Origin of the sequence: Rubripirellula obstinata (assembly GCF_001642955.1) — a bacterium.
Lineage (GTDB): Bacteria > Planctomycetota > Planctomycetia > Pirellulales > Pirellulaceae > Rubripirellula > Rubripirellula obstinata.
Genome location: NZ_LWSK01000044.1, coordinates 1 through 43,991, shown reverse-complemented (window position 1 = coordinate 43,991; position 43,991 = coordinate 1). Strand labels below are relative to the sequence as shown.

The following is a 43,991-nucleotide window of genomic DNA, read 5'->3' as shown; positions in this document are numbered from 1 at the left end:
TGGAAATGTGCCGTTGCCACAATGCTTCACAGCGCTGCAGTTCGTGTTGTCTGCCATGGTGCAGCTTGCCCAATTTGCTGCGTTGCAATGATTTTCATCAGGTCAGGGTGCGTCTGGGAACCAAAAAGTAGGCCGTAGCGAGCCATAGCGAGTTACGGCGGTGCGCATTTTCCGGGACCAAAACTCTTTACGGCGTTGGATAAAATTCTATGCTGGTGGCGATTGGCTACCGGTAGGCGACTGAAACACATCATTTGCCCCAGAGGCGTAATAGCGCCGACGTGTGCTCGCTGCCGCCCCTGCCGGGGCTTTGGTTTTCTCTGCGTTTGACTCCGTGGGCCAAGGCCCACGGCAAAGTGCTGCCGCCCCATCCGGGGCTGAAGCAATCGCCATTGGGCGATGCTCGCGCGGCTTAACAAAGTTGATCACATCGTGTTTTGAATCAGAGACCGATGTGCAGCATGGCGACGCCGAATGGAATCGATGTCACAGCGGTGACTAGCAAGACAAAACCAACCAGCGGTATCAATAAGTACTGACGGTTGCCAATACAGGGCCATCGTTCTTGTGCGGCTTCTTGGAATCGAAATCGTCTCCATTGCCATTGCATCCCAACGAACAGCATCAGCGGGCCAACGATGACTTCCGGATTGTAGCCAGCATGTAACATCTCGTAGTAACCGAGCGTTCCGAAGCCGACGTATTTCTGACGCAGGCCGATGATCGCGAGTACACCGATCGCCATCAATGCCCAGCCGATCAAACCATGATCGCTCGCATAAGTTTCTCGCTCAAGTGCGTTCGGTTGGTCACCAGCAAGATGGATTTCAGGTCGCTTTGTTGCCAATCGCATGACAACGAGCAAAAAGCAAATCCCCAGAAGCATCGCGTCGGGAATTGGGTTTCCCAGGATCGCTTTGGTTTGAATCGGAAAAACGTTTTCTGCTTGGCTGCCGACAATTCGACAAAGATTGACGCATGCGGGTGTAATCAGAATCACCAGGGCAAGCAACCACCATCTTGATTTGACGGTCGAGCCCCAGCCGATCAACCCAAAACAAGCCAACAACGCGGGCGGCCAAGTGATGGCTTGCCACTGAACGAAGTCACGAAACTGCTTAGGCGTCCGGTCAAAGTACTCGACAAAATGCGTCGTTCCCACAGCATTCCTTTGCGAAAGCTGATCGAAGACGGCATCGACCTCAGTGTTAACCAGGCTAAAGCTGTAAGTCGTTGAGAACGTCATTGCAACGCAGTAGACGAGCACTGTAATGAAAACGACGGTACTGGTGATTTTTCCCAGAACTTGGCTGTGGTTTTTGCTTCGCCCAGCAACCCCGGAAAACCATGGGGCCGTCATTATTGCCAACATCAAACTGAAATACCAAAGTGGTAACGCGAGTTCAGAATTGACGGTTTCGTTTTCAAGGGGTTGGTTCGGCGCAATCACCGAAGCTGGATAGGGAATGCAGGTTCGATAAACGCCCAGGACGATGCCCAGCAAAATCAGCGAGAGACAAATTCGCCGGAGTGTTTGTTGGCCGGCAGTCGCGTTCAAACTGACAGGCGGCCAGATGATTTGCTGAACCAGCCCCACTGCAAGAAGCAAGCTGATCATCCCGAGCAGAAACGCCATCAGCCTGCTGTCGAGTACTTGATCATCACTTGCGCTACGCGACATCACGAAACCGGCCGCGACGGAAGCCGTCATCAGCATCAATTGGCGGATCGAGAATCGGAACATGGGCTTATTGGCTTAACGTAGAACGGAATTTATTCCGTTACATTGGCAGATATCGTTCGCGATTAACGGAATGAATTCCGTTCTACGTTGAGTCTACAAACTCACGTCGTCTTGCCCTTCGCTTCCATCTTGCCCCAGGTGTCGCGTAACGAAACGATTCGGTTGAAGACCCGTTTGTCATCGGTGCTATCTTGGTCGACGATGAAATAACCCAGTCGCTCAAATTGGACTCGGTCGCCGACCTTGGCTTTGGCCAATTCTGGTTCGACAAACGCGGTGACGGTTTTTAGAGAATCAGGATTCAGATGATCGACGAAGGTTTGGCCTTCTTCGCACTTGCTTGGATCTTCGGCGGTGAACAGTCGATCGTACAAACGAACTTCGACTTCGGCGGCATGCTGGGCACTGACCCAGTGGATCGTGCCTTTGACTTTGCGACCCGAGTTGTCTTCGCCGCTCTTGGTTTCGGGATCGTAGGTGCAAAGGATTTCGGTGATGTTCCCGTCGTCGTCCTTGACGACGTCTTGGCAATCGATGATGTAACCGGCTCGCAAACGAACCGCTCCGCCTTTTTTTAGACGGAAGAATTTACGAGGTGCTTCTTCGCGGAAATCTTCGCGTTCAATGTAAAGCTCACCAGAAAAAGGAATCTCGCGACTTCCAGCGTTCGGATCTTCTGGATTGTTGACAGCTTCGTTGGTGACGACTTCGCCCGACGGCCAATTCGTGATCGTCAGCTTGACTGGATCCAGGACCGCCATGCGTCGTGGAGCGACTTTGTTCAAATGATCGCGGACCGAATTTTCCAAGCGGATGATGTCGATCGTGCTGTTGAATTTGGCGACGCCGATGTCAGCGCAGAAATTGCGAATCGATTCGGGCGTGTAACCGCGGCGACGGTATCCCGACAGCGTTGGCATACGCGGATCGTCCCAGCCGTCGACCAGGCCTTCTTTGACCATTCGCAGCATGTGCCGTTTGCCGATCAACAGCGTGCTGAGTTTTAGTTTTGCAAACTCGATTTGCCGTGGATGATGGATGCCCAGTTTTTGGCAATACCAGTCGTAGAGTGGACGGTGGTTCTCAAATTCCAGCGTGCAAATGGAGAACGTGATTCCTTCGATCGAATCACTTTGTCCGTGAGTCCAGTCGTAGGTTGGATAGATGCACCACTTGTCGCCCGTGCGATGGTGCTCGGCTCGCAGGATTCGGTACATGACCGGATCACGCAAGTTGATGTTGGGCGAGGCCATGTCGATCTTTGCACGCAGCGTTTTTTCGCCATCGGCAAACTTACCGTCACGCATGCCGCGAAACAGTTCCAGGTTCTCTTTGGGGCTGCGGTCGCGGTGGGGGCTATCGCGGCCTGGTTCGGTCAGCGATCCACGGTATTCGCGAGTTTCCTCGGCATTCAAATCACAAACGTAGGCATCACCTTGCTCGATCAGCTTTTCGGCCCACGCGTAAAGCTTGTCAAAGTAGTCGCTGGAAAAGTGCAGGTTGTCCCACTTGAATCCCAGCCATTCGATGTCGTCCTTGATCGCGTTGACGTACTCCGTTTCTTCCTTGGTCGGATTGGTGTCGTCGAATCGCAGGTTGCAGGTGCCACCAAACTCTTCTGCCAAGGCAAAGTTCAAGCAGATACTCTTGGCGTGCCCAATGTGCAGATAGCCATTGGGTTCCGGTGGGAAACGAGTGAAAACGCCATCGAAACGGCCTGATGCCAGGTCAGCATCAATCGCCTGTTGGATGAAGTGGCGAGACTCTTTTGGGGAATCGGCTTCGGAAGGTTTGTCGTGTACTGAATCGCTCATCGAGAGCCCGTGTTTTGATCGTGGGAAAACGTTATCAATTGCCCATGAAGGTACCAAATCACCGAGTCAAACCGTAGGCCGGAACAAGACGCGTTTCGCGGCGCAGTTCCGGCATGACGGTGCGGGCGGACTGCAACGCCGTGAAGAGATTTGATCCAGCCAAAAAACATTGTTTTGTTTAGCCACGTTGGGCATCGCCCCGCGAGTTTCGTTCCGCGTCGTGCGGCCCCGGACGCGCGGGGCGATGCCCAACGCGGTTAAACAGTTTAAAAACTCTTCATGGCGTTGGGGGGACTGCCGGAACTGCGCCGCGAAACGCGTCTTGTTCCGGCCTACGTTGCTACGTGGCTTCCGGGGCGTTCTGCAAACTTCGGATGAAGTTGATCAAATGCCAGACGTCGGTTTGCTCTAACTCGCCATCGACGAAGGTGACCGCTGGCATCGGCGATCCGTCGATGCCTTGAGTGATTCGCAGGTACAGATCTTTTGATGACGATCCGCCGCGGAAGATGCCCTCGGCAAAGTTGCGGGGCACTGCGTTGCGAGGCGGAAAGGCACCGCGAGCCAGCATTGGAATCAGCGAATCGGTGTCTTCGGGTTTGAGGCCGATACGCGTTGTCCAGTCTTTGGTCCAATCGTCGTAGTCGTTGGTTTGCCCGTTGCCGAGTCCTCGTTCGCCGTGACACTTGCTGCACGCGGCGATCTTTCCTTTGAAAAGCTCTTGACCACGCTGGACCGATGCCGCGAAGGATTCGGCTTTTGGGCCGGCGCGGAATTTGACAATGTCTTCGTAATTTTCAGCGACCGGAATCTCGCTGGGGGGATCAGGCACTTCGATGACTTCGTCGTCGGCTTCCAGCCAAGATTCAGCGATGTCGGCCACGTACTCTTCGGCGTACTCCCAGTTTTCGACATGCGTTTCATACTTGGCCAAGGCCGCCGCTTCTGATTCGCTGAGTTCCTCTTCGTCTTTATCAGCCAACGCTTCCATCTGTTCGGCGAGACCAGGATCGGCCGCAAGTTTGGCTGCGTATTCGGGGTCGATGATCCGCTCCCCATCTTCGATGATGCCGTCAAAGATCGCACCGTCAATGGCTTGGCGTTCCAGCTCACCTCGCCAAGACAGATAGATCACGTAATCCACCAGTGCGTCGATGTCGGAATTGCTGAGTGCGGGGATGGCGATCATGCCGGTGCCGCCAATCCCATGTCGGATCACGTAGTCCAAATCATCCTTGGTCGGCTTGACGCCGCGAGGCACTTTTTTGAACTTGAACACACCCATGCGGTAATCGCGTGGGTAAGGCATTTGGATCGCGCCGGTGGGCCCGCGTCCGTCGCCGGTGATCCCGTGACAGGTCGCACAGTGTTTGCGATACAGTCCACGACCTTCGGCATCGGCTGGACCGGAGGCTCGACGCAGGTTTTTGTTGGACACCAACGAAGCCAAGTCGTTGTCCTCGATGACAAACTTTGGCAGCTTGGGTTCATCAGGAGTGCCAAACATCGTTTCGGCTAACCAGAACGCGTCGTCGGAAGCCTGATCCATATCGAGTTCTTCTTGGATCGCGTACTTGGTCGTGTGGACCAAGTTCGGCTCGAAGGAAGCGATCGGTTCGGTTTCGCTGCTACAGCCGACCAACGCGATTGGCAAAAAAATCAAAAGAGAAAGAATTCGTTTCATCGCTATACCGGATGGTTCTGGAAATTGAGCGGCGGTCCATTGACTAGACTTCTAAATCGTTTAACCGCGTGGGCAACGCCCCGCGCGTCGTGCGGCCCCACAGTGCGCGGGGTGAGTCCACGGCGGGGGGCCGCCATGCTACTTTTCGGGCCGCGCGTCGTGCGGCCCCACAGTGCGCGGGGTGAGTCCACGGCGGGGGGCCGCCATGCTACTTTTCGCCCCGCACGACGCGCGGGGCGTTGCCCGCGCGGTTAAACGAATCGATGCCATGTTTTGCGGAATGGAAATGGTTCAATGTCTTACCTAGCGAGATCAGCTACCGCTTCGCAGCCGCGTCACGCGACCTCGCCACTACCTTATCTTTACCGAGAATCGCCAGCGTTTCAAACATGCCAAATCCGGCAGCGGTGCCGGTGGTTGCCACTCGCAGCGCGTGAATGATGTCCTTGAGTTCAATGGATTCGTTTGTACAGAATTCTTCGACCAATGCTTTGGATCGGTCAACGTCAAAGTCGGACGAGTCTGATTCGAGGAAATCAGCCAGTTTTACGAGCAATTCACGAGCATTCTCGGGTTTGTTGATTCGTTTCTGGAACGCTTTTTCTTCGTAAGCGATGTCGTCTTTGAAAAAGTAATCAAAGTCCAGGATATCGCCCGCCATCTTGATTCGATCCCCTGCCCCATCGACGATCGCGGCAAAGTTTTGTCCTGCGGCCTCTTCGGTGATAAATCCAGCAGCAACCGCGAACGGGCGACAACGATCGACTCGGGTTTCCAGCGACAGCGCGGCGAAAGCATCGCCTTGAAACGAAAGTAGTTTTTGTGGGTCGAACGACGCAGGTGCTTTGTTGACGCGATCGAGCGAAAAGTGCTTGATCATTTCATCGACGGTGAATTTTTCCGTCTCACCATCCAGCGACCAGCCCAACAGCACTAGGTAATTCAAAATCGCGTCGGCATCGAATCCGATTTCGCGATAGAAGTCGACGATGACGGGATTGAAAGTGTCAGCGGATGTTTCAAAGCCACAGCGTTCTGCGATCGAACGACCGTGCGACAGCAGGTTGGCGAAGTCTTTATTCTTTTCGTACTTGGAAAGTTTTCGTTTACTCAGTTTTGCCGTCCCGCTCGGTTCGGCGACGTAAGGCAGGTGTGCGAACTGGGGCAGTTCATACCCGAGCGATTCCAAGATGAAAATTTGTCGAGCCGTGTTGGGCAAGTGTTCTTCGGCGCGAACGATGTGGGTGATTTGCAAGTCGTGGTCATCGACGGCGCTGGCCAAGTGGTAGATGCAGCTTCCATCGGCGCGTTGAATCACGTGGTCTTGTTCGGTTGCCCATTGAACGCGGACTTCGCCACGGATCAGATCGTTGATGACGCATTCGCCTTCACGGGGCATCTTTAGCCGGATGGTGGCGACGCGACCTTCGGCTTCGTACTTGGCGGCCGCCGCATCGTCTTCGGCCATGAAGCGACGATCGTAAAAAAATCGTTCGCCCTTCTTTTCCGCTTCCGTTCGCAGTGCTTGCAGGTCATCGGCACTGGCGTAGTCGCGGTAGGCGTGACCGGATGCCAGCAACTTCGCCGCGGCGGCTTGGTGCAATTCGCTCCGCTGCGATTGGTAGTAAGGCTCGTGCGGCCCGCCGACTTCGGGGCCCTCGTCCCAATCCATTCCCAGCCACTTGAAACCGTCCAAGATAGGCTGCAAGGCCTCGGCCACATTTCGCCCCGCGTCGGTGTCATCAATTCGCAGGATAAATTGCCCGCCGGATTGCCGAGCCAACAGCCAATTAAACAGTGCCGTGCGAACGCCACCAATGTGAAGGTAACCGGTGGGGGAAGGAGCGAAGCGAGTGCGGATCATGAGTAGGGATTAGGTTTTAGGGATTGGGCGTTAGGTGTTAGCGATTAGGTTTTGGGTTAGAATGAGGCGGAAGTGACATTGGTTTGATGCAACTCGATTCGGAGCATCCTCTATGGTTTCTGTGATGGTCAATGACCCTGATTTCGCCAGCCAATTGATCGCTGATCGTCAGGCACGACAAATTGATCGATACGACGAGGTTTGGGAGGGAGTCTATATGATGTCACCACTGGCTAACAACGAACACCAGTCATTGGCGACTGAATTGTCGATCGCAATCGGTTCGGTAGTCGATTGGCAAGATCTCGGCCGAACGCTTGCGGGTGCAAACGTCAGCGATCGGGCGGATGATTGGACCAAGAACTATCGCATTCCTGATGTCTTGGTTTTTAAGCCCGACACTGCTGCCGAAGATCGTGGTTCCCATTGGTTCGGAGGCCCCGAGTTGGCGATCGAAATTGTCAGCCCCGGTGACAAGACGCTGGAGAAGTTGGACTTTTACGCGGAAGTGGGCACACGGGAACTGCTGGTGATCGATCGTGATCCATGGAAGTTGACATTGTACCGAACCAGCCCAAATAAAAAGTTAACGCCGGAAGTGGTTTGCACATTGCATCAGCATGTTCCGATTGTTTTCCAAGAATTCCCGATCACTCTTTCGCTGGAAAAATCCACGACAAGTTTGAACGTGTCACGCAGTGGCGGCGACTTGATCCGAGCGATCCCTCTAAAACGCGATCAGTAGAAAGAATCGCTGCGGAATCGGTGTCAGATGGTTATGTTCACCGAGAAGCGTTAAAAGAATGCTCGGGTGTCAATCGACAAACTGTTCGCGCATCGTTTTCATGCCGCGATGCAGAAGGCCGGCGACGGATCCGGTTGTTTTTTCGAGTGCCTCGGCGACTTCTGATAGCTTCATGCCTTCTAGGTAATGCAGTCGAATGGCGTTGGCTTGATCGGGCGGCAGCGACTCGACGGCTTCCGCCAACTGGATGACGTTTTCGCCCACCATGGCATGTTGGCTGGGTGTGGCTTCATCGCCGGCCAGCAATCCTTCTAATCGCATCGACGATTGTGCCAGCTTTTGTTCGATCGATTGTTCGCGGCGAACGTCCCTTTTGACGCGGTGCATGTCGCGGTCGAGATGGCACAGATGATGTGCCAGGATTTGTCTCAACCAGCCACGGAATTCGGCTTCGGTTTGTCCGCGAAAACCGTCGATGCCCTGCACCGCCTGCAGCATCGCTTGTTGGACCATGTCGCTGGCACCGACTTTGGCCTGATAGGCTCGTCGCATCTGCGTCCTCGCGAGCATTCGCAAGTACGGTTCGTACTTTGCAATGATCGCGGGGTCAGAAACGTCGACCGGTTCGGATTCGTTTTCGCTCATGATTGATTCGCCAAGGTGCTCGAACAGACTTCATTGGGAACGACTTGTTCAATGGAATCGATGATTGCGTCCGCCAAAAAGTCGAGTTCCGATTCGGTGCTGCAAAGCGGAGGCATCGCGACGATCACATCCGTCAACGGTCGAATCCAAACGCCCTGGTCGAGTGCGGCGTCACAGATTTTTTTTCCAATCAGCATCGACGAGTCAAATGGTTCACGCGTCGATTGATCCGCGATCATTTCAATGCCCACCATCAAGCCGCGACCACGAATGTCGCCAACGTTAGGATGATCGGCCAGCGGTCTCAAGCGATCTCGCAAGTAAGTTGCTTTAGCATCGACTTGCTGCAAGATGTCGGTGGTTTCAAACAAGTCGATCGACGCAATCGCCGCTGCGGCAGCTAGCGGATTTCCGCCAAAGGTGTGTCCGTGGAAAAACTGTTTTGAATCAGCGATGTCAGCCAGAAACGCTTCGTAAACATGCGGCCGAGCGATTGTGGCAGCCATCGGTAAGTAACCGGCCGTCAGGCCTTTGCCCATGCAAAGAATGTCGGGTACGACGGATTCATGTTCGCAAGCAAAGAGTTTGCCGGTGCGTCCAAAACCGACGGCGACTTCGTCACAAATCAGCAACACGTCGTAGCGGTCACAGAGATCGCGAATCATTTTCAGCAAGCCGACCGGATGGGTGATCATGCCGGCCGCGCCCTGCACGAGCGGCTCCATCACGATCGCAGCGATGGATCCATGATGCTGCTGAAGCAACGATTCAATTTCGGTGGCGTAATGATTGGCCGCGTCTTCGCTGCTGACAGAATCAGGTAATCGATAACTGCATGGGATCGGGCCGCGAACGGGTTCAAACAGGATCGGGGCGAATAATTGATGAAAGTACTTGATGCCACCCAGCGATACTGACCCGGTGGTGTCGCCGTGATAAGCGCTGCCCAGGGCCAGGAATTTTGTTTTATTTGGACATGGATTTGTTTTCTGTTGCCAATACTGAAACGCCATTTTCATCGCGGCTTCGACCGACGACGACCCATCGCTGCTAAAGAAGATGTGTGACAACTCGCCGGGCGTAATTTCGGCTAACTTTTCGGCTAGCTGATCGGTCACGTCGGCCGACATACCCAGCGTCGTGATGTGGGCGACTCGCTTGAGCTGATCAGCGACGGCGGCGTCGATTTTGGGGTGCCGGTGACCGTGAACGTTGCACCACAGGCTGGAAACGCCGTCAAAAAGCCGCTTTCCGTCCGTGGTGGTTAGCCAGCATCCTTCGGCGGATTCAATCACCAGCGGTTCAAAGTCCGCCATTTGAGTAAAGCCGTGCCAATGGGCGTGCGAAGGAGAGTTCATAATGCAAATTCGAGGTTTCGTGGGCCGAATGGAGCCTCAGCGACATCCGGCTAGGTTGATTTGTGACAGAATTGCCGGATGTCGCTTAGGCTCCACTGAGCCTACCTGCTACAATCCGCCTGCGATAATTAAGTACACAACGGAGTGGTCCGCCGATGGCACGCGAAGCAGTTTACCAGCAATCTGATCCAGAGAAATCCGCAGCCGATGGTGGTGGTGATCCACCCGTCGATGGTGAGGGAAACGTTGTCGCCTCGAACACACCGGATCCCCACGATTCCTCGCTGCGTCCGCGTCGAATGGATGAAATGGTGGGCCAGCGTGACGTGATCGAAAAACTCAAAATTGCGATCGATGCGGCTCAGGGTCGCGGTGAACCGCTGGGGCATATTTTGTTCGACGGTCCACCGGGTCTAGGCAAAACCACCTTCGCCACCGTCATCCCCTCGGAAATGGGCACGACGGTGCAAATGGCCAACGGTGCCGGAATTCGAGCCCCCAAGGACTTGCTGCCCTACCTGACTAATTTGGGCGAAGGCAGCGTGTTGTTCATCGACGAAATTCACCGCGTGCCCAAGCCGGTGGAAGAATACTTGTACACCGCGATGGAGGATTTTCGGATCGACATCGTGCTGGGCGAAGGCGTCAATGCTCGGACGCTCAACTACGACCTGAAACCTTTCACGTTGATCGGAGCGACCACGCGAGCGGGCATGTTGAGTGCTCCGCTAAGAGATCGTTTTCAGATTCGCGAGCATCTCGGTTGGTATTCGCTGGAGGACCTTTGCGAGATCGTTCAACGCAATTCAGTGAAATTGAATTTGCCGGTCGATGATGATTCCGCCGAAGTGATTGCGGACCGCAGTCGAAGCACGCCGCGAATGGCGAACAATCGATTGTTGTGGGTCCGTGATTACGCGCAAAGCAAGGCGGGCGGAAAGGTCACCGCTGACATTTGTGAGGCGGCGTTGGACATGATCGGGATCGATAATTTGGGTTTGGACAAACAAGATCGCGGCTACCTGGACACGCTGATGCGAATTTTTGCCGGCGGACCAACCGGCCTGGATGCGATCGCCCACACGATGAACGTCAGCAGCGATACGCTGGAAGACGAAGTCGAGCCGTTCTTGTTGCGTAGCGAGTTGATCGTTCGCAGTCGTCGCGGTCGCATGGCAACTCAAAAAGCTTATCGGCATTTGAAGAAAACGGCCTGATGACTTTGTGAGCCGCAGGCCGCAATGACTCGGGCTGGCGCGGTGAAGAGAAAACACGTGTTAGTTCGTTTAGCCGCGTGGGCATCGCCCCGCGCGTTTCGTTGCGCGTGGACGCGCGGGGCGATGCCCACGCGGTTAAACGGTTTAGAAACCTTTCAAGGCGTTGCCTCGGGCTGGCGCGGTAGGCCCGGTCGCTTACGAGAAGGTCCGGCTTAGATGGCGAGCATGCCGACGGTCAGCCCGCCAATTTAGCCGCGGAGCGGTGACAGCCCTCTGCCGGGTGCGTCAGCACCCGGATCATGCCGCCCCAGGCTCAGAGGGTTCTTTGTTGCATTGTTTCCGGGTGCTTCGCACCCGGCATCGAGCTTCCGTCCCACCGGGACTAACAGAGCCTGCCCCGGTCGGCATGCTCCGGCTCCTAAGCCGGACGTTCTCTCAGCCGCCTGCGGCTCACCATGACCTTTGGGTTTCGAGTAAACTAAGTCGGTATTGCCTTCTTCCTTTCATCACCTTGTTCGGGCCTGTCATGTTTCGGTTTTGTTGTTGCGTTTGCTTGTTGCTGTTTTCGATTTCGTCCGCGAGAGGCGAATCAGTTCGGCCCAATATCTTGTGGTTGGTCAGTGAAGATAACGGTCAACAACTCGGTTGCTACGGCGACGAGTATGCTGACACGCCTAACCTGGACAGGCTGGCTGAAAAATCGCTGCGATACAAAACATGCTGGTCCAACGCACCGGTTTGTGCCCCAGCGAGAACAACGATCATTTCCGGGATGTATGCCACATCGTTGGGCGGGCATCACATGCGCAGCGGAGTGAAATTGCCGACGGGTATGAAGTTGTATCCGCAAGTCGTTCGGGAAGCGGGGTATTACTGCAGCAATCGATACAAGACCGATTACAACTTCACGACACAGGACGCTGGATGGAACGATTCAGGCAAGAAAGCACACTTCCGAAATCGCCCCGATGCTTCGATGCCGTTCTTTTCGATCTTCAATTTCACGATCAGTCACGAAAGTAAAATTCGCAACAAGCCGCACACGCTGGTCCATGATCCGGCCAAGGCGAAGTTGCCCGCCTACCATCCTGACACGCCCGAAGTCCGTCGCGATTGGGCTCAGTACTATGACCGGATGACTGAAATGGATCGCGAGGTCGGTCAGGTGCTCGCCCAGTTGCAAGAAGATGGTTTGGCTGATTCAACCATCGTTTTTTATTACGGCGATCACGGCAGCGGGATGCCTCGCAGCAAACGATGGCCGTTTGATTCTGGATTGCGAGTTCCCTTGTTGGTCCATGTTCCCGAGCAGTTCCAATCGCTTGCACCGGCAGGTTACGCGGCGGGTGGAGTCAGTGATCAATTGGTCGCGTTCGTGGATCTTGCGCCGACTCTTATCAGTTTGGTGGGCACCGAACCGCTGGCGAATATGCAGGGCACTGCGTTTGCCGGACCCTACGCCGGGGAAGCCAAAAAGTACTTGTTTGGATACCGTGGCCGCATGGATGAACGGATCGACATGGTGCGCAGCGTGACGGATGGCCGCTATGTCTACATGAAACATTTCTATCCCGATCGTCCTTACTTGAAGCACATCGATTACATGTTCCAAACGCCGACGACTGCGATTTGGAAACAAATGTTTGACGAGGGGAAACTGAACGAAGTTCAGGCGAAGGTTTGGAAGAACAAGCCGTTTGAAGAATTGTTTGATCTGCAAAACGATCCCGACGAAGTCAACAATCTGGCTGGCGATGCAACGCATCAGGAAAAATTGAATGAACTTCGGACGCAATTGAAGTCATGGATGATCGACACCAAGGATATGGGCTTGTTCCCCGAAGCGGAGATGCACCGAGTCGCCGACGGACGTGCTCCACGCGACGTCGCACTGAGTGGGGAAGTGGACTTTGCGGCGCTGGCCGATGCGGCTTGGGATGCGACCGATGACCAAGCGGATTCGCAGGTGTTCGTGAAAATGAGCCAGCATCCGCAGGGTGTGATGCGGTTTTGGGCAGCGCGAGGTTTGACGCTGCGGCATGCCACGGAGGCTTTGGTACCGATGATGGATGATGAATGCCCGAGCGTCGCGATTGCTGCCTGCGAGGGCTTGGTGATCAGCGACGATGAAGCATTGAAAGCGTCGGCGCAAGATCGATTGGTTGAACTTGCCAACGCCGATCGCTACGGCCATTTCGCCGCCATCGCAGCGTTGAATGTGATCGACATGCGAATTCCGATCAGCGATTCGTTGCGCGACCAGCTCGCCAAACTACCCGGTTCATCGCCCGAACCTATCCGGGTAAAGGGATATAGCGACCGCCTGCTTGAACATGTTTTGCCTGCTGGGAAACGGTAACAAGCCGGTCTACGTGAAAGAGAGGTCGTTGATTATCATGGACCCTCACAATTCTCTCTTTTTCTGACGTGTTGATTCATGGAAATTCTCGGCGGACCTTTCTTTTCCGTTGCCGGTGCGGGTGAATCGCACGGGCCGGCGGTGACGACGATCGTGTTGGGGTGTCCGCCCGGCATCTATTTAAAACGCAATGAAGTGCAGTCGTTTTTGGATCGTCGTCGGCCAGGTGGCAACAAGCACGGCACGCCTCGAAACGAAAAAGACAAAGTTGTCTTTCTGTCTGGACTGTTTCAAAGCGATCAGGAAAAACTCTTAACCGGTTCGGCGATCAGTGTTCAAGTCGATGGAGCTGAATTTCAAACCGAAGGCTACGAAGAGGGCTACACCACGGGTGAACCCATCGCTGCGATCGTCTTATCAACGTCCAAAAAGTCGGGCGACTACACGCAATTGGTTGGCGATCAGGGTGGCAAAATGGGCGAAGTCCGTCCCGGTCACACCGATCTGGTTAAGTTCCATCAGTCGGGCGGATTTGTCGACGTGCGTGGCGGTGGACGCAGCAGTTATCGATCGACGATTAGTGACGTGGTCGGCGGCGGGATCGCTCGCGCGTTGTTAAGCGAGAAGTTTGGAACGGTGTTTCTGTCTTCAATCTGCCAAGTCGGGTTGTTGAAGTCCAAGCATTCGCTCGCCGATCTGTTCGGCTCCGTGCAAAGCGATGCTGCGGAGGTCGAAGCTGCGAAGTCAAAATTGGCGGCGGGTGAGATCGCGTCGATCGATACGGAATTCGCGAGTCAGGCTGCGGAATTGATCAAGGAAACTCGCAAAGCAGGCGATTCGATCGGCGCGTGCGTGGAAGTGGTCGCGGTCAACGTGCCGGCATTGGTCGGTGATCCGTTGTATCAAAGTTTGAAGGCCCGGTTGATGGGATCGCTCGGCGGACTCAATGCCGTTCAGTCCTGTGAAGTCGGCAGCGGCAGCGATGTGATCAGCCGAACCGGCAGCCAGAACAACGATCCCATTCGTAGCACCGGTTACCAAGGCAACACACACGGCGGCATGATCGGCGGCATCACGACAGGAATGCCGATCGTGATGCGAGTTGGTTTCAAGCCGACGTCAACAATTCACACGCCGCAGCAATCGATTCGCAAGAACCTAGAAGAAATCGATTTTCAGCTCGAAAAAGGCCGCCATGATCCGTGCGTCGGTGTGCGTGCCGGCGTCACGTTGGAATCTCGCATGGCAATCGAACTCGCCAACGCCGTGCTGTCGCATCAGGCACGAGCCATTGACGTGGATTCGCACAAGCTTTGGTAATTTGTAGGCCGTGTGGAGCTCCGCGACACACGGCATTCGCGAAAGAGTGCCGTTCATCGAGAATTTTAGAATTCTCTGTAACAATCGCCCTTGGTGAGCGACCAACACGTTGTGAACCGAGACAAGCAAAAACTTTTCGATCAGTATTTTCGCAGTCATCAGACGCGAATGCTCGCCGTCGCGAGGGCTTACGCGCCCGAGGCGGCTGACGATTTATTTCAAGAGTTGGCGCTGCAGCTTTGGCGTAGTTTGGCTCGATTCGATGGCCGATGCGAATTGAACACATGGGCTTACCGGGTCCATCTGAACACGGCGATGTCTTGGCGACGAACGGCCGCCCGTCGTCGTAAACAGTTTCCTGCGACTGAAACCTTGCCGGCTCAAGTGGTCGATCCCGCCAGCTCGGAATCCGATGTCGATGAACGCCTGCGTCTGCTGATTGCGTCGGTCGGTGAAACCGATCGAGCGGTGTTGTTGATGTTTCTGGACAGGTGCAGTAACCAGCAAATCGCCGACGTGATGGGTGTCAGCGAAGGTGCCATTCGTGTCAGGCTGCATCGAATTGGCAAGCGAATTGAGGAGGGTGAAGTATGAACATTGATGAACTAAAAGACGCCTTCCATCAGCTTGAAACAGAAGCCGACGACACGAGTCTTGATCTGGACACGGTTCGCCAGCAGGTCGTCAAGTCGCGACGCCAATTGAATTTTCGGGACCTGCGAGAATCGATCGCATGTGTTGTTGTGATCGTGCTTTTTGCGCCGGCGATCTTCACTCGTTTGCCGGCGATGACCCGAATTGGCGCGTGCGTGACTTGTTTGGCGGCGGTGGTGATCGGTGTTTCTTTGTACCTGGGAAACCGTCGCTATCGCACTCGTCCTGAACTTTCGGTTGACGATTACCTCGGCGCGGAGATCGCTCATTTGGATTATCAAATCTGGCTGCTGCGAAACGTGTCTTGGTGGTACTTGGCACCTTTGGCGATCGGTTTCCTGGTTTTCGTTTGGGGAATGAACCCGGTCGCAACGGCGCTGAAGATGTCCGTTGGCTATTTCTTGCTGGACCGAGGTATCAACTGGCTCAATCAGAGGGCGGTGAACAGAGATCTGGTTCCCCAGCGAGACGAACTGGTTCGAGTTCGTGCATCGCTGAACGAACCTGAGTCGTCGGGTCCGATCTTGAATCCACTTAATCGCGAGGGGCGGAACTGATGAAAAAACAGATCGTCTATCTGCTGTTCTACGCCTTTGTTTGTACGGCTTGCTTTTATTTCCGGCCCGGAGCCGCGCACCGTGCAGGCTGGGAAGCGATGGTTCCGGTTGATGAGCGAAGAGCGGATGTTTCAAAGGAGTTGATGGATCGAAACGTCGGACGTTATCAGTTGAAGCCAACTTTTATCTTTAATGTTCGCCGCGAAGGTGATCGCTTGATGGTTGGGATCACCAATCAGCCGACGCACCGCGTGTATCCCATCAACGAGACGGTTTGGTTTTACCGCGTGGTGGATGCGGCATTGAGGTTCGATGAGTTCAAAGATGGAAAAGCGCAAACGGTGACGCTTTTACAAAACGGTATCGAACAAACAGCCGAGCGGATTTCGGATTAGTTGTAGTTGTAGGCCGTGTGGAGCTCCGCGACACACGGCGTTTGCGAAGAGGTGCCGTGTGTCGCTGAGCTCCACACGGCCTACGGAGATTTACAGAATTTCCAAACCCTTCTTTTCGATCTCTAAGACTTTGTCCAGCCGCCGGGCGTGCCTTTCGCCGGGTGTGTATTTGGCAGCCAAAAAAGCGTCGATGATTTCCATCGCCAGCGATGATCCGATGATCCGGCCGCCGATGCACAGCACGTTCATGTCGTCGTGTTCGACGCCTTGGTGTGCGGAATAGGTGTCGTGGCAGATCGCGGCTCGGATGCCGGGGATTTTGTTGGCCGCGACGCTGACGCCGACGCCGCTGCCGCAGACCACAATGCCGCGATCGGCTCGGCCCTGGATGATCTCACGAGAAACCGCGATCGCAAAATCGGGGTAATCGCAGCTCTCGGCGTTGTCGGTGCCGCAATCGATCAGCGATGTCAGGCGTGGCCCATAGTGCTCGGCGACGGCTTGTTTGAGCGGAAAGCCGGCGTGATCGCCACCCAAGGCGACTCGTAGGGGAAACGATGAGAGATTGGCGGCGTCAGGCATAGATTTCCGAAGTGGGCCGGCGGTGCATAAAAGGAGTTGTCGCGGTAGCTGGACCGGCCACGGTTCAGTTGATTCTTGGTGAGTGTTGGTCTGAACCCTGGCGGGATCAGCGACGGCTGGCCGTAAGCTAAAAGCGCATCGATAAGGCAGCTTTGATACCGCTGTGACGTCACTCTGGCTAGGTCTGCGAGTAAAATTGCGGCGATTTGCGTTGGTTCCCTGTTGTGACGATTTTTCTGCTTTGATACGTTACGTGAATCGGCGCTAGCGCACGCTAGCGAACGGCCCACTTCCTTTTGTTCCCCCTAACCCCCGCCGAAGCTGCCACGTTGGACATCTCTTTAGGTCCCAACTCACTCTTTTTGCAGCAATCAGTGCCGTCTGATGCTCTTCTGCAAGGCCAGCTTCCAGCCCGGAAATAACGAAATTACATGGTAAATCGTAACCTCATTCGCAATCTCGACGACGATGATCTGTCGGCCGAATTGGACGTCTTGGCTCCCGAGGAGGATGCCGAGGAGTGGTTGCTGGAGTATTTGCAGCAGGACCAGCAAGACTACGCCCAGGGCGAAATCGTCGAAGGTCGCATCGTCGAAGTCAACGATGAATGGGCACTGATTGACGTTGGATTCAAGAGTGAAGGCACCGTTTCGCTTAGCGAATGGGATCCAGACGAAGAACAACCGGTCGTCGGTGGCACCGTCACCGTCCTGATCGAAGAGATGGAAGACGAGCTGGGCCGCGCGGATGACCCGTACGGCATGATCTCGCTGTCGAAGCGAAAAGCCAACGAAATCATTCGCTGGCAAGAGATCATCAGCAAGATCCAAGAAGGCCAAGTCGTTACCGGCACGGTCATGCGAAAGATCAAAGGTGGTTTGCTGGTCGATATCGGCGTCAGCGTGTTCCTGCCCGGCAGCCAAGTCGACATTCGTCGTCCCGGCGACATCGGCGATTTCATCGGCCGCGTGATCCAAGCCGAAGTGCTGAAGATCGACGATACGCGTCGAAATATCGTCATCAGTCGTCGTTCGTTGATCGAACGTCAGCGTGAAGAAGACCGCGCCTACTTGATGAAAGAGCTGGAAACCGGCCAAATCCGCAAGGGGATCGTCAAGAATATCGCCGACTTTGGGGCCTTTGTGGACCTGGGCGGGATCGACGGTTTGCTGCACATCACCGACATGGCTTGGGAACGAATCGGTCACCCCACCGAAATGGTGTCGATCGACCAAGAAATCGAAGTCAAAGTGCTGCACATCGACCGCGAAAAGCAAAAAATTGCTTTGGGTCTGAAGCAGAAAGACCGCAACCCGTGGGAAAACATCGAGGGCAAGTACCCCGTCGATACCGACCACAAGGGCGAAGTCGTCAACGTCATGTCCTACGGTGCGTTCGTCAAATTGGAGCCAGGCATCGAAGGTCTGGTTCACATTTCCGAAATGTCCTGGACCAAACGGGTCAATCACCCCAGCGAATTGGTCAACATCGGCGATGCGATCGAAGTCCGAATTCTGGGCGTCGATGCCGAAGGTCAGCAATTGTCGCTGGGCATGAAGCAAACCCAAAAGAACCCTTGGGACGAAGTGATCGAGCGTTACCCAGAAGGCCAGGACGTCACCGGCAAGGTGCGAAACCTGACCAATTACGGTGCGTTCATCGAACTGGAAGAAGGCATCGATGGCCTGCTTCACGTTTCGGACATGTCATGGACTCGCAAGATCGGTCACCCCAGCGAAATGCTGGAAAAGGGCCAGGAAATCGCTTGCCGTATCCTCAGCGTCGACGAAAGTCGCCGCCGGATCGCGTTGGGTCTGAAGCAATTGGACAACGATCCTTGGGATGGCGACATTCCAGACAAGTTCCAGCCCGGCCAACTGGTCCAGGGTCAAGTCACCAAGATCACCAACTTTGGTGTGTTTATCGGCCTGCAAGACGGTTTGGAAGGCCTGCTGCACATCAGCGAGCTTGCTGAGCACAAGGTCGAAGATCCCGAAGAAGTGGTCAAGGTTGGCCAGGACATCGAGGTCAAGGTGCTGCGTGTTGATACCGACGAACGCAAGATCGGCCTGTCGCTCAAACGAGTCGATTGGGGCGAAGAGCAGGAAAAAGCTGCTGCCGCGGCCGAAGCTGCCGAAGCCGGCGAATCGGTGCCAAGCATGGACGATGGCGATTTGAAGGGTGGACTAGGAGCCGCAGGGCCTCTGTTCCCGACTGGCGAGTAAGATCGCGGGGTTCCCATTGTGAAACGAAAAAACCCTTCGGCTGGAAACAGCCGGAGGTTTTTTTATTTGCAGTGTCTCGTAGCTGATCCCGCCAGGGTTCAGACCATACCGCGAAGGGTTTCCAAACCGTTTAACCGCGTGGGCATCGCCCCGCGCGTTCGGGCTAGCACAACGCGCGGGGCGATGCCCAACGCGGTTAAACGAACACCCGTGTTTTCCGGGACCAAAACTCTTCACGGCGTTGGGTTCAGTCCATACCGACTGAACCCTGGCGGGTCCAGCTACGATTCAATCGCTTGATTAAACCAAGTTCTTTCGTACTGCCCAAACAGCGGCTTGGGTGCGGTCGCTGACACCGATCTTTCGCAGGATGTGCTGAACGTGCTCTTTGACCGTTTCGTAGCTGATGCCCAGCATCTTGGCGATTTCTTTGTTGGTCAGGCCTAACGCCATTTGACGCAGCACTTCGCTTTCCCGCTGAGTCAATGGAACCTCGATATCCTGACTCAGGCGAGGTGTCGCGAGAGCACCGGTAACTCGGCGAAGCTCTTCGCGGGTCCAAGCCGATTCGCCTGCAGCAGCGGTTTTGAGTGCGGCGAGCAATCGATCGCGAGTCGCGTTTTTCAGCACATATCCTGACGCACCCAAGGCAACCGCACGCGCGATGTAGGTCGGGTTGTCGTAGGCGGAAAACAGGACGATCGGAAGATCGGGATGATCGAGCTTCAACCGGCCCAAGGCATTGAGGCCATCACCACCTTCCATGCGAATGTCCATCAGGACGGCATCAGGGGTCGCTTTTTCAACTTCTGCCAACGCTTCGGCTGCTGTCGTCGCTTCCGCAGCGATCTCGAAATCGGTGCCGCTAAACATTGCATGCAGCCCGGTACGAATGATTTCGTGATCATCCACAATCAGTAATTTCACAGTCATAGTTTTTTTAGTCTTCAAAGAATAGGTTGAGTTCGTAGGCAGCTCAGTCGCCGGTCCCTGCATTGGCTGATCGCCAGTGAAGTCATTGCCAAGGTTCTTCCCCGGCGGATTCCGCATTGCTGCGACGCGCGTCTCCCCAAAGTAGGGGCGTGTTTCGCTGTCGGTGCCCGCATCGAATAGCGGTCAATGGAGTGATTTATGAAACAACGGTACGAAATAACCCTGAACGCTTGTTCGGAAAAATCTACCTGATATCGCTTCGACCACACCACTCCCGCTGGCAGGTGGATAATGAGTGCCCATCTCCTTTATCAATACCCCATTGTACCTAGGGGGCAATCCCTAGATAAATACATATGACCAAATCCGCACGAAGTACGCCAAAAACTGTGCAGATTTGAAGTTTTTTAAGGCTGCAATTCGCTAGCGGTTGACTCTTCGCAACCCAAATGCGTGAGCGAGGGATTCCATGCAAATCCCTCGTTTACGCGTTCGAGTTGTAAAAAATCCGGGCTAGTCCCGAGCGATTTTGGAGTTTTGCATCGCTGTTCCAGAAACTTAGGTAGGCCGGAACAAGGAGTCTTCGACGCAGTTCCGGCAATCCGAGCAAACAGCTTCTGCCGTAACAGCGTCTACCGGAACAGCACCGAAGCGGCTCGTTGCCGGCCTACGTCTTGGGGCTTAGCGAAGACTCGCTGTCGCTCGGTTCGGATTGGGAAATCTGGAAGTTGTTTCGGGACATTTCCCAAGCTGTCCCCCCATCGCTGCTGCGCAGCTTTTGCGCTGCACCCGCAAACGAAGCTGTTGTGGACTGCTAGTATTCCGCGTCACCTCAATTTTCGGGTAGCGGAACTCGCCAAGAGTTTCGGCTACGAGGGGGACGCCGAAAGTCTACGCGACTTCCGCTACCTCCTAACCGAAGATTGAGCTGACATGGACTACTAGGCGACCGAAGCTGTGGAGTTCGCCATTCGCTTCGCTGTGACCATTTCTTTGAACTGGACCCTCAAGTTTTTGAGCCAGAAGATCAAATACAGATTGGCAACAATCGAAATCAAAAGCAAACCATTGAATAACGGCTGTGCTGCAACGGGTTTCGGTTTGACGATGTTGCCCGTGGGAACAAATCCAGCCTGCGATACTCGGCCCGGTGAAATGCCTGAATTAAATTCCGAGTTACCATTGGTCTGATTAGAGACCGGCTGCCGATTTGAATCCGCGCGATCGTAGTTTGAACGTGTTGCAGGATTTCGGTCGCTGATGGCGAGTGACGCGTAACGAGGATCCCTGTCATTGCGGTCGCCGTATTGCGAACTGGAATTGGCGTACCTCGGATCATTGTAGCCGGGGTCTCGATTTTGGTTACTGTTTGACGAGTATCCTCTTTCGCGGCTATCCAAACCACGTGAGCCGTCTCGCGAGTCCAGCATGTTCGTCACCGAATTGCCGGCGAATCGATCCCGATCTCGCGTGTTCTGATCTTGGAAATAGCGATCGCGTTGATCACCGTTACCGTTTGTCTGTCCCCACGCGTCGCGACTTTGCATTGATGATTGTCTGCCAGCCATCGAGCGATCGTAGTCGCCGTTGTTACCCATCCCACGGTCATTCAGCGAAGGAGAGTTCAGGCGTGAAGATGCTTGTGAATCGTTGGTGCGAGGGAAATTGTTGAAGGTTGTTCCGTTGGCTGAGCGGTCCGTAAAACGTGGTTGGCGTTCGTCCGTTTCGACCAACCGTCCATTGCGATCGACTAAGCGATTGTAGTCATCGAAATCCCAAGCCCCGGCGGCCAATTGTTCTTGGCTCAGTCGCGGATTGTGGCGGCTTGAGCCAACGTACTGTTTGCCTTGCGAGTTTCGGTCGGCAAAATTGTTCGACGGACTATTTAACGATGGGTTTCGTGATTGTTGGTTGGTACCGCGAGTGGATTGGGTGCTGCGCGCTTGTTGATTGTTCGCCGAATCAGTCCCGTATCCATACTGGAAATCACGATTCGTCTGATCGATCTGCGAATACACTCCATCGGTGTTGCGTGATCCAGCCAAGTCTTGCTCGCGGCCGGTTCGATTCGCATCGGTGTTTGACATTCCGCTGTTCTGCGACATTCCGCTGTTCTGCAAAGCATTGGGCATGCGGCCAAATGTATCCGAAGAACGAAGACCGTTGCTGGCTAATGAGGCGTTGGGAGTTCGCGAATTTTGCTGCTGTTGTTGCTGTGTCGCGAACCGGTTCCATTCGTTGTCACGTTCGGTCTGCAAATTTTGCCTAGTCGGTGAAGTGGATGGGCCACCGGCACGCGGTTGGGCAAAGGGGCTGGTTGATGGATTCTGATTGGCAAGATTGTTGTTGGGTTGTGTGGTTCCGAGTTGCGATTTTCCGAGCTGCGATGTTCCGAAGGTGCCGTTTCTGGGCCGAGTCGATGGCGGCGGAACGACGTCGCGTCCGGCGGCAGCTTGGGCGGATTGAGTCTTTCCTCGGATTCGATCAAGCAGATTGTTGGCTTTCTGCCCGGCTTGATCAGCACCGTTTTGTAGGGCGCGGCCGGCACGGTCAACCGCTTGATTGCCAAACTGGTTGGCGGCGTTGTTCAACGCGTCGCTAGCGGAATTTTGTAAGGTCGATGGCAATCCAAAACCGCCACCACCGCCCTGCGGATCAGGTTTCAGTGTCGCAACACGCTGGCTGGTCAAAGCGGATGGCGTTGTTCGTGGCAAGTCGCCTGTTCCGACGCGAAGCACAATCCTGGAAACATGACCACGGACTTCCGGATCAATCACACTGCTGATCTGTGAGTGCGCAGCACTACCACCCGCAGTGCTATCGGACTTTTGCAATTGAACAAGTTCGGCTGGCGAGACTTGCACGATGTACTCGACCGCCGAAGCGTCGTCGCCGTTTTTGTCTGGCTGCCATCCGTACGTGACCCCCGCAGCGGCGATCATCAATAGCATGGTGGGAATTCCGCCCATCGCTCAATCCTTCGAGTTGAATGGCCTTCGTGTTAAATCGACCGGCCATCATTGACCGGGTTATCGACCTTTTAGAAGTCTGTGTTTCCCGACAGATTAACGCCACCCACTACTGTACGTAAAGAGAGATTTAGTGGGTAATTGACGCCGGGAAACGGAGCTTTGGCTGTCTGGGAACAGTAGGCTGCCTAGCGTGCGGCTGAAACCCGTGCATGTGATTTTGCTAGCAACTCAATCGCTCGTTGGATTTCGTCCGGCGTGTTGGTTCGACCGATCCCGAACCGGACGCTTTGCCGTGCGGCAGATTCCGATAACCCGATCGCCGACAAAACATGACTCGGTTTATCGCTCACATCGCTGCACGCCGACCCGGTACTAAAGGCAACCTCCGGCGTCGCCGCCATCCAAGCTTCGCCTTCAATCAGTGGCACCGAAAAATTCAAATTTCCCGCCAACCGATCCGCTGAATCCAAAGCGGGACCGTGCAGCGTCAAACCGTCGATCTGATCCAGCAATCCGAACCAAAGCGAATCCCGCAATTGATTTAGTCGGCCAGCCTGATCGCTAACGTCGGTCGTAGCTCCGCTGACTGCCGTAGCCATGGCAACAATCGAAGCCGGGGCCATCGTGCCACTTCGCAATTGATTTTGCTGACCACCGCCAACGATCTGTGGTCGCAATCGAACTCGTCGATTGCCATTGCCCGCAACCAGGATTCCAGTTCCTTTGGGGCCGTAGCATTTGTGCGCAGAAAAACTGACCAGATCGACGTCAGAGTCCTGCACGTTGATCGGCATCCGTCCAAGCGTCTGCGTGGCATCGCTATGCAGGATTGTACCTTGGTCGTGGCAGATTTTGGCGATCGCTTTGATCGGAGCCACGGTGCCGATTTCATTGTTCGCCCACATGATCGAAACGATTGCCGTGTCATCATCGATCGAATCCGCCAACTGATTCAGGTCGATGTGCCCGAGTGAATCGACTGGCAGCACGCTGATACGAAAGCCTTGTTTTCCAAGATCGCTGACCACATCCAAAACGGCGGGATGTTCAGTGGCCGCGGTGATAATGTGACGCCGCTTTTGTCGCGGATGCAGACACGTCCCTCGGATCGCCAAATTATTCGCTTCGGTCGCACCGCTGGTGATCACCAACGAACTGGCGGGCACGCCCAGGCATGTCGCGATCGTATCGAGTGAACGATTGATTGCCTCGGCCGCTTCGCGACCGGCCGCATGCGAACTGTGCGGATTGCCAAACGATTCAGTCAGCCACGGCAACATCGCTTGCACCACCAACGGATCGCATGGCGTGGTGGAATGGTGATCCAGGTAGATCATGGAATTCGCCTGTTCCGTGCTCATGGTTCAGGAATAGAGTGCATCGAGGGCGAGTTGGCTCCAGGTTTCCAGCCGATCGCGATCCTGTTTCAGCTCTTTGACGCTAACGAAACCACCTTCGGCCAAGTCATCTTCGTTGCTGCGTACCGTCGGACTTTCTAGCTTGAACAAATGCACGACGCCCAGATGGACCTGGCCTACTTCATTGGATGGGTCGTAGATTAGTCCCACTCGCTGCTCGCTGTACCCTGACTCCAATTGCACTTCTTCGGACAACTCGCGTTGCATTCCGATCGTGTAAGGATCACCGTCCCCTTCGGCGTCTTCTGCACTGATGTGCCCGCCGATTCCAACGCTGCGTTTGGCGTGCAGTCGCGATTCACCGCCACCACCGCCACGTGTGTAAGTAAACAGATGAACTTCACCGCTCGCATCCGTCGATTCCAACAGCACGTAGGGAATCAGTTGCTTAAAACTAGGATCGACTTCCATCGCCCCGCGAGGTTGAAACGACAGTTGATCCGACGCCAAGATCGGCTTCAAGAATCGATCCACGTCCGGTTCAAAACCGTCGATGGTCCCGATCGAGTTCACAAATGATTCAGGGACAACCAGGATATGTTCTTCAGTACTCACGGACACGGATCAATCGTAAGAGGTGCGGGGCGGTTAAGAATGGGAAGTGTAAGGCAATTGAGGGTAAAGAGATAACCACGGATGGCTTTCGCGGGACCACGGATTTTTATGCTCAAACCTACCCACAACATCCGTGGGTCTGCGAAAGCCATCCGTGGTTAAAACTTACCCTCCGCGATTCCTCGGCACCAACTGCCCATGCCCAAGTTCACCGACAAAGATTCCGTCACGCACTGAGACGTGTCCGCATTATTTGCGGTAAAGAGATACCCACGGATGGCTTTCGCGGGACCACGGATTTTTATGCTCAAACCTACCCACAACATCCGTGGGTCTGCGAAAGCCATCCGTGGTTAAAACTTACCCGCCGCGATTCCTCGGCACCAACTGCCCGTGCCCAAGTTCGCCGACAAAGATTCCGTCACGCACTGAGACGTGTCCGCATTGTCTTCGGTACAGAAATACCCACGGATGGCTTTCGCAGACCCACGGATTTTTACGCACAAACCTACCCACAACATCCGTGGGTCTGCGACAGCCATCCGTGGTTAAACCTTACCCTCCCCGATTCCTCGGCACCAACTGCCCATGCCCAAGTTCACCGACAAAGATTGCGTCACGCACTGAGACTTGCCCGCGGTATTTGCGGTAACGAGATACCCACGGATGGCTTTCGCAGACCCACGGATTTTTATGCTCAAACCTACTCACAACATCCGTGGTCCCGCGACAGCCATCCGTGGTTAAACCTTACCCGCCCCGATTCCTCGGCACCAACTGCCCGTGCCCAAGTTCACCGACAAAGATTCCGTCACGCACTGAGACCTGTCCGCGGCAGGTCACCACGTCCGCACGGCCTGTGATTTCAAATCCTTCAAAGGCTTCGTAGTCCGTGTCCATCGCTCGCGTGTCGTCGGTGATGGTGCCCTTGTAAGTGGGGTCCCAGACGACCAGGTCCGCGTCGCCGCCAATTTGGATTGTTCCCTTGCGAGGAAACATGCCGAACTGTTTGGCTGCGGCCGTGGAGACCAGTTCAACGAACCGATGCAGATCAATTCTTCCCGTGGCGACGCCGTACGAATACAACAGCACCGGCCGATGCTGGACCGATGGAATTCCGTTGGGAATTTTAGTGAAGTCGGATTCCGGCGGCCGTCCCATTTCTTTTTGACCCGCAAAGTCGAACGGAGCGTGATCGGTGGCGACTGTTGAAATGGTTCCCGACGCGATCGCGTCCCAGAGATAACGCTGGTGCGAGACGTCGCGGATCGGTGGACTCATCACGTACTTCGCGCCCTCAAAATCAGGTCGCTCGGCGTAGCTGCTGTCCATCACCAAGTACGGAATCACCGTTTCTAGTTGCACATCAACTCCGCGAGCACGAAACGGCATCGCGGCTTCGACGGCATCGCGGCAAGACGTGTGAACGATGTAACCGCTCGCGCCCGTCATTTCCAAGAACGTGCAAAAGTGATGAACGCCACTGGCTTCCACCGTGACGGGTCGCGATGGTTCGTGAAATTCGGGACCGAGTTTGCCTGCAGCGACCAACTCGTTTTGAAGTTGTGCGACCAGGTCTGCGTTTTCACAATGCGCGGTCACCACCAAGTTCAATTCTTTGGCAACCTTGCAGGTCTGGTACAGCTCGTCATCGGTCACGCCGAGTGCTCCCTTGTACGCCAAGAAAACCTTCAGCGACGTGATGCCATCGTCAACAATGCGATTGATTTGTTCGGGAGTGTCTTCATCGAAGTGCGAGATTCCCATGTGGAACGAGAAATCACATGCCGAGATACCGACTGCTTTGCTTTTCCAAAGTTCGTATGCCTCGACGAGATCCTCGTCACGCGACGGGCAACACATTTCGATCAGCGTTGTCGTCCCGCCGAGCAATGCCGCGCGGCTGCCCGAGTCGTAGGTGTCTTTGGCGTAGGTGCCCATGAAGGGCAGATAAATATGAACATGCGGATCGATGAAGCCTGGGAAAACATACTTCCCGCTTGCGTCGATGATTTCATCCGCTTCGATTTCGTTACGGGGTTCGATCAGCGTGTCAATTTGCGTGATCGTTTCCCCTTCGACCAAAATGTCGGCGAGGTAGTCTTGGTCGGCCGTGATGATGCGGCCGTTTTTAATGAGAAGTGTCATGTGGATCGGTGGGTAGGCCGTATTGAGTGGAGCGAAATACGGCCTACAAGATAACAAAACAACCGGTCAATTTCCGACTAAGTCATCACTTTGCTTGACGAAATCGTCGCCGTCCCAAGCTTCGTCCTTCGTGATGCCTTTCGCCGCAGCTCGGGCGGCTGCTTTGTCGGCCTTGGCTTTGGCTTGTCGGGCAACCAAGTCGGCATGCGTGGTGAAGTACGGCAGAGCCTTGCCTTTGAAATCGTCGATCGTTTCAAAGCCATGCTTCTCCATAAACGCCAGCAACTGTTCGGACATCGTTTGCACCAGTTTATAACCGTGCTTCATCACGCCAGTGCAAACCTGGACCGTATCAGCACCCAGCAAGATAAACTCGGCTGCATCTTCGCCCGTTTCGATCCCGCCAATCCCCGATAGCGTCGCCTCGGGATACTGGTCTCGAATCAGGACCGCAATTTCCATCGTCATTCTTAGCGCGATCGGCTTGACGGCTTTGCATGAATAGCCACCCGGTGTCGTGTAGCCTTCCACCGTCGGCATCGGCCGCAGCGTTTCCAGATCGACGCCGATCACACTGCGGATCGTGTTGATTGCTGAGATTCCGCTGATGCCGGCATCCAAAGCTGCCTTCGATGGATCTTCGATATGCGTGACGTTGGGCGTCATCTTGGCCCAGACGGGTTTGGTCGCTGCATCGGCAACCCAACCGCAAACCTCGGCAAGGATGTCATAGTCCTGACCCATCGCTGCGCCCATCTTTCGCTCGGGCAATCCGTGTGGGCACGAAAAATTGCACTCAAACATATCGACGCCCGCACCTTCGCATCGCTCGACGATCTCGTACCACGCGTCTTTGTTGTATTCCTCCATGATCGAAGCGATCAGAACATGTTCGGGGAACTTGTCTTTGACTTCTTTGAACTCATCGAGCCATTGATCGAACGACATCGTTGAAATCAGTTCAATGTTTTCCCATCCATACGGGTCGCCGGTGGAATCTTTCAACCGTCCGTAACGCGGCGCGACGTTGACGACTTTGGATGCATCAAGCGAAACCGTTTTGGCCGACGATCCACCCCAGCCATCGGCAAAAGATCGACAGATCACTCGGGCGTTCGTACCGGGAGGCCCCGATCCAATCACAAACGGGTTGGGGAATTTGATGCCGTTGACGGTGGTTTCTAGCGTGGGCATTTATCGACCTTTGATCAATTCGAGGCATTCTTCGACACGATTTCAAGACATTCGTCGAGGGTTGCTAACATAAACTGCGCATCATCTTTGGTGATGCACATCGGCGGTTTAATTCGCAGTGTGTTTCCATGCAGTCCGCCTTTGCCAAGAATCAAACCGCGTTCTTTGGTCAGTTCCATTAGATCCGCAGCGGCAGTCTTTGCAGGCTCTTTGCTGACGCGATCGGTGACCAATTCAACGCCCAGCATCAAACCGAGTCCGCGAACATCGCCGATCAGTTCATGCTTGGACTGTAAGTCTAACAGCCCATCTTTCAGCAGGCCGCCAACGACATCAGCGTTCTCTTGAATCCCTTCGGCATCGATCACTTCCATCGTTGCCAAACCGGAAGCCATCGATACCGGATTGCCGCCGTAGGTGTTGAAGTGGATTCGGTTGGTCATCGTTTGCGAGACGTCGGTCGTCGTGGTGACTGCGCCCAGCGGTGCACCGTTGCCGATTCCCTTGGCCATCGTGACGATGTCGGGTTGAACGCCCCAGTTTTGGTGCGACCAATAATGTTTTCCGGTTCGGCCGAAACCGCCCTGCACCTCATCCGCGATGCACAGCCCGCCATGTTGACGCACGATGTCGTAGACAATTTGAAAGTACTCGGGCGGCGGCACGACGGCACCGCCAACACCTTGAACCGGTTCGCCGATGAAGCAAGCAATCTGTCCGTTGGTTTGGTACTCGATCACATTTTTAATGTCGTGCGCACACTTCAGGCCGCACGATGGATACTCAAGATCGTAGGGGCATCGGTAACAATATCCCGCGTGCGAATGAGTGATCGCGGCGGTTTGATTGGTGGGAAACTTCCAAGTCCCGTGCGACGTCAGCCCCATCGTGACGGACGTTCCGCCGTGGTACCCGTTTCGCAAACCCACCACGTCTTGGTTACCAGTGAATTCACGCGACATCAACACAGCGACTTCATTCGCTTCGCTGCCCGAGTTGGTGAAATAGGTCTTGTCGAGCGGATCGCCGTTGGGATTTTCGGGCATCTTCGACGCCAGCTTGGCGGCGAATTGTGCGATCGTTGGGTGCAAGTAAATCGTGGTCGTGTGCTGCAGCGTGCCTGCTTGTGCTTTGACGGCCGCAGCAACGTGCGGATGACAATGCCCAACGCTGACCGTCACAATGCCCGCGAATCCGTCCAGGTAACGCTTGCCAGTTTCGTCCCACAGATATTGCATGTTGCCTTCCACGATCATCAAGGGATCGCGGTAATACGTCAGCACACCTGGATTGACGTATTGATGCCGCATCGCCAGGACTTGATCACGCGACGGTCCTTGGTAAGCCGTCGGTGTGTGGTCGCAAATGGGCAGGTTTGGCGAGGTAGCAGAACTCATTTAGGTTTCTCCTGTAGCGAGTGTTTCAGTATCGAGTCCGCGTTCGGCTCGAGTTCCGGGGATCAAGTTGTCCATCGCGATTCCTAAAATCGCTGCCACCGCCATGCCGGTCTGGCCGACCGCACAAACGACGCTGCTGATGGCCGCCGGCAGAGCAACTTCTGCCGCTTCGACGCCACCGTTTTTGAAGTAATGTTGAACACTGATTCCCATGAACAAAGCGAACCCGCCGATGAACAGATTACGATCGCTCGATAGATCCGCCTTGGCAAACTGACGAATTCCTACGGCAGATATCAGGCCGAACATCGCGCAGTAAAGACCGCCAACAACCGGCGTTGGAATTGCGGCAGCCAACGCACCAAACTTGCCGAACAGCCCAAGCAGGATCAACATCACTGCACCGATTTGAACCACAAACCGCGACCCAACATTGGTCAAACCGATCAGCCCGACGTTTTCAGAATACGACGTGGAACTGAAACCGCCAAACACTCCGGTTAAGGCACAACCGATTCCTTCGCAGCCGATGCCTCGCGAAATTTCTTCGGGTGTCGGATCGCCGCCGCCGGCCATTTGTTTGCAGGCGTGATAGTCACCAAAGCTTTCAATCATCGATGCCAAGTATCCCGCCATCACGGCAATGATGAATCCGGTATCAAACTTTGGAAGTCCCCAAGGAAAGATCACACCGGTCGTGCGAATCCAATCGGCTTGATTGAACGCATCCAAGTTGGGGCGGGCAGGATGATCCGGGCCAAAGATTCCTACAGCCGAAAGCGCTGCGCAAGTTGCGACCGTTCCAGCGATCGCCAACAACATCGGGAACATTCGAAAGATGGGATGTTTGTCTGAAATCACAAACGAGAAAACTGAAATCAGAACGATGGTTTGGATTGCGATCGGCCAATGTGTCGCTGCGATCGGAGCACCCGCTTCATACAGCGCCAATCCAATCAGCATGATTACGGGACCGACAACGACCGGCGATAGCACTCGGCGAATCAAACCCATCGCACCACTAAAACCAATGATCATTTCCAGCACCGCGCCAACCATCACCGCGCCGGCGATGTAAGGCATCGCAGCACCAGCGGCCACAGTGTCGTCGCCTTCGGGGTGAATGGCCGCGATGATCATGAAGAACGCGGCAAGGAACGAAAAGCTAACGCCCTGGATGATCGGCAACCTTGATCCCACCGTCGATTGAATCAGCGTTGCCACTCCGCTGCACAGCATCACGCTGGAGATCAGCACTGCAATCTGAGCCGTGTTCATGCCCATGATCGGCCCGAGCATCAGCGGGACGGCAACGGTCGAACCAAACATGGTCAAAACGTGTTGCAGAGCCAGCATGACCGATTTGCCAAGCGGCGGTCGATCATCCAGGCCATACAGGACAGTGGGTTTAATCTCAGACATTACAACTCCGTGATCGCCCCGTAAGTTTCGGGACGGCGATCACGGAAGAATTGCCAAGTGTTTCGCACTTCGCGGATCAGGTCCAAATCCATGTCGGCGATCACAATGTCGTCTTCGATTCGCTTTTCGCTTTGCGCGATGAATTGACCACGTGGGTCGCAGAAATAACTCTGCCCATAGAATTCGCCAATGTTCCACGGCTGTTCGCTGCCGGGACGATTAATCGCGCCGACAAAGTACTGGTTGGCGACCGCGTGGGCGGGCTGTTCAAGCTTCCAAAGATATTCGCTTAAACCGGCAACTGTGGCGCTCGGGTTAAACACGATTTCGGCACCGCCAAGTCCAAGACAACGTGCTCCATCGGGGAAGTGACGATCGTAACAAATGTAAACGCCGACTTTTCCGATCGCCGTATCAAAAACGGGATAGCCAAGATTGCCGGGGCGGAAATAGAACTTTTCCCAGAATCCTGGATCGCAATGCGGAATGTGGATCTTGCGGAACTTGCCCATATAAGATCCGTCCGCGTCGATCACTGCGGCCGTGTTGTAGTAAACACCGGTGATGTCTTCTTCGTAGATTGGTACGACCATCACCATCTTGTGTTTCTTGGCCAGTTCCATCATCAACTTGGTGGTCGGACCATCGGGAATCCGTTCGGTCATGCCGTACCACTTGGTGTCTTGTTCGGCGCAGAAATACGGTCCGTAAAACAGTTCTTGCAAGCAGCAAACTTGAGCGCCTTGCTGAGCAGATTTTTCAATCAGATCAACATGCTTGTCGATCATCGCCTGTTTGATTTTCTCAGGAGGTGAAGTTGCACTCTCGCACAACGTCGCCTGGATTAACGCTCCTCGAACCATACGCGGCATCGACTTGATCCTATGTTGGGTTACATTCAGTGAAGAACTTCATTGATGAGATAGCTTAACGCATTCTTCACTAGAGTAACCCGGAGACCGCAGTGACAAGTCAAAACAAGACCGTAAAAATGTTTGTCGAAGGACAATGGAAAAACAGTCGCGGTTGTGAAGAAACAACGGCGGTTATGAATCCGTCAACTGGAAAAGAAATTGCTCGTTGTCCCATTGGCACGGTCGAAGATGTCAATGAAGCGGTCGCATCGGCCTCCGCCGCATTGGAAGGTTGGGCGGAAACCCCCATCGTTGAACGGGCTCGAGTGATGTTCGCTTACCGCGAATTGATCGAAGAAAACTTTGACGATCTCGCTCGTTTGCTCACTCGCGAACACGGAAAAACTCACGCCGAAGCGAAAGCCGAAGTCCAGCGAGGGCTTGAAATGGTCGAGTTCGCTTGCGGGATTCCCGCCATGATCGCCGGTCAAACGTTTCCGCAAATCGCGCGCGGCGTCGACGGCGAAACCAATCGGCATCCCGTGGGAGTCTGCGTCGGGATCACGCCGTACAACTTTCCCAACATGGTCCCAATGTGGATGTTTCCCATCGCGATCACTTGCGGCAACACGTTTGTGCTGAAACCCAGCGAGAAGGTTCCACTATCGGCGATTCGGCTAATCGAATTGTTAGTGGACGCTGGCGTTCCCAAAGGAGTCGTCAACTTAGTCCACGGTGGCAAAACGGTCGTCGATGCGTTGCTTAGGCACCAAGATGTCGCCGCGATTTCGTTTGTCGGATCAACCACGATCGCGAAGTATGTTTACGAAGTGGGATGTGCGCACGGCAAACGAGTGCAATCGGCGGGCGGAGCCAAGAACCATTTGATCATCATGCCGGATGCGGATTTGGACCAGTCAGTCAAAGCGCTGGCTGCGTCAGCATTTGGTTGTGCGGGCCAACGTTGCATGGCGGGCAGTGTGGCGGTTGCCGTTGGCAGCGTCGGCGATTCGTTGATCGACGGGTTGATGAGTCACGCCGCATCGATGAAGGTCGGTTTGACCGATGGAAATGATGCAACCGAGATGGGGCCGGTGATCAGCGGCGAACATCGCGATCGCGTTGCCGGGTATCTGGACAGCGCTGCGTCCTCCGGTGCATCGGTTGTACTTGATGGTCGCAACGTCGACGCGGGGGATTCATTTTTGCTGGGGCCAAGCGTCGTCGATCAGGTTACGATCGACATGCCGCTGTGGAAAGAAGAAGTGTTTGGCCCGTTGCTTTCGGTGGTTCGCGCCGATTCACTTGAACAAGCGATTGAAGTGGGCAAGGCGTGTCCGTTTGGCAACGGTGCATCCGTCTTTACGCAAAGCGGTTACGTGGCACGCGAGTTCAAACGGCATTTCAATGCGGGCATGATCGGTGTCAACGTGGGCGTGCCAGCACCGATGGCTTGGTTACCGTTCACGGGTTGGAATCAATCGTTTTTTGGTGACCTGCATATTCAAGGAACCGAAGGCGTTCAGTTTTACACACGTCAAAAAATGACGTTGACCCGATGGTTTGCATCAAAAGACGAATCGCATGTGGATCCGGTTTGGAATTCCGATGGGCCCGGCAAGAAGTAGTTCGTCGGGTTAGCGAGTCTTTGATTCCAAGGGTGACACCAAGCACAAGATCTTGCTGCGATGTACTGCGCCCCAATCTCGTGAATCAACTGAGATAGGTACGTTGTCGCCGAGTACAAAGTACTCGTCTTTGTCTAGCAGCATCGGGTACTTCGATCGGTCGTCGCGAGGGCGAAGTCGATAAAGAACTCGTCGTCGAATTTCTATTTGGCTGGTTTCTATTTCACTGGGATCGCAATGTCCGTTTGGGATTCGAATGGCGATGGGGTTTCGTTCGCTAACCAACGCCGCGAACCTGGAATCGTGATTAGGTTTCCAAATCACAATTTCTGCATTTTGAAACTCAGAAGCCTTCGATCGGAAACGGATCATCAAATCGGTGACCGGTTCGAGTTGACGCGATAGGTGTACGTTGACTGAGTAATCATCAAGAACTGGACTGGGGGCCGATCCGCGATAAGGATTGACGTGATGATAGACAAGCCAGTCGCCATCGATTTTCCATCGCGAACTGCCCTTCCCTGTTTCTTGATACACCGAAACAGATGGGCGATCACTTTGACGGATGGATGGCAGGTCGTTGATCAAGGTTCCGTTAATGGTGAGTCGAGAGCCGCGAATATCGACTTGGTCGCCCGGAACCCCGATGACGCGTTTGACAACTTGCTGCGTGACTCGGTTCGGGTTGGTCCCCGTAATCGCGACTAGGTCCCATCGTTTGACTGAATCCGCCGAACCATTCGACTGGACCAAATCGGCAGCCACGGTTTCGCCGGTGGGCTGAAGTTCATGCCCGCAGTGGGAACATTGGCATCCCACCTGGTCGGGGGCGATCGGGAAACGGCTTTGAAACAGACAAGCACGGCAACGCATGATCTGGGATCGGCCCATCAGTGTTGGGGCCATCGAAAAACCGGAAATCTGAAAGTACTTCGGTTTCGCTTTGTTCGGTCGCATCGTGTTGACGATCGATACCGAGATCGCGAAAACCGCGGTCGCGATGCTGATGGCCGCAAAACGGCGTCGGCTGACATGATCTAACAAGGGCAATGTGATCCGGCTATACTTTCGACATTCAGCGTGACCGCCGGTGAACGTCTGTTCGCGTTGTACAGATTTTATTCTAACTGAATTTTCTCGATCAGCCCTTCGCATGTCAGAACCAAACTCTCAATCGACGGTTGCCGTTTCCGGGACCGAGCCAGCGGTGAACCATGCGACTCGCGGACGAATGGGCAAAATTCCATCGGTTCGTATCGCAGCGACAGGTTCCTTTGTTCCCGAAAAAGTCGTCAGCAACGATGACCTGGCACAGCTAGGTTGCGACAGCGATTGGATTGTGCGGCGAACCGGCATTAAAGCTCGGCGTCACGCGACTGACGACCAGGCGACCAGCGATCTGTGTTACGAGGCTGCGATCCGATGTCTGGATCAGGCGGGTGTTACGGTGGATCAGGTTGACCTGATCATCGTCGCCACGATGACGCCCGATCACCCGACGCCATCGACCGCTTGCCACTTGCAGCGGCGACTCGGTGCCTTCGCGCCCGCCATGGACGTCAACGCGGCATGCGCAGGTTTCATGTACGCGATGATTACCGCGGGGCAATTCATCGCCGCAGGAAACAACCAATGCGTGTTGGTTATCGGCGCGGACTTGATGAGTCGAACGATCAATCCTGAAGACAAAAAAACGTACCCGTTGTTCGGCGACGCCGCCGGAGCAGTGTTGATGACGCCCGATGCGGATGGCGATGCCGAAGTGTTGTCATATCAACTGGGCAGCGAAGGTTGCGGTGGCGAGATGCTCTGCATACCCGCTGGCGGAACGCGAATGCAAACCACGCCCGGCACGATTGCTGATGGCAAGCAGTATTTAGAGATGGACGGCCGGAACGTTTTCAAATGGGCGGTCCGCGTGTTTGATGAAAGCGCCAAAAATGTCTTAGCCGATGCTGAAATTTCTGCGGACCAATTGGCGTCGGTCGTGCTGCATCAAGCCAACCAACGCATTATCGATTCCGCGGTATCGAACTTAGATGTGCCCGCCGATCGCGTGTTCGTCAACCTCGACCACTACGGCAACACTTCAGCGGCCAGCATCCCGTTGGCATTAGATGAAGCCGTCCGCGCGGGGAAAATCAAGCAAAGCGACTACGTGCTGCTGTGCGGATTCGGTGCCGGTTTGACTTGGGGCACCGCATTGCTGCGTTGGTAGGCGGAATCGTCACACACTGATGAAACAGCGGGCTAGACCGTAGCTGATCCCGCCAGGGTTCAGTCCACGATCGGATCAAGCTCGACTGAACCCTGGCGGGATCAGCTACGGGCAGGTTGCTGGCAACCTCTGAGGTTGTCTTGAGATGGTTTCTTCGATTCGGTGCTGGTTGCCGTTAAGGTTTGTTTGACCGGAACGATTGACCCGCTTTGCTGAACGATCTTTGGTTTTCGCTGCGGTTTCGGCAACACGCTGGATGGTTGGAACGAAAACTGGAAAAGAGCGATCGCCTTCTTTCATTTGCTTAAGAGTTTCACCCAATGTCCAGCATTCCACCGGCAGTTTCCGCCGCTTTGAGCGTCCAGCAGCAATCGACGGCTGCGAAAATCAACGTTGCCGTGATGGCGAAGCAACTTGACGCTCAACGACAAGCCGGCGACGCGATCAATCAAATTCTCGAATCGACGGTGCAAGCGTCGAAGCAGATTGCAGCGGGCCATCTGGACGTCAAGGCATAAAACGTCAAGGCATAAAGACAAGCTTTACGGTCGTGGGGCTGCCGCCGCCATGACTTGCAAATCTTCGCCACCGATGCGGTCACAGAAATCGCCGAGCGATTCGTTTTCGTCTCGGTGAGTTTTAAACGCTGATAGGATGCCGACCATTTCGTCAACGACGATGTCATCGGGAACTAGGTCTTTGTAGACATAGGCAAGGCGATTGCCCAACCATCCGCCACCGGCGAACAAGGTGTATTTGTCTTTCGCTTTGCCAACGAGAGCCAGGTCCGCGTTGTAGGGACGCGCACATCCGTTGGGGCAGCCCGTCATGCGGATCGTAAAGCGTTCGTTTGACAATCCCAATTTTGCCAGCGGTTGTTCCAGCTTGTCGATAATCGATGGCAGCCGTCGTTCGGATTCGGTGATCGCCAAACCGCATGTCGGCAGCGCCACGCAGGCCATCGACCAACGACGAACCGTGCTGGTTTCTTCGGTCGTTGGCATGTTGTGTGACTTGATCAAGTCGATCAGTTTGTCTTTGTCGGCTTCGTCGATGTCGGTGAAAATCACACTCTGGTGACCCGTCATGCGAATCTCGGTTTTGAACTCTTTGCAGATCGCTCGCAGGCCGGCTTTTAGTTGACGCTGGTCGTTGTCGTACAGGCGACCGTTTTCGATGTTCAGACCATACGACAATTTGCCGTCACCCTGGTCCTGCCAACCCATGTGGTCATCGAAACCCGTCACGTCGTCTTCGGTGCAATCGGCAAGCGGTTCGCCAAAGTACTTTTCGACTTCCGCGCGGAACTTTTCGATGCCCCAGTTGGCGACCAAGTACTTCATCCGAGCGATCTTACGATCGGCACGGTTGCCGTTGTCACGTTGAACTTTCAACACTGCTTGGCAAACGCCAACAACTTGTTCAGGCGTCACAAAAGCCATTCGCTTGGCCAGCGCTGGGAACGTGTTTTTCTTCGCAGGCGTTGTGCCCATGCCGCCGCCGACCAACACGTTGTAACCGATGATGTTTCCGTCGCGCACGATCGCTAACAACCCAATGTCTTGGGTGTAGATGTCGATGCAATTGTCTTCAGGCAACGAGATGCCCATCTTGAACTTACGTGGCAAGTAGGTCGCACCGTAGAGCGGTTCGACTTCCGCTTCGGGAACACCACCGCCTTCCAAGACCTTTTCGTCGCTGCCGGGTTCTTGCAACCACAGTTGATGGTACGCGGGCGTTTGCGGAGCCATCGCTTCGGTCAATTCGTCGGTCAGTCGTTCCAGTTCGGTGTGGATCGCGTCGTTGCGTTTGGCTGGGCAGCACATGATGTTTCGGTTGACGTCACCACAAGCAGCCAGCGTGGACAACGCGATGTCGTTGATCTTTTTGATCGTCGGACGCAAATTGTCTTTCAGGATCCCGTGCAGTTGGATCGTTTGCCGCGTGGTGATCTTCATCGTCGAATCACCCAGTTCGTCGCACATGTCCAGCATCGACAGAAACTGATCCGACGTGATTCGGCCACCCGGAATTCGCAGCCGCAGCATCATCGAATAGTACTTGCCGATACCGGCTTTCTTGGCTTCGATGCGACGGTCACGGTCGTCTTGCTGGTAGCTGCCGTGGAATTTCAGCAGTTGGATGTTGTCTTTGTCGAAGTGATCGGTTTCGGCGGCAATTTCCTGGGGGATGGTGCCCGCCAGGAAATTGCTGGCGATTTTGATCTTCTCAACTGGGCTAATCTTCATGCCCGATTGGGGGCCTTGCTGGGGTGCGTCGGTAGACATCCGGACGAAAATCCTGTGTGATTCTGTTGATCGCGTCCATTGAATTTTCGGTGACGCGATGTGGTATTCTATTTTCCGCAGCCTGCGGTGAATGGGTAACTATAACGATCGGTCGCTATCGTCACTATGGCGATCATTTTGGCGGCCGACTCGCCGACCTGCGAAGCTACTTTCTCCTCTTCTAATGATGAAATAACAGACAATGACGGCTATTCGATTGGATGGAAAACGAATCGCGGGCGAAATCCGCGAAGATGTGGCCAAGGATGTTGCCCAGTTTGTGGCATCGGGTGGTCCAAAACCCTGTCTGACGGCGGTTTTGGTCGGGGAAGACCCTGCCAGCCAGGTTTACGTGCGGAATAAATCGCGAGCGTGCGAGAAAGCTGGCATCGACGGTCGGACGATGCGATTGCCCGCCGAGACGACTCAGGCCGAATTGTTGTCAGTCGTCCAAGGCCTAAACGACGATCCGGCTGTCCACGGGATTTTGGTCCAATTGCCGCTTCCGTCGGCCAGCAACGGCGGCAACGGTGGCGAAGGTTTTGACGAGCGACAAATCCTGGACGCCGTTGATCCGCTGAAGGATGTCGATGCGTTCTCGCCGGTCAATGTTGGCTTGCTGATGCAGGGGCGTCATCGGTTCTTGCCTTGCACCCCACACGGCATTGTCCAGTTGTTGCACCGCTGCGATATTTCAGCGTCGGGCAAGCATGTCGTCGTCGTCGGACGCAGCGACATCGTCGGCAAACCAATGGCGATGATGTTGGCTCAGCGTGATGGTTCCTGCGGCAAAGAAGTTGCCAACGCCACCGTCACGATCGCTCACAGTCGAACGACCAACTTAAAACAGGTCTGCTTGAGTGCCGATATTCTGATCGCGGCAGTCGGCGTGCCGGAAATGATTACCGGTGACATGGTTGCCGATGGCGCGGTCGTGATTGATGTTGGGATCAATCGCGTGAACGACAAATTGGTTGGCGACGTGGCGTTTGACGAAGCGTCGCAAAAAGCGTCCGCGATCACGCCCGTGCCTGGTGGCGTTGGGCCGCTGACAATCGCGATGTTGTTGCACAACACGTTGATGGCGGCAAAGCTGCAATCGTAGAAGAGTAGGTCGTAGGTTGTAGCGATCAGAGCGGGGTGCGGCTTTTGTGCTGACACGCCGTAACTCGCTCCGCTCGCTACGGCCTACTTTGGATAGCCGGTCGGATGTGATTTGTGCCAATTCCAAGCGGTTTCGATGATTGACTTGGGGTCGTTGTACTTGGTTTCCCAGCCCAGGAATTCTTTGGCGAGTTTTGCGTCGGCGACCAGTTCAGGTGGATCGCCTTCACGGCGCTTGCCCATGACTTCGGGAATGGGGTGGCCGGTCACTTCGCGGCAAGTGTCAATGATCTGGCGGACGCTGGTGCCGCGACCGGTGCCTAAGTTGACGCAGATCCCTTTGCCGAGTTCCAGCTTTTCGAGTGCAGCCAAATGTGCTGCGCCTAAATCATCGATGTGAATGTAATCGCGAATGCAGGTGCCATCGGGTGTTGGATAGTCGTCACCAAAAACAGTGATGTGTTCACGTTGTCCAAGAGCGACCTGTAAAACAATCGGGATCAAATGCGATTCGGGATCATGGTCTTCGCCGATCGTTCCGTCGGGGCGAGCGCCGGCCGCGTTGAAGTAACGCAGTGCCGCGTAACCAAGTCCGTAAGCCGCGGCGTAGTCCGCCAAAGCTTGTTCAACGACCAGCTTGGTAAACCCGTACGGATTGATCGGTTGTTGTAGAGTCGTTTCGGCGATGGGAATGATCTCGGGTTCGCCGTAGGTCGCCGTCGTGCTGCTGAAGACAAATTTCTTGACGTCGGCTTCCATCATCGCATCGAGTAATTCGATCGTGGCGATGACATTGTTGCGGTAATAGAGTGCCGGATCGTTGACGGATTCGTTGACCAACGCAAAGGCCGCGAAGTGCATGACTGCGTCAATCTTTTCTTCCTTTAACGTTTTGACGATTTTTGGTCGGTCGGCCAAGTCACCCTGGATCAGCAAGCCGTCGGGCACGGCCGCCGCGTGGCCTCGCGAGAGGTTGTCGTAGACCCGAACGGTGTGTCCGGCGTCGATAAGAAGCCGAACCGCGTGAGATCCGATGTAGCCAGCGCCGCCGACAACCAAAACATTCATGGCAAAAGGTCAAATAGGAGTGATTGGAATGATCGGCAACAGTTGATGCCGAGTGAATAGCTTAATTGATCGCGTCGATGTTGATGAAGGGTCCGCGTTTTCAGAGCGACTGTTTGAAAGCGTAGCTGATCCCGCCAGGGTTCAGTCGTTGATCCGACGATGCTCGACTCAACCCTGGCGGGATCAGCTACGGGGGCGTGCAAGCGATCTCAATGCGAGTGTACTGGCTGAGGGAATTCTAAATGGCAAAACGCGTTACCAAGCTTCAGCAACTCGCCAGTGCCGGGCCTGCGGTTCGGTCTGGACGGGCGACGGCGACGCTATGCCAAGAGTTTTTGGATTACCTGCGCGGCGAATGCCACTTGGCGGCCAACACGATCTCGGCCTACGGAAACGACATGCGGCGTTTCGTGGCTTGGGTTGATACGCGGCGATTGCCCGATCTAACGATCCAAGATTTGTCTGGTTACGTCGGGACATTGCAGGAAGAGGATCTGGCACCCGCTTCGATCTCGCGCAACATTGTCGCCGTTCGCACGTTCTACAAGTTCTTGCAGCTAGAGGGCGTCGTCACCGATAACCCCGCTGAGTTGATCATGACTCAGAAGATGTGGCAGCGGATGCCCGGCGTATTGACGATGCGCCAAGTCGAATCGTTTTTGAATTCACCTAAGCGGTCTGACAAATTCTGGCAACGCGATGTTGCAATGCTAGAAGTGTTGTACGCGACGGGATGTCGAGCGTCAGAAGTTTGCAACCTTCGCGTGCGAGATCTATCGATGGCTCAAAAGCATCTTCGATGTGAAGGCAAGGGTGGTAAGCAGCGGATGGTACCGCTTGGCGGTCGAGCCATCGCGTCGATCAAGCGATACTTGGAAGAGTTGCGAGGCGACTTAGCGGCCAAGAGTCCTCATCCGCCCGAAGAGTTGTTTCTTTCCCGAAGCGGTCGTGCGATCGATCGGGTTCAGTTGTGGCGGTTGGTGAAGGCGTATGCTAAACGCGTTGGCATCGACGAAAAGATCAGCCCGCACAGTTTGCGGCACAGCTTTGCAACTCACCTGTTGGCCGGCGGAGCAGACCTTCGCCTAGTGCAAGAAATGCTAGGCCACGCGAGCATCCAAACAACGCAAATCTATACGCACGTCGAGCATTCACGCCTAAAGAAAGTCCACTCGCAATTCCACCCGCGAGCGTGAGGAAGCGATTAGCTGTTAGCGATTAGCTTCTAGCAAAACCAGCTTTGTAGAGCTAGCAGCTAATTGCTAATCGCTAACAGCTCTTCTCACTCCTCTGGCCAATCGGGGTCTGCGATTTGGCGTGTCATGGTGGCGATCCGTGATTGGGTGTCGAGCATGCGTTGCCAGGCTGATAGTTTCAGCATCACTTCTTGATTGTTTTCGTCGGTTCGGGCTGATTCGATCAGGCGGTGGATTCGAGATTGTAGGTAGTCAAGAATTTCGCAAAGCTGTGCTTTTTGACCGGGCGACAATCCGTCTGGAATCGAGGGGACTTCATGCAGTTGAATGACCTCGGCCGGAACAGGACTGTCAGGCTCGGCACTGACTTCCACGGCCAGTGATTGTTCGGACGACGACATGTCTCGCGAGAGAGTTGGGTTTTCGGTTCCCATTGCGGCCAAGCGAGCTGCGATTTCTGATTCGCTGCCGACCAACATTAAGCTTCGACCGACGGCAACCAAGTCACCGTGTCGAAGGATTTTTAATTGGCATTCGACGCCGTTGACCTTGGTGCCATTGGTGCTTTCCAAGTCGGTCAGCACTAAGCGATCGTTATCTTTCTGGACCTTGAAATGACATCGGCTGACTCGTTCGTCATTGAGCTGGATGTCATTGCCCTCTTCTCGGCCGACGGTGAATGGTGGCGAGAGTTCCTCGTACACTTTTCCGCGATCGGCACCATGAAGAATCTTGAGGGTTACGCCCGGCATGGGGGAATTCCAACTGAATAACGAGTAGTCGTAAGATGGCAGTATAGTTTCTAGCGTATCGCCTGCCATCAATCAGGTGATTATCTCGCTGTGATTGTAAAGCTGTGATTATCGCGGCGTGATTATAACGCGATGATTATCGCACTTCAGCAATCACGCATTTTAAATAGTTGCTTTCGGGGCAAGAGATCGCGACGGGATGGTCGGGAGCCGGGCCTCGATTTTCTAACATCACCAAGTCTCTTCTTCGTCTTCGGCCGACGTCCATCAACATGTTCAGGAAGTCGGACCTGGAAACTCGGCCGCTGCAACTGCAGGTGACCAGGATCCCACCGGGGGGTAGCAAGTCGATCGCACTGCTGTTGAGCCGTCGGTAGGCCCGAATCGCTTGATCGACTTGGTGTCTGGAACCGGCAAATCTTGGTGGATCCAGGATGACGGCGTCGAACTTTTCGCCCCGCTGTGCCGCTTCGCTGAGCCAGTCGAAACAATCTCCATTTGCGAATGAGACATTGTCTAACCCGTTGTCAGCAGCCAATTTCCCAGCGACTTCAATCGCTGCTTTGCTGGTGTCCACACCCAGGACCGATTTGGCCCCGCGTGCAGCGGCGACCAATCCGAAACCTCCGTGATAACAACACATATCCAAAACGCGTTTTCCTGCCAGGTACCCCGCCGCAATTTCCTGGTTTATTCGTTGGTCCAAGTAGCCGCCGGTTTTCTGACCGTGCCGCAGGTCCACGGTCAGCTTCAACCCGTTCTGATGATAGGTCACCGGTTCGGTCAATTCGGTGTCTCCGTGCCACGCTTCGATCGCTTCGATTCCTTCGTGTTTCGCGGTCTTGGCATCGACCTTGACCATCGCCGCACGAGCTCCGGTGATGGATTTCAGATGGTCCATAATCTCCGTTCGCCATCTCAGCAGCCCACCCGCAGTGAACTGAACACCTAAACAGTCCGCGTAACGATCGACGATCATGCCGCTGATCAGATCCGATTCGCTGAACACCAAACGTTCGGCCGAATCGGGGTTTGCCGAATTGGGGTTTGATGGGGTCGCCAGTTTGCGACGCGCGACCGCATCATCTAATCGGCTTCGCCAAAGATCGGCGTCAATCGGGGTTTGCTGATCAAAGACATACAGCCGAACTCGAAGCCGCGAGTTGGGATTGATCACCCCACGTGCGACCCAGTTTCCGTCATGGTCCAGCAGATCGACGACTTGGCCCATCGGCAAACGGTCGCCATGTTCGGACATCGCGTGAGCGTGAACCCAGGGATGGCGAGCCAGAAAGGGAAAGTGCCGACCGGGTTTGAGCCGAAGCGGAACCGGCGATTCAGCAAAGGATTCTGGGGCAACCGCGGTGTCGAGTGAGTCTGAAGTCACGATGGTATTGGGTGTGTTAGATAAGGAAGATTAGGAGGTCTGTGGGATGTAACGATCGCTAGGCAGTCGCTAACATCCTTTTACTGTCACCGGCGTTGTATCGACCGTCGAGGGGGGTGCAGGCAAGCGCCGCGAAGGGTTTTTAAATTGTTTAACCGCGTGGGCATCGCCTGGTCCGCTAAAAGTTTGGGGTTGCGGCAGCTAGGCGATTGCGCAGGTTTTGTTCCGTCTGGGAGAGTCCCAAATCCTCTTCGCGAGCAACATGGATGCCCGGCGTTAGCGAGTCTGCCACCC

The 43,991-nt window shown here is 54.7% G+C and carries 35 protein-coding genes; 13 read left to right on the top strand and 22 right to left on the bottom strand.

Annotated features, from left to right (window positions below):
* Positions 1-442: 442 nt before the first annotated feature.
* The 4 genes from RC85_RS12685 to gltX all read right to left on the bottom strand — a co-directional run bounded on the left by RC85_RS12685 (position 443) and on the right by gltX (position 7,106).
* Entirely contained in the window at positions 443-1,744 is a 1,302-nt protein-coding gene (locus tag RC85_RS12685) for a hypothetical protein (RefSeq protein ID WP_068263193.1), read from the bottom strand.
* A 101-nt stretch (positions 1,745-1,845) separates the two neighbouring features.
* Positions 1,846-3,558 (bottom strand): glutamine--tRNA ligase/YqeY domain fusion protein, encoded by a 1,713-nt coding sequence (locus RC85_RS12680; protein ID WP_068263191.1) that lies wholly within the window; start codon positions 3,556-3,558, stop codon positions 1,846-1,848.
* Positions 3,559-3,898: 340 nt separating this feature from the next.
* Positions 3,899-5,242, bottom strand: a complete 1,344-nt coding sequence (locus RC85_RS12675) for a c-type cytochrome (protein ID WP_068263188.1) — start codon at positions 5,240-5,242, stop codon at positions 3,899-3,901.
* Positions 5,243-5,558: 316 nt separating this feature from the next.
* Complete coding sequence (gene gltX, locus RC85_RS12670) at positions 5,559-7,106, bottom strand: glutamate--tRNA ligase (RefSeq protein ID WP_068263185.1); 1,548 nt, start codon at positions 7,104-7,106, stop codon at positions 5,559-5,561.
* Positions 7,107-7,218: 112 nt separating this feature from the next.
* Here gltX and RC85_RS12665 point away from each other — a divergent pair, with 112 nt between their 5' ends.
* On the top strand, positions 7,219-7,851 hold the full coding sequence (locus tag RC85_RS12665; RefSeq protein ID WP_068263182.1) for a Uma2 family endonuclease: 633 nt from the start codon (positions 7,219-7,221) through the stop codon (positions 7,849-7,851).
* 69 nt (positions 7,852-7,920) lie between these two features.
* Here the strand turns inward: RC85_RS12665 and RC85_RS12660 are convergent, their stop codons facing one another.
* A complete protein-coding gene (locus RC85_RS12660; RefSeq protein WP_068263180.1) occupies positions 7,921-8,496 on the bottom strand; it encodes a sigma-70 family RNA polymerase sigma factor in 576 nt (191 codons plus the stop codon).
* Complete coding sequence (gene bioA / locus RC85_RS12655; protein ID WP_068263177.1) at positions 8,493-9,854, bottom strand: adenosylmethionine--8-amino-7-oxononanoate transaminase; 1,362 nt, start codon at positions 9,852-9,854, stop codon at positions 8,493-8,495. Before bioA ends, RC85_RS12660 begins: the two co-directional genes overlap by 4 nt.
* Positions 9,855-10,009: 155 nt before the next feature.
* Here bioA and ruvB point away from each other — a divergent pair, with 155 nt between their 5' ends.
* The 6 genes from ruvB to RC85_RS12625 all read left to right on the top strand — a co-directional run bounded on the left by ruvB (position 10,010) and on the right by RC85_RS12625 (position 16,356).
* A complete protein-coding gene (gene ruvB / locus RC85_RS12650; RefSeq protein WP_068263174.1) occupies positions 10,010-11,071 on the top strand; it encodes a Holliday junction branch migration DNA helicase RuvB in 1,062 nt (353 codons plus the stop codon).
* Between the two features lie 511 nt (positions 11,072-11,582).
* The gene (locus RC85_RS12645) at positions 11,583-13,430 is read left to right on the top strand and encodes a sulfatase-like hydrolase/transferase (protein WP_238383127.1); all 1,848 of its coding nucleotides are present in this window, start codon (positions 11,583-11,585) and stop codon (positions 13,428-13,430) included.
* Positions 13,431-13,508: 78 nt separating this feature from the next.
* Positions 13,509-14,750, top strand: coding sequence for a chorismate synthase (aroC, locus tag RC85_RS12640; protein WP_068263167.1), 1,242 nt, complete (start codon positions 13,509-13,511; stop codon positions 14,748-14,750).
* Between the two features lie 93 nt (positions 14,751-14,843).
* Entirely contained in the window at positions 14,844-15,344 is a 501-nt protein-coding gene (locus RC85_RS12635) for an RNA polymerase sigma factor (protein WP_068263165.1), read from the top strand.
* The gene (locus tag RC85_RS12630; RefSeq protein WP_068263163.1) at positions 15,341-15,961 is read left to right on the top strand and encodes a hypothetical protein; all 621 of its coding nucleotides are present in this window, start codon (positions 15,341-15,343) and stop codon (positions 15,959-15,961) included. The genes RC85_RS12635 and RC85_RS12630 overlap by 4 nt, the downstream gene beginning before the upstream one ends.
* Entirely contained in the window at positions 15,961-16,356 is a 396-nt protein-coding gene (locus RC85_RS12625; protein ID WP_068263161.1) for a hypothetical protein, read from the top strand. Before RC85_RS12630 ends, RC85_RS12625 begins: the two co-directional genes overlap by 1 nt.
* Before the next feature lie 90 nt (positions 16,357-16,446).
* Here the strand turns inward: RC85_RS12625 and rpiB are convergent, their stop codons facing one another.
* The gene (gene rpiB, locus RC85_RS12620) at positions 16,447-16,938 is read right to left on the bottom strand and encodes a ribose 5-phosphate isomerase B (protein WP_068263160.1); all 492 of its coding nucleotides are present in this window, start codon (positions 16,936-16,938) and stop codon (positions 16,447-16,449) included.
* A gap of 431 nt (positions 16,939-17,369) precedes the next feature.
* Here rpiB and RC85_RS12615 point away from each other — a divergent pair, with 431 nt between their 5' ends.
* Positions 17,370-19,163 (top strand): 30S ribosomal protein S1, encoded by a 1,794-nt coding sequence (locus RC85_RS12615; RefSeq protein ID WP_068263159.1) that lies wholly within the window; start codon positions 17,370-17,372, stop codon positions 19,161-19,163.
* A gap of 300 nt (positions 19,164-19,463) precedes the next feature.
* Here RC85_RS12615 and RC85_RS12610 read toward each other — a convergent pair whose 3' ends face one another.
* The 10 genes from RC85_RS12610 to RC85_RS12565 form a co-directional block, all read right to left on the bottom strand.
* Positions 19,464-20,096: a response regulator transcription factor gene (locus RC85_RS12610; RefSeq protein WP_068263157.1), complete on the bottom strand. Its 633-nt coding sequence runs from the start codon at positions 20,094-20,096 to the stop codon at positions 19,464-19,466.
* Positions 20,097-21,037: 941 nt separating this feature from the next.
* Positions 21,038-23,065: a hypothetical protein gene (locus RC85_RS12605; RefSeq protein WP_068263156.1), complete on the bottom strand. Its 2,028-nt coding sequence runs from the start codon at positions 23,063-23,065 to the stop codon at positions 21,038-21,040.
* 188 nt (positions 23,066-23,253) lie between these two features.
* On the bottom strand, positions 23,254-24,429 hold the full coding sequence (locus RC85_RS12600; RefSeq protein WP_235033296.1) for a cysteine desulfurase family protein: 1,176 nt from the start codon (positions 24,427-24,429) through the stop codon (positions 23,254-23,256).
* A 3-nt stretch (positions 24,430-24,432) separates the two neighbouring features.
* Positions 24,433-25,047 carry a phosphoesterase gene (locus tag RC85_RS12595; RefSeq protein WP_068263153.1) on the bottom strand — a complete coding sequence of 205 codons (615 nt, stop codon included), beginning with the start codon at positions 25,045-25,047 and terminating at the stop codon, positions 24,433-24,435.
* 347 nt (positions 25,048-25,394) lie between these two features.
* A complete protein-coding gene (locus tag RC85_RS27465; RefSeq protein WP_162273206.1) occupies positions 25,395-25,583 on the bottom strand; it encodes a hypothetical protein in 189 nt (62 codons plus the stop codon).
* 208 nt (positions 25,584-25,791) lie between these two features.
* On the bottom strand, positions 25,792-27,189 hold the full coding sequence (gene hydA, locus RC85_RS12585) for a dihydropyrimidinase (RefSeq protein ID WP_068263147.1): 1,398 nt from the start codon (positions 27,187-27,189) through the stop codon (positions 25,792-25,794).
* Between the two features lie 66 nt (positions 27,190-27,255).
* A complete protein-coding gene (gene preA / locus RC85_RS12580; RefSeq protein WP_068263145.1) occupies positions 27,256-28,383 on the bottom strand; it encodes an NAD-dependent dihydropyrimidine dehydrogenase subunit PreA in 1,128 nt (375 codons plus the stop codon).
* 14 nt (positions 28,384-28,397) lie between these two features.
* Positions 28,398-29,780 carry an aspartate aminotransferase family protein gene (locus tag RC85_RS12575; protein WP_068263144.1) on the bottom strand — a complete coding sequence of 461 codons (1,383 nt, stop codon included), beginning with the start codon at positions 29,778-29,780 and terminating at the stop codon, positions 28,398-28,400.
* Positions 29,781-31,202 (bottom strand): uracil-xanthine permease family protein, encoded by a 1,422-nt coding sequence (locus tag RC85_RS12570; RefSeq protein WP_068263143.1) that lies wholly within the window; start codon positions 31,200-31,202, stop codon positions 29,781-29,783. It abuts the gene before it with no gap.
* Positions 31,202-32,074 carry a nitrilase-related carbon-nitrogen hydrolase gene (locus RC85_RS12565; protein ID WP_068263141.1) on the bottom strand — a complete coding sequence of 291 codons (873 nt, stop codon included), beginning with the start codon at positions 32,072-32,074 and terminating at the stop codon, positions 31,202-31,204. The genes RC85_RS12570 and RC85_RS12565 overlap by 1 nt, the downstream gene beginning before the upstream one ends.
* 92 nt (positions 32,075-32,166) lie before the next feature.
* On the opposite strand from RC85_RS12565, the gene RC85_RS12560 reads away from it, so the two are divergent.
* Positions 32,167-33,684 carry a CoA-acylating methylmalonate-semialdehyde dehydrogenase gene (locus RC85_RS12560; protein ID WP_200836765.1) on the top strand — a complete coding sequence of 506 codons (1,518 nt, stop codon included), beginning with the start codon at positions 32,167-32,169 and terminating at the stop codon, positions 33,682-33,684.
* 9 nt (positions 33,685-33,693) lie between these two features.
* Here RC85_RS12560 and RC85_RS12555 read toward each other — a convergent pair whose 3' ends face one another.
* The gene (locus RC85_RS12555; RefSeq protein ID WP_157593921.1) at positions 33,694-34,734 is read right to left on the bottom strand and encodes a S26 family signal peptidase; all 1,041 of its coding nucleotides are present in this window, start codon (positions 34,732-34,734) and stop codon (positions 33,694-33,696) included.
* A gap of 103 nt (positions 34,735-34,837) precedes the next feature.
* On the opposite strand from RC85_RS12555, the gene RC85_RS12550 reads away from it, so the two are divergent.
* Both RC85_RS12550 and RC85_RS12540 read left to right on the top strand, forming a co-directional pair.
* Positions 34,838-35,902, top strand: coding sequence for a beta-ketoacyl-ACP synthase III (locus RC85_RS12550; RefSeq protein ID WP_235033295.1), 1,065 nt, complete (start codon positions 34,838-34,840; stop codon positions 35,900-35,902).
* Between the two features lie 320 nt (positions 35,903-36,222).
* Positions 36,223-36,420, top strand: coding sequence for a hypothetical protein (locus tag RC85_RS12540; protein WP_068263135.1), 198 nt, complete (start codon positions 36,223-36,225; stop codon positions 36,418-36,420).
* A gap of 24 nt (positions 36,421-36,444) precedes the next feature.
* Here RC85_RS12540 and RC85_RS12535 read toward each other — a convergent pair whose 3' ends face one another.
* On the bottom strand, positions 36,445-38,190 hold the full coding sequence (locus tag RC85_RS12535; RefSeq protein ID WP_068263133.1) for an NADPH-dependent assimilatory sulfite reductase hemoprotein subunit: 1,746 nt from the start codon (positions 38,188-38,190) through the stop codon (positions 36,445-36,447).
* 202 nt (positions 38,191-38,392) lie between these two features.
* Between RC85_RS12535 and RC85_RS12530 the strand changes: the two genes are divergently transcribed.
* Complete coding sequence (locus RC85_RS12530) at positions 38,393-39,295, top strand: bifunctional 5,10-methylenetetrahydrofolate dehydrogenase/5,10-methenyltetrahydrofolate cyclohydrolase (protein WP_068263132.1); 903 nt, start codon at positions 38,393-38,395, stop codon at positions 39,293-39,295.
* An 83-nt stretch (positions 39,296-39,378) separates the two neighbouring features.
* Here the strand turns inward: RC85_RS12530 and galE are convergent, their stop codons facing one another.
* A complete protein-coding gene (galE, locus tag RC85_RS12525) occupies positions 39,379-40,362 on the bottom strand; it encodes a UDP-glucose 4-epimerase GalE (protein ID WP_068263131.1) in 984 nt (327 codons plus the stop codon).
* Positions 40,363-40,604: 242 nt separating this feature from the next.
* Between galE and xerD the strand changes: the two genes are divergently transcribed.
* Entirely contained in the window at positions 40,605-41,558 is a 954-nt protein-coding gene (xerD, locus tag RC85_RS12520) for a site-specific tyrosine recombinase XerD (RefSeq protein WP_068263130.1), read from the top strand.
* Between the two features lie 86 nt (positions 41,559-41,644).
* Here xerD and RC85_RS12515 read toward each other — a convergent pair whose 3' ends face one another.
* Positions 41,645-42,310, bottom strand: a complete 666-nt coding sequence (locus RC85_RS12515) for an FHA domain-containing protein (RefSeq protein WP_068263128.1) — start codon at positions 42,308-42,310, stop codon at positions 41,645-41,647.
* 136 nt (positions 42,311-42,446) lie between these two features.
* Complete coding sequence (locus tag RC85_RS12510; RefSeq protein WP_235033294.1) at positions 42,447-43,697, bottom strand: class I SAM-dependent rRNA methyltransferase; 1,251 nt, start codon at positions 43,695-43,697, stop codon at positions 42,447-42,449.
* Positions 43,698-43,991: the final 294 nt, after the last annotated feature.

What these genes read in the sequence shown, in the direction of transcription:
- RC85_RS12540 (WP_068263135.1), top strand. Translation starts at nt 36,223, where the DNA reads ATGTCCAGCATTCCACCGGCAGTTTCCGCCGCTTTGAGCGTCCAGCAG.
- RC85_RS12550 (WP_235033295.1), top strand. Translation starts at nt 34,838, where the DNA reads ATGTCAGAACCAAACTCTCAATCGACGGTTGCCGTTTCCGGGACCGAG.
- RC85_RS12530 (WP_068263132.1), top strand. Translation starts at nt 38,393, where the DNA reads ATGACGGCTATTCGATTGGATGGAAAACGAATCGCGGGCGAAATCCGC.
- rpiB (WP_068263160.1), bottom strand. Translation starts at nt 16,938, where the DNA reads ATGCCTGACGCCGCCAATCTCTCATCGTTTCCCCTACGAGTCGCCTTG.
- hydA (WP_068263147.1), bottom strand. Translation starts at nt 27,189, where the DNA reads ATGACACTTCTCATTAAAAACGGCCGCATCATCACGGCCGACCAAGAC.
- bioA (WP_068263177.1), bottom strand. Translation starts at nt 9,854, where the DNA reads ATGAACTCTCCTTCGCACGCCCATTGGCACGGCTTTACTCAAATGGCG.
- RC85_RS12605 (WP_068263156.1), bottom strand. Translation starts at nt 23,065, where the DNA reads ATGGGCGGAATTCCCACCATGCTATTGATGATCGCCGCTGCGGGGGTC.
- gltX (WP_068263185.1), bottom strand. Translation starts at nt 7,106, where the DNA reads ATGATCCGCACTCGCTTCGCTCCTTCCCCCACCGGTTACCTTCACATT.
- RC85_RS12565 (WP_068263141.1), bottom strand. Translation starts at nt 32,074, where the DNA reads ATGCCGCGTATGGTTCGAGGAGCGTTAATCCAGGCGACGTTGTGCGAG.
- ruvB (WP_068263174.1), top strand. Translation starts at nt 10,010, where the DNA reads ATGGCACGCGAAGCAGTTTACCAGCAATCTGATCCAGAGAAATCCGCA.
- RC85_RS27465 (WP_162273206.1), bottom strand. Translation starts at nt 25,583, where the DNA reads ATGGCTGTCGCAGACCCACGGATGTTGTGGGTAGGTTTGTGCGTAAAA.
- RC85_RS12615 (WP_068263159.1), top strand. Translation starts at nt 17,370, where the DNA reads ATGGTAAATCGTAACCTCATTCGCAATCTCGACGACGATGATCTGTCG.
- RC85_RS12675 (WP_068263188.1), bottom strand. Translation starts at nt 5,242, where the DNA reads ATGAAACGAATTCTTTCTCTTTTGATTTTTTTGCCAATCGCGTTGGTC.
- RC85_RS12685 (WP_068263193.1), bottom strand. Translation starts at nt 1,744, where the DNA reads ATGTTCCGATTCTCGATCCGCCAATTGATGCTGATGACGGCTTCCGTC.
- RC85_RS12575 (WP_068263144.1), bottom strand. Translation starts at nt 29,780, where the DNA reads ATGAGTTCTGCTACCTCGCCAAACCTGCCCATTTGCGACCACACACCG.
- RC85_RS12570 (WP_068263143.1), bottom strand. Translation starts at nt 31,202, where the DNA reads ATGTCTGAGATTAAACCCACTGTCCTGTATGGCCTGGATGATCGACCG.
- RC85_RS12600 (WP_235033296.1), bottom strand. Translation starts at nt 24,429, where the DNA reads ATGAGCACGGAACAGGCGAATTCCATGATCTACCTGGATCACCATTCC.
- RC85_RS12665 (WP_068263182.1), top strand. Translation starts at nt 7,219, where the DNA reads ATGGTTTCTGTGATGGTCAATGACCCTGATTTCGCCAGCCAATTGATC.
- RC85_RS12535 (WP_068263133.1), bottom strand. Translation starts at nt 38,190, where the DNA reads ATGTCTACCGACGCACCCCAGCAAGGCCCCCAATCGGGCATGAAGATT.
- RC85_RS12515 (WP_068263128.1), bottom strand. Translation starts at nt 42,310, where the DNA reads ATGCCGGGCGTAACCCTCAAGATTCTTCATGGTGCCGATCGCGGAAAA.
- xerD (WP_068263130.1), top strand. Translation starts at nt 40,605, where the DNA reads ATGGCAAAACGCGTTACCAAGCTTCAGCAACTCGCCAGTGCCGGGCCT.
- preA (WP_068263145.1), bottom strand. Translation starts at nt 28,383, where the DNA reads ATGCCCACGCTAGAAACCACCGTCAACGGCATCAAATTCCCCAACCCG.
- RC85_RS12680 (WP_068263191.1), bottom strand. Translation starts at nt 3,558, where the DNA reads ATGAGCGATTCAGTACACGACAAACCTTCCGAAGCCGATTCCCCAAAA.
- RC85_RS12625 (WP_068263161.1), top strand. Translation starts at nt 15,961, where the DNA reads ATGAAAAAACAGATCGTCTATCTGCTGTTCTACGCCTTTGTTTGTACG.
- RC85_RS12630 (WP_068263163.1), top strand. Translation starts at nt 15,341, where the DNA reads ATGAACATTGATGAACTAAAAGACGCCTTCCATCAGCTTGAAACAGAA.
- galE (WP_068263131.1), bottom strand. Translation starts at nt 40,362, where the DNA reads ATGAATGTTTTGGTTGTCGGCGGCGCTGGCTACATCGGATCTCACGCG.
- RC85_RS12660 (WP_068263180.1), bottom strand. Translation starts at nt 8,496, where the DNA reads ATGAGCGAAAACGAATCCGAACCGGTCGACGTTTCTGACCCCGCGATC.
- RC85_RS12610 (WP_068263157.1), bottom strand. Translation starts at nt 20,096, where the DNA reads ATGACTGTGAAATTACTGATTGTGGATGATCACGAAATCATTCGTACC.
- aroC (WP_068263167.1), top strand. Translation starts at nt 13,509, where the DNA reads ATGGAAATTCTCGGCGGACCTTTCTTTTCCGTTGCCGGTGCGGGTGAA.